General features: G+C 71.0%; 34 protein-coding genes and 2 tRNA genes (1 of these 36 only partly in view). 27 read left to right on the top strand and 9 right to left on the bottom strand.

The window, feature by feature from the left end; translation table 11 throughout:
• A protein-coding gene (locus ACZ3I3_RS10255) for an SCO2583 family membrane protein (RefSeq protein WP_467364061.1) crosses the window boundary here: on the top strand, nucleotides 1-689 show its 3' portion. Its footprint begins 382 nt before the window's first position; the window shows 689 of its 1,071 coding nt (coding positions 383-1,071); the start codon falls outside the window, past its left edge; the stop codon is at nucleotides 687-689.
• A gap of 80 nt (nucleotides 690-769) precedes the next feature.
• On the opposite strand, the gene ACZ3I3_RS10260 is transcribed toward ACZ3I3_RS10255, so the two are convergent.
• A complete protein-coding gene (locus ACZ3I3_RS10260) occupies nucleotides 770-1,909 on the bottom strand; it encodes a M48 family metallopeptidase (RefSeq protein ID WP_467364062.1) in 1,140 nt (379 codons plus the stop codon).
• 125 nt (nucleotides 1,910-2,034) lie between these two features.
• Between ACZ3I3_RS10260 and ACZ3I3_RS10265 the strand changes: the two genes are divergently transcribed.
• From ACZ3I3_RS10265 to ACZ3I3_RS10310, 10 genes are all read left to right on the top strand, one after another.
• Nucleotides 2,035-2,196 carry a hypothetical protein gene (locus ACZ3I3_RS10265; protein WP_356924107.1) on the top strand — a complete coding sequence of 54 codons (162 nt, stop codon included), beginning with the start codon at nucleotides 2,035-2,037 and terminating at the stop codon, nucleotides 2,194-2,196.
• A gap of 162 nt (nucleotides 2,197-2,358) precedes the next feature.
• The gene (locus ACZ3I3_RS10270) at nucleotides 2,359-2,523 is read left to right on the top strand and encodes a hypothetical protein (protein ID WP_010041970.1); all 165 of its coding nucleotides are present in this window, start codon (nucleotides 2,359-2,361) and stop codon (nucleotides 2,521-2,523) included.
• A gap of 136 nt (nucleotides 2,524-2,659) precedes the next feature.
• On the top strand, nucleotides 2,660-3,403 hold the full coding sequence (gene nadD, locus ACZ3I3_RS10275) for a nicotinate-nucleotide adenylyltransferase (RefSeq protein ID WP_467364064.1): 744 nt from the start codon (nucleotides 2,660-2,662) through the stop codon (nucleotides 3,401-3,403).
• Nucleotides 3,404-3,419: 16 nt separating this feature from the next.
• Entirely contained in the window at nucleotides 3,420-5,102 is a 1,683-nt protein-coding gene (locus tag ACZ3I3_RS10280) for an LCP family protein (protein ID WP_467364065.1), read from the top strand.
• Between the two features lie 113 nt (nucleotides 5,103-5,215).
• Nucleotides 5,216-5,662 carry a ribosome silencing factor gene (gene rsfS / locus ACZ3I3_RS10285; RefSeq protein WP_059416956.1) on the top strand — a complete coding sequence of 149 codons (447 nt, stop codon included), beginning with the start codon at nucleotides 5,216-5,218 and terminating at the stop codon, nucleotides 5,660-5,662.
• Nucleotides 5,653-6,327 carry a histidine phosphatase family protein gene (locus ACZ3I3_RS10290; RefSeq protein ID WP_467364281.1) on the top strand — a complete coding sequence of 225 codons (675 nt, stop codon included), beginning with the start codon at nucleotides 5,653-5,655 and terminating at the stop codon, nucleotides 6,325-6,327. The genes rsfS and ACZ3I3_RS10290 overlap by 10 nt, the downstream gene beginning before the upstream one ends.
• 76 nt (nucleotides 6,328-6,403) lie before the next feature.
• Nucleotides 6,404-6,476: transfer RNA gene (locus ACZ3I3_RS10295), tRNA-Ala, on the top strand.
• Between the two features lie 203 nt (nucleotides 6,477-6,679).
• Complete coding sequence (locus tag ACZ3I3_RS10300; RefSeq protein ID WP_356924112.1) at nucleotides 6,680-6,853, top strand: hypothetical protein; 174 nt, start codon at nucleotides 6,680-6,682, stop codon at nucleotides 6,851-6,853.
• A 3-nt stretch (nucleotides 6,854-6,856) separates the two neighbouring features.
• On the top strand, nucleotides 6,857-7,090 hold the full coding sequence (locus ACZ3I3_RS10305) for a hypothetical protein (RefSeq protein ID WP_006136074.1): 234 nt from the start codon (nucleotides 6,857-6,859) through the stop codon (nucleotides 7,088-7,090).
• A 127-nt stretch (nucleotides 7,091-7,217) separates the two neighbouring features.
• A tRNA-Ala gene (locus tag ACZ3I3_RS10310) sits at nucleotides 7,218-7,290 on the top strand.
• Between the two features lie 125 nt (nucleotides 7,291-7,415).
• Here ACZ3I3_RS10310 and ACZ3I3_RS10315 read toward each other — a convergent pair.
• Both ACZ3I3_RS10315 and ACZ3I3_RS10320 read right to left on the bottom strand, forming a co-directional pair.
• Nucleotides 7,416-9,032 (bottom strand): NADH-quinone oxidoreductase subunit NuoF family protein, encoded by a 1,617-nt coding sequence (locus ACZ3I3_RS10315; RefSeq protein WP_167537343.1) that lies wholly within the window; start codon nucleotides 9,030-9,032, stop codon nucleotides 7,416-7,418.
• Nucleotides 9,029-10,294: a cytochrome b/b6 domain-containing protein gene (locus ACZ3I3_RS10320; RefSeq protein WP_467364066.1), complete on the bottom strand. Its 1,266-nt coding sequence runs from the start codon at nucleotides 10,292-10,294 to the stop codon at nucleotides 9,029-9,031. Before ACZ3I3_RS10320 ends, ACZ3I3_RS10315 begins: the two co-directional genes overlap by 4 nt.
• A gap of 467 nt (nucleotides 10,295-10,761) precedes the next feature.
• On the opposite strand from ACZ3I3_RS10320, the gene leuS reads away from it, so the two are divergent.
• The 9 genes from leuS to holA all read left to right on the top strand — a co-directional run bounded on the left by leuS (nucleotide 10,762) and on the right by holA (nucleotide 22,933).
• On the top strand, nucleotides 10,762-13,641 hold the full coding sequence (leuS, locus tag ACZ3I3_RS10325; protein WP_467364067.1) for a leucine--tRNA ligase: 2,880 nt from the start codon (nucleotides 10,762-10,764) through the stop codon (nucleotides 13,639-13,641).
• Between the two features lie 136 nt (nucleotides 13,642-13,777).
• Complete coding sequence (locus ACZ3I3_RS10330; RefSeq protein WP_467364068.1) at nucleotides 13,778-14,569, top strand: hypothetical protein; 792 nt, start codon at nucleotides 13,778-13,780, stop codon at nucleotides 14,567-14,569.
• A gap of 72 nt (nucleotides 14,570-14,641) precedes the next feature.
• A complete protein-coding gene (locus ACZ3I3_RS10335) occupies nucleotides 14,642-15,487 on the top strand; it encodes a DegV family protein (RefSeq protein WP_467364069.1) in 846 nt (281 codons plus the stop codon).
• 129 nt (nucleotides 15,488-15,616) lie between these two features.
• Nucleotides 15,617-16,849, top strand: a complete 1,233-nt coding sequence (locus ACZ3I3_RS10340) for a ComEA family DNA-binding protein (RefSeq protein ID WP_467364070.1) — start codon at nucleotides 15,617-15,619, stop codon at nucleotides 16,847-16,849.
• Nucleotides 16,850-16,956: 107 nt separating this feature from the next.
• Nucleotides 16,957-19,620 (top strand): ComEC/Rec2 family competence protein, encoded by a 2,664-nt coding sequence (locus tag ACZ3I3_RS10345; protein ID WP_467364071.1) that lies wholly within the window; start codon nucleotides 16,957-16,959, stop codon nucleotides 19,618-19,620.
• Nucleotides 19,621-19,624: 4 nt separating this feature from the next.
• Entirely contained in the window at nucleotides 19,625-20,464 is an 840-nt protein-coding gene (locus ACZ3I3_RS10350) for an arylamine N-acetyltransferase family protein (RefSeq protein ID WP_467364072.1), read from the top strand.
• Between the two features lie 220 nt (nucleotides 20,465-20,684).
• Nucleotides 20,685-21,566 (top strand): YceI family protein, encoded by an 882-nt coding sequence (locus ACZ3I3_RS10355; RefSeq protein WP_467364073.1) that lies wholly within the window; start codon nucleotides 20,685-20,687, stop codon nucleotides 21,564-21,566.
• Between the two features lie 38 nt (nucleotides 21,567-21,604).
• Entirely contained in the window at nucleotides 21,605-21,850 is a 246-nt protein-coding gene (locus ACZ3I3_RS10360; RefSeq protein WP_086561908.1) for a hypothetical protein, read from the top strand.
• Nucleotides 21,851-21,943: 93 nt separating this feature from the next.
• Entirely contained in the window at nucleotides 21,944-22,933 is a 990-nt protein-coding gene (gene holA / locus ACZ3I3_RS10365) for a DNA polymerase III subunit delta (RefSeq protein ID WP_467364074.1), read from the top strand.
• 11 nt (nucleotides 22,934-22,944) lie between these two features.
• Here holA and ACZ3I3_RS10370 read toward each other — a convergent pair whose 3' ends face one another.
• Nucleotides 22,945-23,382, bottom strand: coding sequence for a VOC family protein (locus tag ACZ3I3_RS10370; protein WP_467364075.1), 438 nt, complete (start codon nucleotides 23,380-23,382; stop codon nucleotides 22,945-22,947).
• 85 nt (nucleotides 23,383-23,467) lie between these two features.
• Between ACZ3I3_RS10370 and ACZ3I3_RS10375 the strand changes: the two genes are divergently transcribed.
• The gene (locus tag ACZ3I3_RS10375) at nucleotides 23,468-23,863 is read left to right on the top strand and encodes a nuclear transport factor 2 family protein (RefSeq protein WP_467364076.1); all 396 of its coding nucleotides are present in this window, start codon (nucleotides 23,468-23,470) and stop codon (nucleotides 23,861-23,863) included.
• Nucleotides 23,864-24,038: 175 nt separating this feature from the next.
• Here the strand turns inward: ACZ3I3_RS10375 and rpsT are convergent, their stop codons facing one another.
• Nucleotides 24,039-24,305, bottom strand: a complete 267-nt coding sequence (gene rpsT, locus ACZ3I3_RS10380) for a 30S ribosomal protein S20 (protein WP_086849999.1) — start codon at nucleotides 24,303-24,305, stop codon at nucleotides 24,039-24,041.
• Between the two features lie 244 nt (nucleotides 24,306-24,549).
• Between rpsT and lepA the strand changes: the two genes are divergently transcribed.
• Entirely contained in the window at nucleotides 24,550-26,418 is a 1,869-nt protein-coding gene (gene lepA / locus ACZ3I3_RS10385) for a translation elongation factor 4 (protein WP_467364077.1), read from the top strand.
• Between the two features lie 264 nt (nucleotides 26,419-26,682).
• Nucleotides 26,683-28,557 (top strand): AMP-dependent synthetase/ligase, encoded by a 1,875-nt coding sequence (locus tag ACZ3I3_RS10390; protein WP_467364078.1) that lies wholly within the window; start codon nucleotides 26,683-26,685, stop codon nucleotides 28,555-28,557.
• Nucleotides 28,558-28,647: 90 nt separating this feature from the next.
• Here the strand turns inward: ACZ3I3_RS10390 and ACZ3I3_RS10395 are convergent, their stop codons facing one another.
• Together ACZ3I3_RS10395 and ACZ3I3_RS10400 are read right to left on the bottom strand one after the other, a co-directional pair.
• Nucleotides 28,648-29,103, bottom strand: coding sequence for a response regulator (locus tag ACZ3I3_RS10395; protein WP_467364079.1), 456 nt, complete (start codon nucleotides 29,101-29,103; stop codon nucleotides 28,648-28,650).
• Nucleotides 29,100-33,242: a HAMP domain-containing protein gene (locus tag ACZ3I3_RS10400; RefSeq protein ID WP_467364080.1), complete on the bottom strand. Its 4,143-nt coding sequence runs from the start codon at nucleotides 33,240-33,242 to the stop codon at nucleotides 29,100-29,102. The genes ACZ3I3_RS10395 and ACZ3I3_RS10400 overlap by 4 nt, the downstream gene beginning before the upstream one ends.
• Before the next feature lie 102 nt (nucleotides 33,243-33,344).
• On the opposite strand from ACZ3I3_RS10400, the gene ACZ3I3_RS10405 reads away from it, so the two are divergent.
• Together ACZ3I3_RS10405 and hemW are read left to right on the top strand one after the other, a co-directional pair.
• The gene (locus tag ACZ3I3_RS10405) at nucleotides 33,345-35,591 is read left to right on the top strand and encodes a SpoIIE family protein phosphatase (RefSeq protein ID WP_467364081.1); all 2,247 of its coding nucleotides are present in this window, start codon (nucleotides 33,345-33,347) and stop codon (nucleotides 35,589-35,591) included.
• A gap of 27 nt (nucleotides 35,592-35,618) precedes the next feature.
• Nucleotides 35,619-36,851, top strand: coding sequence for a radical SAM family heme chaperone HemW (gene hemW / locus ACZ3I3_RS10410; RefSeq protein ID WP_467364082.1), 1,233 nt, complete (start codon nucleotides 35,619-35,621; stop codon nucleotides 36,849-36,851).
• 103 nt (nucleotides 36,852-36,954) lie between these two features.
• Here the strand turns inward: hemW and ACZ3I3_RS10415 are convergent, their stop codons facing one another.
• Nucleotides 36,955-37,758, bottom strand: a complete 804-nt coding sequence (locus ACZ3I3_RS10415; protein ID WP_467364083.1) for a DUF3097 domain-containing protein — start codon at nucleotides 37,756-37,758, stop codon at nucleotides 36,955-36,957.
• 31 nt (nucleotides 37,759-37,789) lie between these two features.
• The gene (locus tag ACZ3I3_RS10420) at nucleotides 37,790-38,521 is read right to left on the bottom strand and encodes an MBL fold metallo-hydrolase (protein ID WP_467364084.1); all 732 of its coding nucleotides are present in this window, start codon (nucleotides 38,519-38,521) and stop codon (nucleotides 37,790-37,792) included.
• 170 nt (nucleotides 38,522-38,691) lie between these two features.
• Between ACZ3I3_RS10420 and hrcA the strand changes: the two genes are divergently transcribed.
• Together hrcA and dnaJ are read left to right on the top strand one after the other, a co-directional pair.
• Nucleotides 38,692-39,708, top strand: coding sequence for a heat-inducible transcriptional repressor HrcA (gene hrcA, locus ACZ3I3_RS10425; RefSeq protein WP_086563135.1), 1,017 nt, complete (start codon nucleotides 38,692-38,694; stop codon nucleotides 39,706-39,708).
• A partial coding sequence (dnaJ, locus tag ACZ3I3_RS10430; protein WP_467364085.1) for a molecular chaperone DnaJ occupies nucleotides 39,708-40,820 on the top strand: 1,113 nt, incomplete at its 3' end. The genes hrcA and dnaJ, both read left to right, overlap by 1 nt.

The raw sequence follows: 40,820 nt of genomic DNA on the forward strand, positions 1-40,820 counted from the left end.
GCAGCCCCGCCGCACAGTTCAAGAGCGGCGCGGAGGGCGTGCCGCTGCCCGCCTCGCGGCGCACCGCGCACTTCTCGGACAGCCAGGTCGTCAGCGCCCTGACCACCGCCAAGGACTACGTCGTCCGCTCCTCCCTCGACCCGGACGTGCTCATGGGCGGAGAGGTCCGCGCCGTCCGCGTCCTGCTGGACTCCGACCAGCTGGACCAGTTCGACCAGAGCTTCGCCCGCCCCACCGCCGACGGACGCCACGCGCCCACCGGCTGGCTCGTCCGCTTCGACCCCTCCCGCGCCGAGCTGGCCGACCGCAAGGTGCGGGTCCAGGGCACGCTCCAGGCCGCCGAGGTCAACTCCTCCACGCTGGAGGTCACCGCCGACCACACGCTCGTGTACGCGCTGCGGCCGGCCGGGGCCGGAGGCAAGGCCGAGGTCTCCCTGTTCACCGTCCGGCGCGAGCTGCACTTCCGCTTCGACCGCGACGACCTGCGCCTGCACCAGGGCCAGCTGGTCGTCTCCTACGTCCAGGCCGGCCCGCTCTCCTGCGCCGAGGACTCCACGAACCACCTGCGCCCCCTCCTGGCCGGCCAGACGGCCAAGGAAGGCGGCCCCGCGGGCACGGACCCCTACGCCACGGGCAGCGCCACGGCCCTGTGCGGCACCCTGGCGACGAGCGCGCAGCCGAGGGTGTGAGGCGGCTTCCGGAGCGTGCTTCCAGGGCTTGCTTTCAGGGCGTGCCTTCAGGGCGTACTTCCAAGGCGTGTGCGGACGCCTCAGCTGCCGTCGCGCGGCGGTCGGCCGTCCTCAGGGGAGTCGTCCGAGGGGCTGTCCGACGGGTCCGGCGTCTCGGGCCCCCGGGGCGGCTTCTGAGCTGGGTTCGCGAAGCCGCCGAAGCCCCGGCGGACACGGTCGCCCAGGTCGCCGGCGCCGCCGGCGAGGTCCGTGACCAGCTTCATCAGCGGGTCCTTGGAGTTCTTCACATGGGTCGTGTAGTGGTTCGCCGAGTCCCGCCAGGAGTCCCGCACCGAGGTGTCCTTGTCCTCGTCGCGCCGCGGGTAGTGGCCGTCCATGATCCGCTGGTAGTCCCGCGACTCCGCCCACTTCTTCAGCTCGGCGGCCCGCACGGTGGTGAAGGGGTGGGAGCGCGGCAGCACGTTCAGGATCTTCAGCACCGAGTCGCGCAGGTCGCCCCCGGCCTCGTACTCATCGGCCTGGGCGAGGAACGCGTCCACGTTCATCTCGTGCAGGTGGTTGCCGCCCGCGATCTTCATCAGGCCCCGCATGGACGCCTGGAGATCCTGCCCGACCAGCAGCCCCGCCCGGTCCGCGGACAGCTCCGACTTGCGGAACCACTCGCGCAGCCCGGTCACGATCGCCATGATCGCGAGATTGCCCAGCGGGATCCAGGCGACCCGGACGGCGAGGCTGGTCAGGAACAGCAGGATGGTCCGGTAGACCGAGTGCCCGGACAGCGCGTGCCCCACCTCGTGCCCGACGACCGCCCGCATCTCCTCCTCGTCGAGCAGCTCGACGAGCCCCGTCGTGACCACGATGATCGGCTCGTCCAGGCCGATGCACATCGCGTTCGGCTGCGGGTCCTGGTTCACGTACATCGGCGGGACCTTCTCCAGGTCCAGGATGTAGCAGGCGTCCCTCAGCATCACGTTCAGATGCGAGAACTGCTGGTCCGAGACCCGCACCGAGTCGGACAGGAACAGCAGCCTCAGACTGCGCTCGGGCAGCAGGCCGCTGAGCGCCTTGAACACCGTGTCGAAACCGCTCAGCTTGCGCAGGGCCACCAGGGCGGAGCGGTCGGCCGGGTGCTCGTACGTACGCGAGGAGATTCCGGGGAAGCGCCTGCGCTGCCTGCTCGGCACGTGCTCGTGCCCGTTGTGCTCGTGGCCGTCGGACATGTCTTCCCCCATGTGCGTCTGTATGACCTTTGCGGCCCCTTGTGCGGCCTTTTGCTTCCCCGAGGCAGAGCCCAGCCTAGGCGGAGTTACGGTGGTCGGGCAGTACAGCGAAGGAGACCACCGTCATGGAGCACCACCCCGCAGCCGCCTGGCTCGCCGAGGCCGCGACCGCCGCCGAGCGGCAAGGGGGGCCGGGGATGCTGCGGTACGTCCTGCTCGTGATGATCGTGGGCTGTGTGCTGACCGCGTGGTTCCTGCTGCGTGGCTACAGACGGAAGGACGACTGAGGCACCGGGAAGGTTCCCCGCCGGGCCCCGGGACCGGGCCGGGCGGGACCGCGCACCGGCTCCGTGTCACAACAGGCGGAGTCGGGGTGATCGCGGTCGGGGCGCCCGCTTACGATGAGCCGACGTCTTTAACCCGCCCACACGCGATAGGTCCTGCCGAAGATGAGCTTCCACAGCACCGCTGCCCAGTTGGTCACCCTCGCCGCCGAGGGCGAGGAGCACGGCGGTAACCACGAAAGCCTCAGCCCCTACCTCACCGGTGGCGGCGCCCTCTTCGCCCTGCTGCTCCTGCTGTGGATCACCACCCGCTTCAACCGCGACCGCTGAGCCCGGCCGGGCGCCCCGCGCGGGGCGCCCCAGGGACCACAGGGGCGGCCGGACCCTCAGGGGTCCTTGCACTGTGCCCGCCCGGGGCGGGCACGGTGCAAGGACCCCTCAGGCAGGGCCGGTAGGGTCTGCACGCATGGGAGAGCAGGACATGCCTACCGGTCCGGCGAACGAGACGCCGTGCGACCCGGCACAGGACACGGCGAGCGGCACCGAGCGACACTCGGGGCCCCGGCGTGCCGCCACGGAGCACCGCCAGATCGACGGTCCCGGAAACGGTCGGCCCCAGCCGGGCAAGCGCCGCCTCGGCGTCATGGGCGGTACCTTCGACCCGATCCACCACGGGCACCTGGTCGCGGCCAGCGAGGTCGCCGCGGCGTTCCACCTCGACGAGGTGGTCTTCGTCCCGACCGGCCAGCCCTGGCAGAAGAGCCACCGCAAGGTCTCCCCGGCCGAGGACCGCTACCTGATGACGGTCATCGCGACCGCGGAGAACCCCCAGTTCTCCGTGAGCCGCATCGACATCGACCGCGGCGGCCCCACCTACACCGTGGACACGCTGCGCGACCTGCGCGCGCTCAACCCCGACACGGACCTGTTCTTCATCACCGGCGCCGACGCGCTCTCCCAGATCCTCACCTGGCGGGACAGCGAGGAACTGATCTCCCTCGCGCACTTCATCGGGGTCACCCGGCCGGGGCACCACCTGAACGACCCAGGACTCCCGGAGGGCGGTGTCTCGCTCGTCGAGGTGCCCGCCCTCGCCATCTCCTCCACGGACTGCCGTGCGAGAGTCGCCAAGGGCGACCCCATCTGGTACCTGGTGCCGGACGGAGTCGTGCGCTATATCGACAAGCGCGAGCTGTACCGCGGCGAGTGAGCCGAGAGGGGCACCGGTGAACGACCGATACGACCCGGGGTACGGGGGCGACCAGTACGAACTCGTCGGCTACGACGAGTACGGCCAGCCTGTCTACCGGCAGGTCCAGGCCCAGCAGACCCAGCAGCAGACGTACGACCCGTACGCCCAGCAGCAACAGCAGGGCTACGGCTACGACCCGTACGCCCAGGGCGGGCAGCAGCCCCCGCCCGCGTACGACTACGGCACGAGCGGGCAGCAGCCCGGCTACGGCTCGTACGACCCCTACGCCTCCGGGCAGCAGGGCGGCACCGCCGCTCACGACCCCTATGGCCAGGCCGCGGCCGGCGCCGGTACGGCCCAGCAGCCCCGCGTCGCCGAACAGACCGCCCACATCCCGCAGCAGGCGGGCCCGGCCGACGACGAGGACCTCCGGGGCGGCCCCCAGCGGGACTACCACACCGAGCAGTTCGCCTTCGTCGAGGAGCCCGACGACAACTCCGAAGACGTCATCGACTGGCTGAAGTTCACCGAGAACCGCACCGAGCGCCGTGAGGAGGCCCGGCGCCGCGCCCGCAGCCGGATCGTCGCCTTGGTCGTCGTCCTCGCGCTCGCCGCGGTCGGCGGCGTCGGTTACCTCTGGTACGCGGGGAAGCTGCCCGGCCTGTCCTCCGGCGACCCCGCGACGGGCACGGCGACGGCCGCGGGCGCCCAGAAGCGCGACGTGATCGTCGTCCACCTGCACGAGGTCAAGGGCGGCGGCACCGCCACGGCCCTCCTCGTCGACAACACCACCACCAAGCGCGGCACGACTGTCCTGCTGCCCAACTCCCTTGCCCTGACCAGCGACGACGGCACCACGACGACGCTCGCCAAGTCGGTCGAGGACGACGGCTCCGACGGCACCCGCGACGCGCTCGACACGGTCCTCGGCACCGACATCCAGGGCACCTGGCGCCTGGACACCCCCTACCTGCAGAACCTCGTCGACATCGTCGGCAACATCGACGTCGACACCGACACGGCCGTCCCCGACCCCGCCGCCAAGAAGAAGGGCGAGGCCCCCCTGGTCAACAAGGGCAAGGCCCAGACCCTCAGCGGCAAGATGGCCGTCGCCTACGCCACCTACCGCGCCCCCGGCGAGGCGCAGAACGCCCAGCTGGAGCGCTTCGGGCAGGTCCTGCAGGGCGTCCTGCGCAAGCTGTCCTCCGACCCGCAGGCCGCGACGACCACGATCCAGACGCTTCAGCAGATCCTCGACCCGTCCCTGACCGACAAGGACCTCGGCACCTTCCTCGCCGGGCTCTCCGACCTCGCCAAGGGCGGTGACTACCGGACCGACCTGCTGCCCGTCCAGGGCGACGGCACGCTCAGCGCCCAGGCCAGTGCGGGTGTGGTCAAGAACGTCCTCGGCGGCACCGCCAAGAGCCCCGACAAGGGCGCCGCCGTCAGCGTCGCCGTCCAGAACGCCACCGGTGTGAAGGACAACACGGAGAAGGCCCGCGTCGTGCTCCTCAACGGCGGCTTCACCTTCCTGGAGGGCGGCACGCCCGGCTCCGCCCAGGCCACGTCCAAGGTCACCTACGCCGACGCCGCCGACAAGGCCGACGCGGCCGAGGTCGCCAAGACCCTGGGTCTGCCCCCGGGCTCCGTCACCAAGGGCAAGATCTCCGCGAGCGCCGACGTCGCCGTCGTCCTCGGGCAGGACTACAAGCCGTAGTCCGACCAGTCGGCAGGAGTGCGCTCCCCACGTGGTCCACGCAATCGCGTGGGGGGCGCACGGCGGTCCGTGAGACCCTTGGGGGCAAGTGACCGCCGACGGAAAGCCTTGTAGTGACCGTGACCGACCGCTCTCACGAGCTGATCAACACCGCCGCCCAGGCGGCCGCCGACAAGCTGGCACACGACATCGTCGCCTACGACGTCAGTGACGTGCTGTCCATCACGGACGCCTTCCTGCTGGCCTCCGCGCCCAACGACCGCCAGGTCAAGTCGATCGTCGACGAGATCGAGGAGCGCCTCAACAAGGAGCTCGGCGCCAAGCCGGTGCGCCGCGAGGGCGACCGCGAGGCCCGCTGGGTGCTGCTCGACTACGTCGACATCGTCGTCCACGTCCAGCACAGCGAGGAGCGCGTCTTCTACGCCCTGGAGCGGCTGTGGAAGGACTGCCCCGAGCTGGAGTTGCCCGAGGACGCCAAGGCCACCCGCGGCAAGGCCGAGGAGCACGCCAAGCTGCGAGCGGCCGAGGAGGCGGCGGAGCTGGACGGTGACTGGCGGTGACCTCCTTCGCTGAGGCGTCCGCCGGCACGGGCCGGGGCCGCCGCATCATCCTCTGGCGGCACGGCCAGACCGCGTGGAACGTGGAGCGCCGCTTCCAGGGCACCACGGACGTCGAGCTCACCGAGACCGGCGTCGCCCAGGCCCGGCGCGCGGCCCGGCTGCTGGTCGCCCTGAAGCCGGACGCGATCGTCGCCTCCGACCTGAAGCGGGCCGCGAACACGGCCGCCGAACTCGCCGCGCTCACGGACCTCGACGTGACCCACGACGAGGCGCTGCGCGAGACGTACGCGGGCGCCTGGCAGGGCCTGACGCACGAGGAGATCATCGCCCGGTACGGCGACGAGTACACCGCGTGGAAGCGCGGCGAGCCGGTGCGCCGCGGCGGTGGCGAGCTGGAGACCGAGGTCGCGGACCGTGCCGCCCCCGTGGTGCTGCGGCACGCCGAGAAGCTCCCCCAGGACGGCACGCTCGTCGTGGTCAGCCACGGCGGCACCATCCGCACCACCATCGGCCGTCTCCTCGCCCTGGACTCCCACAACTGGGAGAGCCTCGGCGGCCTCTCCAACTGCTGCTGGTCCGTCCTCGGTGAAGGCGCCCGCGGCTGGCGCCTGCTGGAGCACAACGCCGGCACCCTGCCGGAACCGGTGCTCGGCGACGACGACTGACCCCCGGATTTCACTTTCCGGCAGGTCGCAGGCTAAAGTTCTTCTTGTTCGCCCGGCCCGCCGGGAAGGAACACGAGGGGCTATAGCTCAGTTGGTAGAGCGCCTGCATGGCATGCAGGAGGTCAGGAGTTCAATTCTCCTTAGCTCCACGCTTCAAGATCCCGTTCCCGTCAGGGGACGGGATTTTTCATGCTCCCTCTTGAGTCATCGGGGCACTCTGAGGCGTATACCTCTACGGCCCCGCCGGGTTGCCGTGTCCGGACTGGTACTGAGGCGTCGCTGACCGTATTGGTCCGGTCGTGGCAGAATCAAACGGCCGGAAGGGGGCGCGGCCCGACGGGAGGGAGTAGCGATGCCTGCGAGCATCCTCGAGGAGGTCGACCACCTCCTCGGAGCAGCGTTGACATGGGAGATGTCCACCCGCCTCAGCTGCCCTTCCTGCGGATCCGCGCACGTGGCCCAGATGCTCGGCGACAACGGCGGGATCTCCTACGTGTGCACGGCCTGCGGCCACAGCTGGAGCTGATCGATGGGTGCACACAGGCGGAAATGCGACTGGTGTGGCAGCGGGACTCCGATCGTCCGCGACATGGAGCCGATCAATCCCGACTACCAGTACTGGTGCGAGGAGTGCGCGCGGGCGCTGATCATAAAGGGCGACCCGATCGAGACGTACCGCGAACTGGAGGGCGAGCCGATCTACGGCCGGCTTCTGGAGGAGCACTGCACGCTCAAGCGGTTCTATTCGTTCGTCACGGCTTAGCTCCGCACAGTCGGTGTAAATCCGGCATAACGGGCATCTCCGTGCGAGGGGAAATCGATTTGGTGTTGGGCCCGGAGGACCAGTAATGTTGGCGTCGCCGCCGGGGAAACCCGGAGGGGCGCAGCAAGGGGCTATAGCTCAGTTGGTAGAGCGCCTGCATGGCATGCAGGAGGTCAGGAGTTCAATTCTCCTTAGCTCCACAGCAGATGAGAAGGCGGGCCATCCGATCGGATGGCCCGCCTTCTTCGTGTGCGGCTTCCGGGTGCGGTAGCACTGGTACGCCTACGGCGGGCTCCCCTGGGGAAGCCCGCCGTACGACGTCTGATCAGCGGCCGAGAGCGCGGCGGCCGCGGCCCTGGGACAGGACGGGGAGGTTGCGGGACGGCGCGCCGCCCTGAGCGCGCGTGTCCTCCTCGATGCGCAGGGCCAGCGCCGGGCAGCGGCGCACCGCGCGTAGAGCCTTGTCCTCGGCGTACCGCGGCACCTTCGCCTGCGCCACGGTCGGGAAGCCGTCGGCGCCGAGCTGGAACACCTCGGGGAGGATGTCCGCGCACAGGCCGTGGCCCCGGCACAGCGTCCAGTCGACGAAGATCTTCTGGCGGCTGGGGCCGTTCTCCTCGGACTCGCCGCCGCCCGGGATGCCCGTAGGGGCCCTGCCGCCCTCGAAGAGCGGCAGAACGCCCTCCACGGGCCGTCCGCAGCCGTTCCCGAGGACATGGGCGGCCAGGTCGTCCGTGAACGCCTTGATGGTCGACTCGATGAACATCGCGGAGCCGTCGGGATGCGAGCACGCGCCGCGTCGCTTCACGTTCTTGGCGACCTGCTTGAGGGCTTCCAGGGCGGCCGGTCCGCCGCCGTTGAGGATGTCCTCCAGGCCACGCGCGGCGGCCGGCAGGCCGAGGTAGCAGGGGCCGCACTGGCCCGCGCTCTCCTCCGCCAGCCATTGGGCGACACGCAGTGACTCGCCCAGGGGGCAGGTCTCCTGAGTGATCGGCAGGATCGCGCCGGCGCCGAGCGCGCCGCCCACCGCGTCCAGGGAGTTGCGGGAGACGATCGCCTCGTTGACCGTCGCCGCGTCGATCCACTTGCCGTGGTAGCCGCCGGTGAGCACGCCCTGGGGCACCGGCGGGGCGCCGGCGAGCTGGAGGACGTACCGCAGCGGCACGCCCGTCGGGACCTCGATCACCATGGGGCGGGCGACCGCACCGGAGACCGTGAGCATGACCGTGCCCGGCTCGTCGTACAGGCCGGTGTTGCCGTAGCGCTCCGGGCCGATGCGGGCCGCGATGGCCAGTTGGGCGAACGTCTCGGCGTTGGACAGCAGCGTGGGCGCGCCGCCGACGCCGTTCTGCGAGGCGCTGACCTTGCGGCCCGGCGGGATCGCCGGTCCGCCGTCGATGGAGCGGATCAGCGACGCGGCGGCGCCGGTGACCATACGGACCGGGTTGCGCTGCACACGCGCGCGCAGAGCCGATCTGCGGCCGTTGCTGAGCCCGCGTTCGGCGAGCGCGGCCTCCATGGAGCGCTGTGTGGACTCACGGGTGACCCCCACCACGAGCGTGCGGGCACCCAGTGCTTCGGCGCACAGCAGCGCGCCGTCCAGGATCAGGTGCGGGGCACGGTTGATGAGCACCGTGTCCTTGCGGCAGGCCGGTTCGTCCTCGCTGCCGTTCACGACGACGACCGGCCGGACGCCGCGTTTGATCGCCGCCTCGGCGACCGAGCGCAGCTTCTTGTGGAAGGGGAAGCCCGCGCCGCCGCGGCCCTTGAGGTTGATGCGTTCGGCGAGTTGCGCGAGCTGCTCGCCGCCCATCGGCTCGAGTGGCCCGTGCACCTTCAGGTGCATGGGCAGATCGAGCCGATCGACAAGGTCGAAGCCAGACGTGAGCTGGGGAAGGCCGACCACGCGGACTTCGGGTACGTCAGGCAAAGCCTCGTTCACTTAAAGCCTCCGGAAGGCGTGTTCCAAGGTTCGCCCGAGCCCGGAGCGTCGAAGTCGTAGGACGCACCGGGCAGTGTTTCAGTGGCGGGACCGCTGTTGTACGTGTCGTTCGGGTAGTACGTGTCGTAGACGGCGTTCGTCTCACCCGTGTCGTACACGTCACTCGATCCGTAGCCGGCGGCGCCTGGATTGCCATAGGCCGGGATGCTTTGTCCGGTGTCCTGCAGGGGGTCGTAGGGCGGGATGTTGAAGCCCGTGTCCTGGAGCGGGTCGTAGGCCGACGGCGGAGCCTCGCCGACCGGCGGCGGGGACGGGATCGGCCAGTTGCCCGAGGTGCTGGAGGGGCCGTCCACGGTCGGGATGGTCTGGGTGGGCTGCATGTCCAGCGGCAGTTCCGCGCGGTCGGTCGGCCCCGGTGCGAACGCCTGCTGGCCCAGGGGCGGGCTCGAGACGGCCCGGTAGGCCGCGGCGAAGCCGTTCGTGGACTCCTGCGGCGCGGCGCGCTCCGCCTTCTCGTACAGCGGGCCCGACGGGGAGGCCATGGCCCCCACGGGCTTGTCCCGGCTCCCGTAGCCGGGCAGCGCGGAGCCCGTGCCCGCCCGGGCCCGGCTCTCCTCCAGGTCCCTGCGCCCCTGGCTCTCCCCCGGGCCGATGAACTGGGCGAACTTGTCGGCGACCTTGCGCTTGACCGGGCGCGGAGCGGCGCGCAGGGCGAGGGCTCCGGCCACACCGGCCAGGGACAGGCAGTACAGGATGACGAAGATCGGCTTGGCCTGGCGGCCCGCGTAGAGGCCGTGGACCAGGGCGGCGCACCAGGCCGGGTAGGCCAGCATGTGCATGGCCCGCCAGCGGGCCGCGACGGGCGCCGGGGACGCGAAACGGTTGCGCAGCGCGCCCGTGACGCCCACGAAGATCATGAGCATGCTGGCCAGGGTGCCGAGGCCGACGAGGAACGACCGGCCCATGATCTCGTCGTTGTCGCTGGCGATGAGCCCGAAGGGGATGAACACCGCGACCCACGTGGTGTGGGCGAGAGCCAGCTTGACTCCGATGTGCACCAGGAGGAAGACGATCGAGGCGACCGCGGTGGTCCGGTGCACGGCCTGCGCCAGGATGCGCCTGCGCGTGTCCAGCAGGACCCGGTCCTGGGCGACGAGGCCCCAGATCACCGAGCAGGAGAGGAACACGAGGGACAGCACGCCGGCGCCGAAGTCGAGGAACTCGGCGAACGTGTCGTCGACCGTGGAGTCGTAGTTCGTCACGGCCGGCCTCCCCACATCCCGGTGACCGGGCGTAGCGAGCTGTTACTGCGATGAGCGTTCATGGGGGCAACTCCGAGCGGTTCGGGAAAGCGGTCCCGCTGCTGCACTCTAAGCGGCGCCATACCGATGGGTACGAGGTTTGAGTTATTGCGTTGTTATCAAAGGACAATGTGGCTGTTGTGATGTCCCATAGCGGCTGTTACGCGAAGTAACTTTTGACCCATGTTCAGCTTTTTGGGTGCCGAGACAGCCCCTCGGAAGCGCGTCGCGGTGCGAAGGGGGGCTGCGGTACCCTAACGCCATGCGTGCCGTACGCCTTCTGCTTAGCGGGCCGCGCTGATCAGTCCCGGCCACCGGACGAGTCGAGTGGCCGGAATCGGCGCGGCGTCCCCTCCTGTGTGAGGGGATTTTTCGTTTCTCGAACGACACAGCCGCAGGCAGAGACGATCGATGGAGCTTTGAGGATCATGAGCGAGACGAACCCCGCTGCCGCCTCCGAGGTGGCAGCGCCGCACCGCTACACGGCCGCGACGGCTGCCGAGATCGAAGCACGCTGGCAGGACTTCTGGGACGCCGACGGCACCTACGGCGCGCCCAACCCGAAGGGTGACCTGGCGGGCGACCAGGGGACCGTCGCCAGGCCCAAGAAGTTCATCATGGACATGTTTCCGTACCCCTCGGGTGCGGGTCTGCACGTCGGCCACCCGCTGGGCTACATCGCCACGGACGTCTACGCCCGCTTCCAGCGCATGACCGGCCACAACGTTCTGCACACCCTGGGCTTCGACGCCTTCGGCCTGCCCGCCGAGCAGTACGCGGTGCAGACCGGCACGCACCCGCGCGCGTCCACCGAAGCCAACATGGAGAACATGAAGTCCCAGCTGCGCCGGCTGGGCCTGGGCCACGACAACCGCCGGTCGTTCGCCACGATCGACCCGGAGTACTACAAGTGGACCCAGTGGATCTTCCTGCAGATCTTCAACTCCTGGTACGACCACGAGGCCGGGAAGGCCCGCCCGATCTCCGAACTGATCGACCGGTTCGAGTCGGGTGAGCGGCCCGTACCGGGCCACACGCGCGCGTGGAGCGAGCTGAGCGCCGCCGAGCAGGCCGACGTCCTGGGCGAGTTCCGGCTGGCCTACGCCTCCGACGCGCCGGTCAACTGGTGCCCCGGGCTGGGCACCGTGCTGGCCAACGAGGAGGTCACCGCCGACGGCCGCTCCGAGCGCGGCAACTTCCCGGTCTTCAAGGCCAAGCTGCGCCAGTGGAACATGCGCATCACGGCCTACGCCGACCGGCTGCTGGAGGACCTGGAGGAGCTGGACTGGCCCGAGGCCATCAAGCTGCAGCAGCGCAACTGGATCGGCCGCTCCGAGGGCGCCCGCGTCGACTTCCCCATCGACGGCGAGCGCATCACGGTCTTCACCACCCGCCCGGACACCCTGTTCGGCGCCACCTACATGGTGCTGGCGCCCGAGCACCCGCTGGTCGAGAAGTTCACCCCGGCCGCCTGGCCGGAGGGCACCCACGAGGCGTGGACCGGCGGCCACGCGACCCCCGGGGACGCCGTCGCCGCCTACCGCGCGCAGGCCGCGTCCAAGTCCGACGTGGAGCGGCAGGCCGAGGCCAAGGAGAAGACCGGCGTCTTCATCGGCGCCTACGCGACCAACCCGGTCAACGGCGAGCAGATCCCGGTCTTCATCGCCGACTACGTGCTGATGGGCTACGGCACCGGCGCGATCATGGCGGTCCCGGCACACGACACGCGTGACTTCGAGTTCGCGCGCGCCTTCGAGCTGCCGATCACCTGCGTCGTCGAGCCGACCGACGGCCGCGGCACCGACACCTCGACGTGGGACGCCGCCTTCGTGTCGTACGACGCGAAGATCGTCAACTCCACGGGCGAGGGTGTCTCCCTGGACGGCCTGGGGGTCGTCGACGCCAAGGCGCGCATCACCGAGTGGCTGGAGCGGTCCGGCATCGGCGAGGGCACCGTCAACTTCCGGCTGCGCGACTGGCTGTTCAGCCGTCAGCGCTACTGGGGCGAGCCCTTCCCGATCGTCTACGACGAGGACGGCATCGCCCACGCGCTGCCCGAGTCGATGCTGCCGCTGGAGCTGCCCGAGGTCGAGGACTACTCGCCGCGCACCTTCGACCCGGACGACGCCGACACCCAGCCCGAGACGCCGCTGTCGCGCAACGAGGACTGGGTCAACGTCACGCTGGACCTGGGCGATGGCCGTGGTCCGCGCACGTTCCGCCGCGAGACCAACACCATGCCCAACTGGGCCGGTTCCTGCTGGTACGAGCTGCGCTACCTGGACCCGCACAACAGCGAGCAGCTGGTCGACCCGGAGATCGAGCGGTACTGGATGGGCCCGCGCGAGGGGCAGCCGCACGGCGGTGTCGACCTGTACGTCGGCGGCGCCGAGCACGCCGTGCTGCACCTGCTGTACGCGCGCTTCTGGTCCAAGGTGCTGTACGACCTGGGGCACATCTCCTCGGCCGAGCCGTTCCACAAGCTGTTCAACCAGGGCATGATCCAGGCCTACGTCTACCGCGACAGCCGTGGCATCGCGGTGCCGGCCGCCGAGGTGGAGGAGCGCGACGGCGCCTACTACTACCAGGGCGAGAAGGTCTCCCGGCTGCTGGGCAAGATGGGCAAGTCCCTGAAGAACGCGGTCACTCCGGACGAGATCTGCGAGGAGTACGGCGCCGACACACTGCGGCTGTACGAGATGGCCATGGGCCCGCTGGACGTGTCCCGGCCCTGGGACACGCGCGCGGTCGTGGGCCAGTTCCGGCTGCTGCAGCGGCTGTGGCGCAACATCGTCGACGAGGCGACCGGCGAGGTCACCGTCGTCGACGCCGAGCCTGACGAGGAGACGGTGCGCGCCCTGCACAAGGCGATCGACGGCGTGCGCGGAGACCTGGAGGGCATGCGGTTCAACACCGCCATCGCCAAGGTCACCGAGCTGAACAACCACCTGACCAAGGCGGGCGGGCCGGTGTCGCGGTCCGTGGCCGAGCCGCTGGTGCTGATGGTCGCGCCGCTGGCCCCGCACATCGCCGAGGAGCTGTGGCGCAAGCTGGGACACGAGGACTCGGTGGTCCACCAGGACTTCCCGGTGGCCGACCCGGCGTACGTGGTCGACGAGACCGTGACCTGCGTCGTCCAGATCAAGGGCAAGGTCAAGGCGCGGCTGGAGGTCTCGCCGTCGATCGCCGAGGACGAGCTGGAGAAGGTCGCCCTGGCCGACGAGAAGGTCGTCGCCGCGCTGGGCGGGGCCGGGATCCGGAAGGTGATCGTGCGGGCGCCGAAGCTGGTGAACATCGTTCCGGCGTAGCCGCCAGGCACCGCGGACCGCTCTCGGGGTGGTCCCCTACGGGCAGGTTCGGGGTTTTTCTGGAACTCCGGGCCTGCCTGTTGCGTTTACCGTTGAAGAGCGGCGCGGATGTGCCGAGACGCCTGAGGAGGAGTCGGTGGAAGCAGTGATCGCAGTGTTCGCCCTGCTCTTCGTGCTCTTTCTCGGACTGGGTGCGTACGCCACGGTGAAGGTGGTCGGCGCCGCCAAGCGCGGCGTGGACCGCGGCATCACGCAGGCCCGCCGCACGGTCGAGGACCACACCCTGCGGGCGAAGTCCTTCGCCCAGCCGGGCGCCGCGGGCGAACTCGCCCAACTCCGGCTGAAACTGCGCACCTCCATGCGTGCCACCCAGGACGCGCTGCACGCGGCCGTCGCCGAGGACGAGTCCCTGAAGGAGTCCCTCGGCCTCTTCGAACGCCTCAGTGCGCACGGGCACGAGCTGGACGACGAGCTGAAGCGCCTGGAGTCCGAGCCCGACCGCGGCGCGCTCGGCGAGCGGCTGCCCGAGCTGCGCGAGCGCACCGAACGCATCACACAGTCGGCGGACGCCCTGCGCTGGGCGGCCCGCGACCGCGCCCACCGCTTCGCGGGGGACGACCTGGACACGCTCAGCGCCCAGATCGAGATGGAGGCCGGGGCACTGCGGCACTGGACGTCGGGGCCGGAGTCCCGGCCCGCCGCCTCGCCGAAGCAGAAGCCGGAGACGCAGTCGGAGCCGCAGCCGGAGCCGGCCGCGAGGCCGTGGCCCGAGGCGCCCGCCGCCGATGCCGCCACGGCCGGGCAGACCTGGCCGGAGACCCCGCAGCCGAACCCGGCGCAGGAGCCGGCGCGGCCCGCCATCAGCGCGCCGGGACCGCGCCCGACCTACCCCTGGCAGAAGAAGCCCCGCCCCGAGAGCACCACTTGATCCGGCCACTCGCGTCACAGGGCGCGGGGGCCGGGCTGCCGTATGGGCACTACGGCAGGTAACCTCCAGCTCATGTCCCGCCATGTCGCGATCGTCACCGATTCAACGGCCTACCTGCCGGCCCGGACGATGGAGCGCCATGGCATCACAGCGGTACCTCTGACCGTCGTCCTCGGCGACCGGGCACTGGAGGAGGGCACGGAGATCTCTACCCGCGCCCTCGCGCAGGCTTTGCAGAAGCGGCGCCCCGTGACGACCTCGCGGCCCAGCCCCGCCCTCTTCGAGGAGACATACCGCAAGGTCGCCGAGTCCGGCGCCACCGGCATCGTCTCCCTCCATCTCTCCGCGGAGCTCTCCGGTACGTACGACGCGGCCGTCGTCGCCGCGCGGCAGGCGCCGGTGCCGGTGCGGGTGGTGGACACCGGCATGATCGCGATGGCGCTCGGCTTCTGCGCGCTCGCCGCGGCGGAGACGGCGGAGTCGGGCGGCACCATGGACGAGGCTGTGACGGCCGCGGAGAAGCGGGCCGCGGGTACGTCCGCCTACTTCTACGTCGACACCCTCGACTATCTGCGCCGCGGCGGCCGTATCGGTGCCGCGCAGGCCCTGCTGGGCTCGGCGCTCGCGGTGAAGCCGCTGCTGCAACTGGCCGACGGCCGTATCGAACCGCTGGAGAAGGTGCGGACCGCGTCGAAGGCGATCGCCCGCCTTGAGGAGATCGCGGCCGAGCGTGCGGGCAGCGCCCGGGTCGACGTCGCCGTCCACCATCTCGCCGCCCCGGACCGGGCGTCGGCCCTCGCCGACCGGCTGCGGGCACGGGTGCCCGGGCTCGCCGATCTGCATGTCAGCGAGGTCGGGGCGGTGATCGGGGCGCACACGGGGCCCGGGTTGCTGGGGGTCGTGGTTTCGCCGCAGTGAACGGTCACGGCGGGGCGCGGCGGCCTCTGATCACCCGTGTGGGTGGCCGCGATTTCCACAAGCCGTCCGTTGTCCCCGGGAATTGACCAAGATCATCGCGAGTGTGCCGGGGTGGCCGATCCTCGTCGCATGGCACTTCGATCACGTTCACGCACAGCGACTGCGACCAGCGGGCCGGGCCGTGGACCGGCGTCCGACGGCCGCGTCCGCCACCGCCGCCACCGGCCTGTCGCACGCGGCCGGGCACGGCATCGTCAGGCCTCGGCGGAGGAACTCCGCCGACGCGCGGAGGTGCTCTTCGGCGAGCATGCCGAACGGGCCGGGGGACGGCGGGAGTCGGGGCACGGTCCGCCCGAGGAGACGGTTGCCGTAGGACGTGCTGGGCGCGGGCTGGATCGGCCGGGGGCGGGGGCCATCGCGGAAGCCGGTGTGGAATCTGATGCGGAGTCTGTCCGTGTCCCCGCCGGTGCCGGTGCCGGTGCCGGTCTCGGTGTCGGCCACGGCATCGGCGTCCGTTTCGGTGCCGGTGTCGACGGTGGGGCGGGCGCCGGGACAGTCGGAGGGGACGGCCGGCTTGGGGAAGGGACCTGGCGGGAGCGGGTCGGGCTCGCGGTGCGGGAGCGGATGCCCGTGTGGTTGCAGGCGAGGTGTGGCCTGGAGCCGCGGAGCGTGCTGGCGTTGACAGTGGTGCTCGTCGTCGCCGCGGCGTTCGCGGTGCAGCACTTCTGGGCGGGCCGGACCCAGTCCGTGCGGCCGCCCGAGGTGGTGCGCGCGGCGGCACCCTACGAGCAGCAGGGGCAGCAGGGACAGGGCGGACAGGCCGAGGCGGAACGAGGAGGGGGTGGGCCCGCGGGGGCGGTGAAGGCGACAGGCGGGGCGGGTGCGGCAGGGGCGGCCGAGATCGTCGTGGACGTCGGCGGCAAGGTCCGTGAACCCGGGATCCACCGGCTGCCGGCCGGCTCACGTGTGGCGGACGCACTGCGCGCGGCGGGCGGGGTGAAGCCCGGCGCGAAGACCGACGGCCTCAACCGCGCCCGGTTCCTCGTGGACGGGGAGCAGGTGATCGTCGGAGCACCGGTTCCCGCTGCGGGGACTGGGGCGGGGACCGGGGCGGCCGGTACTGCTGCCGGGGGCACGGGCGGTGCGGCGGCGGGCGGTGTGATGCCGGGGGCTCCCGTCTCGCTCAACACGGCCACCGCCGACCAGCTCGACACCTTGCCGGGGGTCGGCCCGGTGCTGGCGCAGCACATCATCGACTACCGCACGCAGCACGGCGGCTTCCGGTCGGTGGACGAGCTGCGCGAGGTGAACGGCATCGGCGACCGGCGCTTCGCCGATTTGCGGAACCTCGTACGGCCATGAGGAGGGCCCATGAGCCGTCGGCGCGGCAGGACGGGGCGGCGCCTGAGACGTTCACCGCCGGATCGGTCCTTCCCACCACCGGGGCTGCCTCTCCCGCCCGTTCGTCCGTGCACGCCGCTTCCGGCAAGCGGCTGGGCAGCTCCCGTCCGCGGCAGGAAGGACCCACGGACCTGCGGCTCGTCCCACCGGCCCTGGCGGCCTGGGGCACGGCGGCACTGGTGCTGGACGCGCCGCCGGGGTGGGTCCTCGCCGTCGTGACCGGCTGTCTGGCCGCCGTCGGCCTGCTGCCACTCGCCCGGCGGGCGGGGTGGGCCTCCTGGCCGCGAGCGTCGGCCGCAGCCGTGCTGCTGTGCGTGGCCGCGGCTGCCGCCTCGGCCGGGCTGCACGGGGCCGATCTGCGCCGGGGACCTGTGCCCGGCCTGGCGCGGGAGTACGCGACGGCGACCGCCGAGGTGGAGCTGACCTCCGATCCCCGGCTCACCCGGCCGAAGGTCCGGGGCGATCACGTCACTCCGACGGCCGTGCTGATCGAGGCCGAGGTGCGGCGCGTGCGGCAGGCCGGCGGCGCGACCGTGGGGACGCGGACGCCGGTGCTGATGATCGTCGACCCGGGGCCGGCCGGACGGACGGCCGAGGAGGGGCGGTCGGCCCCCGCGGGTGAGGCGACGGGGGGCGTGGGGGACGGGCGGTCGGCCTCCGCGACCGGGGCCGTCGAAGGCGGGCGGCCTGCCGCGGGTGGGCCGGTGCGGTCACCGTGGATGGGGCTGCTGCCGTCGACGCGCCTGCGGGTCAGCGGGCGGCTGGCTCCCGCGATGACGGGCGGTGACCGGGTCGCGGCGGTGCTGCGGGTCCGGGGCCGGGCGGAACCGCACGTGGTCGGGGAACCGTCGGCCGCTCAGCGGCTCGCCGGGCGGTTGCGGGCCGGGTTGCGGGAGGCGACCGACGGACTGCCGGCGGATGCCCGGGCGCTGTTGCCGGGGCTGGTCGTGGGGGACACCTCGCGGATCACCCCGGAGCTGGTGGAGGCCTTCAAGGAGACCGACCTCACGCACACCTTGGCTGTATCGGGGGCAAATTTCACGATTCTGCTCGCCCTGCTGCTCGGCCCGCCGGGCCTGGCGCAGCACGCCGAGCGGCGGGGGCTCGCGCCTCGCCTCGGTGTCTCTCTGCGGGCGACCGCCGTGCTCGGGGGCGTGCTCTCCCTCGGGTTCGTCGTCGTGTGCAGGCCGGATCCGAGCGTGCTGCGGGCCGCCGCCTGCGGAGCCGTCGCGCTGCTCGCCCTCGCGACCGGCCGTCGCAGGTCACTCATCCCGGCGCTGGCGACGGCGGTCCTGCTGCTGGTGCTGTACGACCCGTGGCTGGCGCGGAGTTACGGGTTCCTGCTCTCCGTCGCGGCCACCGGCGCCCTGCTCACGCTCGCGCCGCGCTGGAGCGCCGGGCTGCGGCGGCGCGGGGTGCCGCCGCGGCTCGCCGAGGCGCTGGCCGCCGCTGCCGCCGCGCAGGCCCTGTGCGCGCCCGTCGTCGCCGTGCTGTCGGCGCGGGTGAGCCTGGTGGCGGTGCCGTGCAACCTGATCGCGGAGTTCGCGATCGCTCCGGCCACGGTGCTGGGCTTCGCCGCGCTGGCCACGGCACCGATGGCGATGCCCGTGGCCAAGGCCCTGGCGTGGTGCGCGCAGTGGCCCGCCGAGTGGATCGCGGAGGTCGCCCGTACGGGGGCCGCGCTGCCGGGAGCGGGCGTGGACTGGCCGGGCAGTTGGGCGGGTGCGGCGCTGCTCGCGGCCGTGACGCTGGTCGTGCTGCTCGTGGGGCGGCGGCTGCTCGGGCATCCCTGGTGGTGCGGTGTCTGCGGCCTGGTGCTGGTGCTCGTGTTGGTACAGCCCCCACCGGTGACCCGGGTGATCACGGGCTGGCCGCCGCCCGGTTGGCGGCTGGTGATGTGCGACGTGGGGCAGGGTGACGCCATGGTGCTCGCGGCGGGCGGTGGCGCCGGTGTGGTGGTGGACGCGGGACCCGATCCGCAGCTCGTCGACCACTGCCTGCGCTCACTCGGCATCACGAGGATTCCGCTGGTCGTGCTCACCCACTTCCACGCCGATCACGTGGCGGGCCTGCCCGGTGTGCTGCGCGGGAGGGCGGTGGCCGCGATCGAGACCACCGGCTTCGAAGAGCCCGCGGACCAGGCCGCGTTCGTACGCAGACACGCGGCGGCCCGGCGGGTTCCCGTGACGCGGGCCGCCGCCGGGGAACAGCGCCGCGCGGGGGAGTTGTCCTGGCAGGTGGTGTGGCCGCCCCCGAGCCCTCCACCGGGCCGGCTCCCGGACCTTCCACCGGGCCGGCTCCCGGCCCCTCCACCGGGCCCCCATCCGCAGGTGCTCCCCGCCCACCCGGCCCACCCGGTTCCAGAGGGGCCGAACGACGCCAGTGTCGCCATGCTGGTCCGGTCGGCCGGACTGCGCCTGCTGCTCCTCGGGGATCTCGAACCCCCGGCCCAGCGGGCGCTGGCGAGATCACCGGCGGCCGAGGCCCTGGAGAGGGTGGATGTGCTGAAGGTCGCCCATCACGGATCGGCGTATCAGGACCCGGGCCTGATGGGCCGGGCGGCCCCGCGGCTGGCTCTGATCAGTTGCGGTGCCGGCAACAGCTACGGCCATCCGGCGCCCGGCACGGTCGCGGCGTTGCGCGCCGGGGGTGCGGTGGTGCTGCGGACGGACCGGGACGGCGCACTGGCGGTCGTAGGAGAGGGCGGGAGGCTGAGGGTGGCGCGAGACTGAGGGCATGAACTCAGCACAGATTGACGCCTATCTCCGCCGTCTGGGAGCCGAGCACCCGGCGTGGCCCACCGTCGACGTGCTCCGCGAACTGCATCTGCGCCATCTGAAGGCCGTGCCGTTCGAGAACCTGTCGATCCATCTGGGCGAGGAGATCGTGCTGGAGGAGAAGCGGCTGCTGGACAAGGTGGTGGGCGCCCGGCGGGGCGGGTTCTGCTACGAACTCAACGGCGCCTTCGGGGCGTTGCTCGCCGCGCTGGGATACGACGTGGCGCTGCTCGCGGGGCGGGTGTACGGGGACGGGGAGCGGCTCGGGATCCCGTACGACCATCTCGCGCTGCGGGTGCGGACGGTGGACGGGGGCGACTGGCTGGCCGACGTCGGGTTCGGGGCGCACAGCCACCTGCCGCTGGCGTTCGGGGAGAGGGGAGAGCAGGAAGACCCCGGGGGCACGTTCCGGATCGTCGAGGCGCAGCCGGACGCGGCCGGGGTGCGCGGTGGGCACGACTCGGTGGAGGCGGCGGACCTGGACGTGATCCGCGACGGCAGACCGCAGTACCGCCTGGAGGTACGGCCACGGGTGCTCGGGGACTTCGTGGCCGGGGCGTGGTGGCACAGCACGTCGCCGGTGTCGCACTTCACGCGGTCGCTGGTCTGCTCACGGGTCACGGAGGACGGAGGCAGGATCACGCTCAGCGGCCGCAGGTTCACGGTGACCGGAGCCGACGGCCGCCGGGAGGAGCGGGAGCTGGGGACGGACGAGGAGGTGCTCGGGGTGTACCGGGAGCGGTTCGGGATCGAGCTCGGCTCGGTGCCGACGGTCCGGGGCACCGGCCAGGACGGCTGATCCGGGCCGCAGGGGCGGGCCGGAGCGGCGGGATCAGAAGGGGCAGAGGGGCCAGACACCGCACTTGGCCCACATGGGTGCTACTCGTGCGTAGTCCCAGCACAAGTGCTGGATTCCCGTGATGTGGTCCCGTGTTGCCTCGAAAGCCTCATCGGTGGTCGAATGCCTCTTCGGTGAACAGTGATCAAACCGCTGACTTCGAGTCGGACGAGGTGTCCAGATGATCGGCCGCTGGCTGGGAAACAGAACCAACCGGGTGCAACGGACGGGCCCCCTGGCGGCGGTGCTGACGCCGCCCAGCGCCGGCGTGCTGGCCTGCCGGGTGCTCGACCCGGTCAACGAGCCGGTGAGGCATGCCGAGTTCACGGTCACCGACACCATGGGGCGTCCGGTGGTCAGTGGGGGAGCGGACCCCTTCGGGTCGTTCATGACGACGGTGCCCGCCGGGGAGTACCGGCTCGCGGTGTCGGCGGAGGGGTACACGCCGTACCGGGCGACCACGCAGGTCGCCGAGAACTCGCTCGCCTCGCTCGGTGACGTGACGCTCCAGGTGGCCCGGCCGCCGGAGCTGCCCGAGCCCGGTGATTGGGAGGTCGAGTCGGCGCACTCCTCGATCGGGTTCACCGCGCGGCACATCGGCATGGCCCGCATCCACGGACAGTTCAAGTCCTTCGCGGGCGTCATACGGCTCGGCGAGCCGCTGGAGCGGTCGGCGATGCACGTGGTGATCGACGCGGCGTCCATCGACACCAACATGAGGATGCGCGACGACCATCTGCGGTCGGCGGACTTCCTGGACGTCGCGAAGTTCCCGACCCTGGAGTTCTACAGCGAACGGTTCGTGCACAAGGGCGGGAACCGGTGGGCGGTGACGGGGGCGCTGTCGCTGCACGGCGTGACGCGCACGGTCACGCTGGACACGGAGTACCTGGGGCTGGGCAACGGCATGGAGGGCGAGGTGCGGGCGGCCTGCCGGGCCACGACCGAACTGCACCGCGACGACTTCACGGTGAGCTGGCAGACGATGCTGGCCCGCGGCATCGCGGTGGTGGGGCCGAGCATCAAGGTCGACCTGGACGTGCAGGTCGTCCGCAAGGGCTGAGCGGCCGGTCCGCGAGCCGGTGTCGGACAATGGCCGGCGTGAGTGATGTGCGACATGTGCTGGTGCTGCCCGACAGGGACGCGGCGGAAGAAGTGGTGCAGGCGCTTGCCGAGCGTTTCGGCGTCGTCGAGGAGCCGCAGCTGGTGCGGGACGCGCTGGCCGGTGAGGACGACGCCGAGGACGCGCAGTGGCTGGTCGTCCTGAGGGACGAGGAAGAGCGGCTGGATCCCGGCGAGCTGGACCGGTTCGCCGGTGAGTGGGAGGGCTGGCGGGAGGAACCGTAGGCCCGGCCGAGAGCCCTAGGCCCGGCCGAGAACCGCAGGCCTGGTCGAGAACCGCAGGCCTGGTTGTCAGTGCCGCGTGGGATGCTTGTCGCGATGGCCAGGAAGACTGCGAATGACGACCCTCTCGCCCCCGTGACGCTCGCCGTGGGCCAGGAGGAGCTGCTGCTCGACCGTGCCGTGCAGGAGGTGGTGGCCGCCGCGAAGGCCTCCGACGCCGACACGGACGTACGGGACCTGACCTCGGACCAGTTGCAGCCGGGCACGCTCGCCGAGCTGACGAGCCCGTCGTTGTTCGCGGAGCGCAAGGTCGTCGTCGTACGCAATGCGCAGGATCTGTCGGCCGACACGATCAAGGACGTGAAGGCCTATCTCGGGGCGCCCGCCGAGGAGATCACGCTGGTGCTGCTGCACGCCGGCGGGGCGAAGGGCAAGGGACTGCTCGACGCGGCCCGCAAGGCGGGGGCACGTGAGGTGGCCTGCCCGAAGATGACCAAGCCGGCGGACCGGCTGGCGTTCGTGCGGCAGGAGTTCCGGGCGGTGGGCAGGTCCGCCACGCCGGAGGCGTGCCAGGCCCTCGTCGACGCGATCGGGAGTGATCTGCGGGAGCTGGCGTCGGCGGTCTCGCAGCTGGTCGCGGACGTCGAGGGGACGATCGACGAGGCGATCGTCGGGCGGTACTACACGGGCCGGGCCGAGGCGTCGAGCTTCACGGTCGCCGACCGGGCGGTCGAGGGGCGTGCGGCGGAGGCGCTGGAGGCGTTGCGCTGGTCGCTGTCGACCGGGGTGGCGCCGGTGCTGATCACGAGTGCGCTGGCGCAGGGCGTCCGGGCGATCGGCAAGCTGTCTTCGGCGCGTGGCGGACGTCCGGCCGATCTCGCGCGCGAGCTGGGCATGCCGCCGTGGAAGATCGACCGGGTGCGGCAGCAGATGCGGGGCTGGACCCCGGACGGGGTGGCGGTGGCGCTGCGGGCTGTGGCCGAGGCGGACGCGGGCGTGAAGGGCGGCGGCGACGATCCCGAGTACGCCCTGGAGAAGGCGGTGGTCACGATCGCGCGGGCGGCCCGCTCCCGGGGCCGGGGCTGAGGCCGCGGGACTCAGTACAGGGGCTGACCGATCCCCAGCAGGTTCCCCTCGCTGTCGTGGAACCAGCCGCCGCGTTCACCCCGTGCGCCCTTGCTCGGGTAGTGCCCCTCGACCTCGGCGATTCCGTCCTGCGTGCGGAGGCCGGGCACGTCGACCTCCTCGAAGACCACGCCGCGCCGCTTCAGCTCCGCCACGGCGGCCTCGATGTCGTCGACCTCCAGCGCCATCTGGGTGAACGTGCCGGGCGAGGCGCCCGTCGACCGGAACAGCACGAACTCCGCGCCGCCGCAGCGGTACAGCAGCCCACCGGGCCGTTCGTCGACCGGCTCCAGACCGAGCTTCTCCGCGTAGAAGCGCCGCGCCCGGTCCAGGTCCTGAGCGGGAAGCCTGGTCGCCACCCGGGCCCCGGCCAGCACGTTCCTGTCGTCTGCGTCATCGCCTGCGTCCATGTCTCCACTGTGCCGCCAAAGCCGTCCGGAGGGAGAATCGGGAGTGCAGCCGTACTCGCCAAGCGACGGAGAGGTGGCGGAGGACATGGCTGAACACCCGCACGCAGCGCTGGTCCGCAAGGGATTCGAGGCCTTCTCGCGCGGTGACATGGACACCCTGCGCGGGCTGATCGCCGGGGACGCCACACACCACGTGCCCGGAGATCACCCGTTGTCGGGCGACTTCAAAGGCGTGGACTCGATCATCGAGATGTACGAGCGGCTCGGCACGGAGACCAACGGGACGGCGCGTGCCGAACTGATCGGCATCTGTGTCGACGGCCGCGGTCACGCGGTCGGCATGACCCGCTTCACGGCCGAGCGCAACGGCAAGCACCTGGACGACACCGGATGCATCATCTTCCGGATCGTCGGGGACAAGGTCACCGACCTCGATGAATGTGTCGAGGACATCGACAAGAACAACGAGTTCTGGTCCTGAACAGGCCGAAGGCCGGGTGCCCTCCCATGGGGAACAGGAGGACACCCGGCCTTCGCTTCAAGCTGTTGGATCCGCGCCCGCGTGGCGAACGCAGGCCGCGCGCGGACCCGAGGGGTGCCGGACGGGAGCGGATGAGAGAGGGCCCGCTCGATTCCCTCCGGCGTCACATCAGACGTCAGCCCTTGAGCGCGGCGACCTTCTGAGCCAGCGCCGACTTCTTGTTGGCAGCCTGGTTCTTGTGGATGACGCCCTTCGAGACGGCCTTGTCGAGCTGACGCGCGGCAGCGCGCTGGTACTCGGTGGCCTTCTCGGCGTCACCCGCGGCAGCAGCCTCACGGGCCTTGCGGATCGCGGTCTTGAGGGAGGACTTGACGGCCTTGTTGCGCAGCCGCGCCTTCTCGTTGGTCTTGATCCGCTTGATCTGGGACTTGATGTTCGCCACGAATGAGCCTTCTCAGGTTCTGGCACGGGGCCGCACGAGTGCCGCGCGGTCCTGCACCGGGTGATTTCTTGAGGAGTGCCTCCTGCGAGAGGGCATGAGGCACAGCCCCCCACGGTACCAGCGGGCTCGTTCACGGCCCAAACCCGTCCATGGTCCCCACCCGTGGGACCATGGAGGCTACGTATCGATCCGATCCGACCCGAGACCGCAGACACTGCGGACGCCTCAAGAATCAGGACCCTGCGTGCCCGCGATCCCCAGCCACGTGCCCGAGCCGAGCCGTACCGACCCGGCTCTGATCCGCAACTTCTGCATCATCGCGCACATCGACCACGGCAAGTCCACGCTCGCCGACCGGATGCTCCAGCTGACCGGAGTGGTCGAGCAGCGGCAGATGCGTGCTCAGTACCTCGACCGCATGGACATCGAGCGTGAGCGCGGTATCACGATCAAGTCCCAGGCGGTGCGGCTCCCGTGGGCCCCCACCCACGACAAGAGCAAGACGCACATCCTGAACATGATCGACACCCCGGGGCACGTCGACTTCACCTACGAGGTCTCGCGATCACTCGCCGCCTGTGAGGGCACCATCCTCCTGGTCGACGCCGCCCAGGGCATCGAGGCGCAGACCCTCGCCAACCTCTACCTGGCGATGGAGAACGAGCTCACGATCATCCCCGTGCTGAACAAGATCGACCTGCCGGCCGCGCAGCCCGAGAAGTTCGCCGAGGAGCTCGCCCACCTCATCGGGTGCGAGCCCGACGACGTGCTCAAGGTCTCCGCCAAGACCGGGCTCGGTGTCGAGGCGCTGCTGGACAAGGTCGTCGAACAGGTCCCGGCCCCGGTCGGCGTGAAGGACGCCCCCGCGCGCGCCATGATCTTCGACTCCGTCTACGACTCCTACCGGGGCGTGGTGACGTACGTCCGTGTCATCGACGGGCAGCTCAACAAGCGTGAGCGCATCAAGATGATGTCCACCGGCGCCACGCACGAGCTGCTGGAGATCGGCACCAACTCGCCGGAGATGCTGGCGTCCGACGGCCTCGGCGTCGGCGAGGTGGGCTACCTCATCACCGGCGTGAAGGACGTCCGCCAGTCCAAGGTCGGTGACACCGTCACCAGCCAGCACAAGGGGGCCCAGGAAGCCCTCGGCGGGTACAAGGACCCCAAGCCCATGGTCTTCTCGGGCCTCTATCCCCTGGACGGCTCGGACTACCCGGAGCTGCGCGAGGCCCTCGACAAGCTCCAGCTCAACGACGCCGCACTGGTCTACGAGCCGGAGACCTCCGCCGCCCTCGGCTTCGGCTTCCGCGTCGGTTTCCTCGGCCTGCTGCACCTGGACGTGATCCGCGAGCGGCTGGAGCGCGAGTTCGGGCTCGACCTGATCGCGACCGCCCCGAACGTGGTCTACCGCGTGGTCATGGAGGACGGCACCGAGCACACGGTCACCAACCCGAGCGAGTTCCCCGAGGGCAAGATCTCGGAGGTCTACGAGCCGGTCGTGCGGGCCACCATCCTGGCGCCCAGCGAGTTCATCGGCTCGATCATGGAGCTGTGCCAGACCCGGCGCGGAACCCTGCTCGGCATGGACTACCTCTCCGAGGAGCGGGTCGAGGTCCGCTACACCCTGCCCCTCGCCGAGATCGTCTTCGACTTCTTCGACCAGCTGAAGTCGAAGACGCGTGGTTACGCGTCCCTGGACTACGAGCCCACCGGCGAGCAGACGTCCAGCCTGGTCAAGGTCGACATCCTGCTGCACGGCGACAAGGTCGACGCGTTCTCGGCGATCACCCACAAGGACCAGGCGTACGCCTATGGCGTGCGGCTCGTCGCGAAGCTCAAGGAGCTCATCCCGCGGCAGGCCTTCGAGGTGCCGGTCCAGGCCGCCATCGGCTCCCGGGTCATCGCCCGCGAGACCATCCGCGCCATCCGCAAGGACGTCCTCGCCAAGTGCTACGGCGGTGACATCTCCCGTAAGCGGAAGCTGCTGGAGAAGCAGAAGGAGGGCAAGAAGCGGATGAAGATGGTGGGTTCCGTGGAAGTTCCGCAGGAGGCGTTCATCGCCGTCCTGTCGAGCGATGACAGCGCGGGGTCGGGCAAGGGCAAGAAGTAATCACGGATTACCGTGGGTTACACGGCAAACCGGGTAGAACAGGGGCCCGTCGTGCGAAAGTGCGGCGGGCCCTGTGCGTACGCGGGGTAGCTCTCTGTACGAAGTGACAGGCCGCGGACCCTTACGCAGGGGCCGGTCGGCCTTTACTCTGATCCCTGCTCGATAGTTACTCGTGAGTTAAACAATGGCTCGCGAACAGCAGCTCGTGAGTGAAAACCAGCCGCACCTGAGCCAGCCGCGCCGTCGCGGGCCCCGGAGGATGTCGTGAGCGACACACAGACACTGATCGAGAACCGTCCGCCGTCCGTGGCGGGACTCTTCCTGGACCGCGTGGCCGCCACGCCGGACGCCGAGGCCTACCGCTATCCGGTGCCCGCGTCCTCGGGGCAGGGGCCGGACGACTGGAAGTCGCTGAGCTGGGCGCAGGCCGCCGAGCGGGTCTACGCCATCGCGGCCGGGCTCATCGAGCTCGGCGTGCAGTCCGAGCAGCGCGTCGCCCTCGCGTCCAGTACCCGCATCGAGTGGATCCTCGCCGACCTCGGCATCATGTGCGCCGGCGCCGCCACGACCACGGTCTACCCGCAGACCAACGCCGAGGAGTCGGCGTACATCCTGTCGGACTCCGAGAGCCGGGTGCTGATCGCGGAGAACGTCGAGCAGCTGGCCAAGGCGCAGGAGAAGCGCGCCGAGCTGCCCGAACTCACGCACGTCGTGGTCATCGACCCGGCCGGGGTCGAGACCGCCGACTGGATCCTCACACTGGACGAGCTGGAGAAGCGCGGCGCGGCCCGGCTGGAGAAGGACCCCGACCTGATCAGGGAGCGGGTCGGCGCGATTTCCAAGGACCAGCTGGCCACCCTCATCTACACCTCCGGCACCACCGGCCGCCCCAAGGGCGTGCGCCTCCCGCACGACAACTGGTCGTACATGGCGAAGGCGATCGCCGCGACCGGGCTGATCAGCGGCGAGGACGTGCAGTACCTGTGGCTGCCCCTGGCGCACGTCTTCGGCAAGGTCCTCACCTCGGGCCAGATCGAGGTCGGCCACGTCACCGCCGTGGACGGCCGCGTCGACAAGATCATCGAGAATCTGCCGGTGGTGCAGCCGACGTACATGGCCGCCGTGCCGCGCATCTTCGAGAAGGTCTACAACGGTGTCGCCGCGAAGGCCCGGGCGGGCGGTGGCGCCAAGTACAAGATCTTCCAGTGGGCCGCCGAGGTCGCCCGCGAGTACGCCAAGGTCGCCCAGGACAACTTCCGGCGGACCGGGAGCGCGTCCGTGCCGTTCGGGCTGGGCGCCAAGCACAAGGTCGCCGACGCGCTGGTGTACACCAAGATCCGGGAGGCCTTCGGCGGGAACCTGCGGGCCTGCGTCTCGGGGTCGGCGGCGCTGGCACCCGAGATCGGCTACTTCTTCTCCGGCGCCGGCATCCACATCCTGGAGGGCTACGGCCTGACCGAGTCCTCGGCGGCGTCGTTCGTGAACCCGGGCGAGGCCTACCGCACCGGCACGGTCGGCAAGCCGCTGCCCGGCACGGAGGTGCGGATCGCCGACGACGGGGAGATCCTGCTGCGCGGCCCGGGCATCATGGAGGGCTACCACAAGCTGCCCGAGAAGACCGCCGAGGTGCTGGAGGCGGACGGCTGGTTCCACACCGGGGACATCGGGGAGCTGTCGCCCGACGGGTATCTGCGGATCACCGACCGCAAGAAGGACCTCATCAAGACGTCGGGCGGCAAGTACATCGCGCCGGCCGAGGTCGAGGGGCAGTTCAAGGCGGTGTGCCCGTACGTGTCCAACATCCTCGTGCACGGGGCCGACCGGAACTTCTGCACGGCGCTGATCGCGCTCGACGAGGTCGCGATCACGGAGTGGGCGAAGGAGAACGGGCTGGCCGGGAAGTCGTACGAGGAGATCGTTTCCTCGCCGGTCACGGTGGAGATGGTCGACGGGTATGTGAAGCAGCTCAACGAGGGGCTTCAGCGGTGGCAGACGATCAAGAAGTTCCGGTTGCTGCCGCGGGATCTCGATGTCGAGCACGGTGAGATCACGCCGAGTCTGAAGCTGAAGCGGCCGGTGGTGGAGCGGGAGTACAAGCATCTGATCGAGGAGATGTACGAGGGGTCGCGCGAGGCGTAGGGGGTGGTGGCGCTGTGTGAGCGGCTGCGGGTTCGTTGTGGTTGTTCGCGCCCACGCGGCGGAGCCGCAAATCGACACAGCCCCGCGCCCCTAGGGTTCCTGTTCCACTCGGCGTTTCAAGTCCTGGATCTCTGCGCGCAGGCGTTCCACCTCTCTTCCTTTGCGGTAGAGGTCCAGGAAGACGCCGACCTTTGCTCTGAGGACCCACGGGTCGAAGGGCTTGGTCACGTAGTCGGCGGCGCCCGTCGCGTAGCCGCGGAAGGCGTAGCCCGAGTCGTCGTCCGCGCCCGTCAGGAAGATGATCGGGACGTCGCGGGTCTGGTCCAGGCGTTTGATGTGGGCGGCCGTCTCGAAGCCGTCCATGCCGGGCATGCGGATGTCGAGCAGGACGAGGGCGATGGGCTGCCGCAGTACGGCCTTCATCGCCTCCTCGCCCGAACGGGCGCGTATCAGAGGCTCGTTGAGAGAGGCCAGGACGGCCTCAAGGGCGGTCAGGTTGTCCTCCATGTCGTCGACCAGGAGGATTCCGGCGCGTTCGGTGCTCATGACGGTCGGGCCTCCTCCGCGCCCTCCGGTTCCGGTGTGTCATCCGGGTCCAGCAGTTCGCACACGACCGTCAGCAGCCGCTCGATGTCCACCGGCTTGGGCACGTAGTCGTTGGCGCCGCGGGCGATGGACTTCTCCCGGTCGCCGGGCATCGCCTTCGCGGTCAGGGCCACGATGGGCAGGTCCGCCCAGCGCGGCGTGCGGCGGATGGCGGAGATGGTCTCGTAGCCGTCCATCTCCGGCATCATGATGTCCATCAGGACCAGTTCGACGCCCTCGCTGCGCTCCAGCATCTCGATGCCCTCACGGCCGTTCTCCGCGTACAGCACGGTCATGCCGACGCGGCCCAGGACATGGGTGAGGGCGAAGACGTTGCGGATGTCGTCGTCGACGATCAGCACCCGCCGCCCGGCCAGGATCCGGCCCGGCCTGCCGGACGTCCACGTCTCCAGCCTGGCCGGCGAGGGCCAGGCGTCGTCCGTGTCGTACGCGGCCGGGAAGGGGCCGGCGGTGGCGGGCTCGAGGGTCGGGGGCGGTCCGGGGGCATCTTCGGGGGCCGGTGCGGGCGCCGTGTGACCGGGGCTCACGACCGGCACGTACAGGGTGAACGTGGAGCCCTTGCCGGGTTCGCTCTCGGCGACGATCCGACCGCCGAGCAGGCCCGCGATCTCCCGGCTGATGGACAGGCCGAGGCCGGTGCCGCCGTACTTGCGGTTGGTGGTGCCGTCGGCCTGCTGGAACGCCTCGAAGATGACCGGGAGTTTCTCCGGCGCGATGCCGATGCCCGTGTCGGAGACGGTGAAGGCGATGACGTCCTCGGTGTCCCGCACTCCCCCACTCTCGGCTTCGCTCGAGCGGGGGGACCCCCATCGATGTCCGGCGTCCTTCACCCGGTCGACCCGCAGCTCGACCTTGCCCGACGCGGTGAACTTGATCGCGTTGGAGAGGAGGTTGCGCAGGATCTGCTGGAGCCGCTGTTCGTCCGAGTACATCTCGCGCGGTACGTCCTCGCCGACCGCCAGTTCGAAGGCGAGCCCCCGGTCGATGGTCAGGGGGCGGAACGTGGCGTGGACGTAGTCAAGCAGCTTGATCAGGGGGAGCCGCTTGGGGCGTACGTCCATCCGGCCGGCCTCGATCTTCGACAGGTCCAGGATGTCGTTGATCAGCTGGAGCAGGTCCGAGCCCGAGCGGTGGATCGTCGTCGCGAACTGCACCTCCTGGTCGGAGAGATGACCGTCCGGGTTGTCGGAGAGCAGCCGGGCCAGGATCAGCAGGGAGTTGAGCGGCGTGCGCAGCTCGTGGGACATGTTCGCCAGGAACTCCGACTTGTACTGCGAGGACGTGGCCAGCAGGGCGGCCTTCTCCTCCAGTTCGGCGTTGGAGCGCTGGAGTTCGCCCTGTTGCTTCTGGAGTTCGTCCGAGCGTTCCTGGAGTTGCATGGCCAGGCGCTGGGACTCGCCGAGCAGGGACTCCGTGCGGGAGTTGGCGATGATCGTGTTGATGGCGACGCCGATGGTGTTGACGAACTGGTCGAAGAAGGCCAGGTGCACGTCGGAGAAGCGGGAGAAGGAGGCGAGCTCGATGACGCCGAGGAGCTTGGCCTCGAAGAGGATCGGGATGATGACGATCGTCGTGGGAGCCGCCTCGCCGAGGCCACTGTTGATTTTGATGTAGTCGGTCGGGGCGCCCTCGACCAGGATCCGCTTCTTCTCCCGGGCCGCCTGCGCGACCAGGCCGTGCACCGGGAGGGCGCCGGTCTCGACGGTCGCGTCCTGGGCGGCGCCGTAGCCGGCGATGAAGGCGAGCCCCTTGGTGGGAACCGTCGCTCCGTCCTGCTCCGGATCGGCCAGGTAGAACGCGCCGTACTGGGCGTTCACCAGCGGCGTCAGCTCGCGGAGTATCAGGTCGGCGACCTCCATCAGGTCGCGGTGCCCCTGCATCAGGGCGGCCAGGCGCGCCAGGTTGGACTCCAGCCAGTCCTTCGCGCGGGTCGTCTCGCGCAGGTTGGCCACCATCAGGTTGATGTTGTCCTTGAGCTCGGTGACCTCGCCGCGGGTCTCGACCGTGATCGAGCGGGACATGTCGCCCTGGGCCACGGCGGAGGCGACCTCGGCGATCGCGCGGACCTGGGTGGTGAGGTTCGACGCCAGCTCGTTGACGTTCGTCGTCAGGCGTTTCCAGGTGCCGTAGACGCCCTCGACCCGGGCCTGGCCGCCGAGCTGTCCCTCGGAGCCGACCTCGCGGGCCACGCGTGTGACCTCCGAGGCGAAGGAGGACAGCGTGTCGACCATCGTGTTGATCGTGGTCTTCAGCTCCAGGATCTCGCCGCGCGCGTCCACGTCGATCTTCCGGGACAGGTCGCCCTGTGCCACGGCCGTCGCGACCTGGGCGATGTTGCGCACCTGGGAGGTGAGGTTGTCGGCCATGGAGTTGACGTTGTCCGTCAGGTCCCGCCAGACGCCGGAGACGCCCAGCACCTGGGCCCGGCCGCCGAGCCGGCCGTCGGTGCCGACCTCGCGGGCGACGCGCGTGACCTCGTCGGCGAAGGCGCGCAGCTGCTCCACCATCGTGTTGACGGTGTCCTTCAGCTCGAGGATCTCACCGCGGGCGTCGACCGTGATCTTCTTCGACAGGTCGCCGTTGGCCACGGCCGTGGTGACCTGGGCGATGTTGCGGACCTGCGAGGTCAGGTTCAGCGCCATGAAGTTGACGTTGTCGGTGAGGTCCTTCCAGACGCCGGAGACGCCCCGGACCTGGGCCTGACCGCCGAGGTTGCCTTCGGTGCCGACCTCGCGGGCGACCCGGGTCACTTCGTCGGCGAAGGCGGAGAGCTGGTCGACCATCGTGTTGATCGTGGACTTGAGCTCCAGGATCTCGCCCTTGGCCTCCACCGTGATCTTCTTGCCGAGGTCGCCCTGGGCGACGGCCGTGGACACGAGCGCGATGTTCCGCACCTGGGAGGTGAGGTTGTCGGCCATGAAGTTGACGTTGTCGGTGAGGTCCTTCCAGACGCCGGAGACGCCCCGGACCTGCGCCCGGCCGCCGAGGTTGCCTTCGGTGCCGACCTCGCGGGCGACCCGCGTGACCTCGTCGGCGAAGGCGGAGAGCTGGTCGACCATCGTGTTGATGGTCGACTTGAGCTCCAGGATCTCGCCCTGCGCGTCCACCGTGATCTTCTGGGACAGGTCGCCGTTGGCCACGGCCGTCGTCACCTGGGCGATGTTGCGGACCTGCGAGGTCAGGTTCGACGCCATGAAGTTGACGTTGTCGGTGAGGTCCTTCCAGACCCCGGACACGCCCCGGACCTGCGCCCGGCCGCCCAACTGCCCCTCGGTGCCGACCTCGCGGGCGACCCGCGTGACCTCGTCGGCGAAGGCGGAGAGCTGGTCGACCATCGTGTTGACGGTCAGCTTCAGCTCCAGCAGCTCGCCGGTCGCCTCCACCGTGACCGTGCGGGTCAGGTCGCCGCGTGCCACCGCCGTCGTGACCGCCGCGATGTCCCGCACCTGGGCCGTCAGCCGGGACGCCATCGTGTTGACGGCCTCGGTCACGTCCCGCCAACTGCCCGACAGTCCCTGCACCTTGGCCCGGCCGCCGAGCCGGCCCTCGGTGCCGACCTCGCGCGCGACCCGCGTCACCTCGCCGGTGAACAGGGAGAGCTGGTCCACCATCTTGTTCACGGCCCGGCCCAGGCGTCGCAGGTCGCCGCGTAACTCCCGTGTCCCGTCGTGCAGATCGACCCGCTGGGTCAGATCGCCGCCGGCCACCGCGTCCAGTACGCGCGTGGCGTTCGCCGCCGGGGCGACGAGGGCGTCGAGCAGCTGGTTCACGTCGTTGACGCGGGACGTCCACAGGCCCTGACCCGGACTGGCCGAGAGCCGCTCGTCGAGCCGGCCGTGCCGCACCAGTTCCCGTCTGACCCGCTGCACCTCGGTGGTGAAGTGGATGTCGCGGTCCACGATCTGGTTGAAGACCGCGGTGAGTTCGGCCACCATCCCGTGGCCGGTTTCCGGCACCTTGGTGAAGTCGCCGTCGCGTGCGGCTGTCATGGCTGCGAGCAGGGGACGCAGATCGGATGCACGAATCTGACCGTCTTCGTACCGGTCTTCGACCACAGGAGTAGCACTGTTCTCACTCATGACGGCCCACTTCGGTAACTCGGCGCTTATGGGCGTGGCCAGTCTGTCACCCTGTCGGCATCGACTGTGGCGTATTCGTACGAACTGCCCGGGGAGCTGTCCATGGGGGCCATTCCGACGCAACGGGAGACCGCTTCCCGTGCCTCAGAGGCGCCTGCGCACGCTTCGGAGGTGCCTGGGCCCCCGCACGAGGGGGCCGTCTCCGAGGGGTGTGCGCTGCCTTCCGAGGCTCCCGCGCTCGGGGCGGAGACGTCGGCGCTCGGCGTGGAGACGTCGGCGCTCGGGGTGGAGGCGCCCGTGCTCGCATCCGAGAGGGGCGGGGTCGCTTCCGAGACGCCCGTCGTGGTTTCCGAGGCGCCCGCCAAGGAGCGTGCGCGGGCGTACGCGACCCTGTCCGGCAGCTCTCTCGCGCCGGGCTCCGCTCGCGCTCTGCTGCGCGCGGCGATCGCCGAGTGGACCGGACTCGGCCTGCCCGGCGCCGAGCATCTCACCGACCGTCTCGCCGACGACGCCCTGCTCGTCGTCAGCGAACTCGTCACCAACGCCGTCGTGCACGCCGGCACCGACGTCCAGCTGGAATGCCGGCTGGAAGGCGACGACAAGGACACGGCCGCGCTCCTCGTGGAGGTCTCCGACCACCACCCCTCACGCGCCCCGCGCGGCGGCGAGCCGGAAACGCCGCACGACATCCCGGAGTACGGGCGTGGCCTGCGGCTCGTCGGCGCGCTCTCCGAGGCCTGGGGCATCACGTACCGCACGGGCCGGAAGACCGTGTGGGCGCGGCTGCCCGCCGGGGGATGTGAGGCCGGCGACCAGATCGAGGCGTACGCCGGGGAGCACGCGCTGGCGCGCGGGCTGCGCGTGGCGGAGATCCTGGCGCCGGAGCCGCCCCCCGGGCAGGAGGCCAGGGAGCGGGGACCAAGGGACGCACGGGGCCCGCGTGACCCTGGCGGCGGCTCGGGCGACCTGCGCGACTGGCAGGACCTGCGGGACTGGCGGGAGCGGTACGAGGACTGCGACGGCCGTGACGGACGCGACGGCTCCTGGCTGGGCCGCGGGGCCCTGTCCTTCCTCGCCGAGGCGTCCGACCTCCTCGCCGGACAGCTCGACGAGGACCTGGTCGCCGCCCTCGCCGGGCAGTTGATCGTGCCCCGGCTGGCCGACTGGTGCGCGGTGTGGCTGGAGGACGAGGCCACCGGCGGCGGCTGGGGCGGGGCCGGAGCGGGCGGGCCCCGGCTGGCCCGGGTCTGGCACGGCAGTGAGAACCGCATCGAGGAACTGCGCCGGGCCCTGGAGAAGGACGCGCCGCACCCGTCCGACCCGTTGGGCTCCGGGCCGGTCGACTACCCCTGGCCCGGCGAGGCGCTCGGTGACGAGCCCGGCGGACCGGGCTCGGCCCTCGCGTACCGGCTCGTCGCCGGCGGACGCCCGCTGGGCACCCTCGTCATCGGACGGTCCGGTGCCGCCGGTTTCCCCGACGAGATCACCGGCCTCGCCGAGGACCTCAGCCGCCGGGTGGCGCTCGCCATCGGCGCCGCCCGCCAGTACGCCCGCCAGGCCACCATCAGCGCCGTACTCCAGCGCGGACTGCTGCCCGGCGCCGTGGCCGAGATCCCCGGGGTGCGCAGCGCCCTCGTCTACGAGCCGTGCGACAAGGGCGGGCCCAGCGGCGACTTCTACGACCTGTTCCCGGCCGGCGACGGCCGCTGGTGCTTCGCCGTCGGCGACGTCCAGGGCAAGGGCCCCGAGGCCGCCGTCGTGATCGGCCTGGCCCGGCCCTGGCTGCGGCTGCTGGCCCGCGAGGGCTACCGGGTCGCCGACGTCCTCGACCGCCTCAACCAGCTCCTGCTCGACGACGCCACGGAGGCCGCGGACGCGGCGGCCCGGGCGCTGGTGGCCGCGGGCGCCCGCCCGACCCCGCCCGGCGACGGCCCCCAGACGCGCTTCCTGTCCCTGCTCTACGGCGAGCTGGTCCCCTTCGACGGCGGCGTCCGCTGCACCGTCGCCTCCGCCGGGCATCCGCTGCCCCTGCTGCTCGGGACGGGCGGCGAGGTCCACACGGCCGCGCAGCCCCAGACGCTCCTGGGCGTCGTCGAGGACGCCACGTACACCAGCGAGACCTTCGAGCTGCGGTCCGGCGACACGCTGCTGTGCGTCACCGACGGCGTCACCGAGCGCCGCTCCGGCTCGCGCCAGTTCGACGACGGGGACGGGCTGGCGACGGCGCTGGCCGGGTGCGCGGGGCTGGACGCGGAGCTGATAGCCGAAAGGATCAAGCGGCTGGTGCACGAGTTCGGGGCGCGGCCCCCGGCGGACGATCTGGCGCTGCTGGTGCTCCAGGCCGAGTGACCGCCCGGGTGCTGGACAATGGAGGACATGCCTTCCGCACTCCCCGACGGCGAGCCCGTCCCCGACGACGGCGCGCTGCCCGCGTCCGCCCTCGCCGGGGCCGCCGACCGCCCGCTCGGGTTCTACCTGCACGTTCCGTACTGCGCGACCCGCTGCGGCTACTGCGACTTCAACACCTACACGGCGACCGAGCTGCGCGGCACCGGTGGCGTGCTGGCCTCGCGCGACAACTACGCCGAGACGCTGGCCGACGAGGTCCGGCTGGCGCGGAAGGTGCTGGGTGACGACCCGCGGCCCGTTCGTACGGTGTTCGTGGGCGGGGGGACGCCCACCCTGCTGGACGCCGGTGACCTGGTGCGGATGCTCGCGGCCGTCCGTGACGAGTTCGGGCTCGCGGAGGACGCCGAGGTCACGACCGAGGCGAATCCGGAGTCGGTGGATCCGGCGTATCTGGAGGCCCTGCGCGAGGGGGGCTTCAACCGGATCTCCTTCGGGATGCAGAGTGCGCGGCAGCATGTGCTGAAGGTGCTGGACCGGACGCATACGCCGGGGCGGCCGGAGGCGTGTGTCGCGGAGGCCCGGGCGGCCGGGTTCGAGCATGTGAATCTCGACCTGATCTACGGCACGCCGGGGGAGTCCGACGACGACTGGCGGGCGTCGCTGGACGCGGTGCTGGGGGCCGGGCCGGACCATGTCAGCGCGTACGCCCTGATCGTCGAGGAGGGGACGCAGCTGGCTCGGCGGATCCGCCGGGGCGAGGTGCCGATGACCGACGACGATGTGCATGCCGACCGGTACCTGATCGCGGACGAGGTTCTCTCGGGCGCGGGTTTCGAGTGGTACGAGGTGTCGAACTGGGCGACCTCGGAGGCGGGGCGGTGCCTGCACAACGAGCTGTACTGGCGGGGAGCCGACTGGTGGGGGGCCGGGCCGGGCGCGCACAGTCATGTGGGCGGGGTGCGGTGGTGGAACGTGAAGCATCCCGGGGCGTACGCGGGGGCGCTGGCGGCGGGGCGGTCGCCCGGGGCCGGGCGTGAGGTGCTGTCGGGGGAGGACCGGCGGGTCGAGCGGATTCTGCTGGAGTTGCGGCTGCGGGACGGTGTGCCGCTGTCGTTGCTGCGGGAGGAGGGGCTTGCGGCGGCGGGGCGGGCGTTGTCGGACGGGCTTCTGGAGGAGGGGCCGTACGAGTCAGGGCGGGCTGTGCTGACTCTGCGGGGGCGGTTGCTGGCGGACGGCGTGGTGCGCGACCTGGTGGACTGAGGTGCTGCCGCGTTGGGGCTGGGGCCGGGTGGGTCCGCAGCCCGGCGGAGCGGGGTGCCGCTGCGCCCACCCGTGCCGCCCATAGCGGCACGACTGCCCGCAGCTAAGCGGTTACGAAGTCGATCAGTTCCTCCACCCGGCCCAGCAGTTCCGGTTCCAGGTCCTTGTACGACCGGACCCCCGACAGGATCCGCTGCCAGGCCGCTCCCGTGTTGTCCGGCCAGCCCAGTGCCCTGCACACGCCCGTCTTCCAGTCCTGGCCGCGCGGGACCCGGGGCCAGGCCTCGATGCCCAGGGACGACGGTTTCACCGCCTCCCAGATGTCGATGTAGGGGTGGCCGACGACCAGGGCGTGGTCGCTCGTCACCGACTGCGCGATGCGCCACTCCTTCGAGCCCGGCACCAGGTGGTCCACCAGGACGCCGAGGCGGGCGTCGGGGCCGGGGGCGAAGGAGTCGACGATGGACGGCAGGTCGTCGACGCCCTCCAGGTACTCCACGACCACGCCCTCGATGCGCAGGTCGTCGCCCCAGACCCGCTCGACCAGCTCGGCGTCGTGCCGGCCCTCGACGTAGATGCGCCCGGCGCGGGCCACGCGGGCGCGGGCGCCGGGGACGGCCACCGAACCGGACGCCGTACGGGTCGGACGGGCGGGGCCGGCGGGAGAGGGGCGGACCAGGGTCACGGCCCTGCCCTCCAGGAGGAACCCGCGCGGCTCCATGGGGAACACCCGGTGCTTGCCGAAGCGGTCCTCCAGGGTCACCGTGCCCGCCTCGCAGCGGATCACCGCACCGCAGAAGCCGGTCCCGGCCTCCTCGACGACCAGACCCGGCTCCGCCGGAACCTCGGGCACCGGCTGCTGCGGCTTCTTCCACGGCGGGGTCAGATCGGGCGAGTACTGGCGCATTCGAATGACGATAGGAGAAGCCGGCGGGTGGTCACGGAGACACGCCGAAACGCGCGGCCAGCGCGTCACGCTGGGCGCGGACGAACGCCGCGTCCACCACCGCTCCGTGACCGGGTACGTACAGCGCGTCCTCGCCGCCCAGGTCGAGCAGCCGGTCCAGGGCGGCCGGCCAGTGCGACGGCACGGCGTCGGGGCCCGCCTGCGGCTCGCCGGACTCCTCGACCAGGTCGCCGCAGAACACCACCTCCGGATCGCCCGGCACCAGCACCGCCAGGTCGTGCGCGGTGTGCCCGGGGCCCACGTTCGCCAGCAGCACCTGGCGCCCGCCGCCCAGGTCGAGGGTCCACTCGCCGGAGACCAGGTGGCGGGGCGCGACCAGCCGGTCCGCCGCCTCCCGCGCGGTGGTCTCCGCCAGGCCGCCACGCACCGCGTCCACGCGCAGCTCCTCGCGGTCCCGTACACGCGTCAGCAGCGCCTCCACGCCCACCGCGCCGAACACCTCCGTGTCCGTGAACTCCGCCACCCCGAAGACGTGGTCGAAGTGGGGATGGGTCAGCGCGAGATGCGTCACACGGTGACCGGTGAGCGACCGCGCCTGCTCGCGCAACCGCGCGCCCTCGGCGGGGCTCGACCCCGCGTCGATCATGAGGACCGCGCCCTCACCGGCGACCAGCCCCACCGTGCAGTCCCACACCGGGAGCCGGCACCGCCCCACCCCCGCGGCCACGCGTTCCCATCCGAGCTCTTCCCAAGTCACCGTCATACAGCGACGCTAGCGGTGACCGCCGCCCCGGGCGCGACAGCAAGCGACCAGCCTTGCCGGGGGTGTACCCCACAGCCGTACACTGGGCGGGGAATGCTGGCACTCGCACGCGCAGAGTGCCAGGCCCACAGGCAGGACACCAGGCGGACGACTTCTGGAGGTGCGCGCGAATGCTCAGTGAACGCAGGCTTCAGGTGCTGCGCGCCATCGTCCAGGACTACGTCGGCACCGAGGAGCCGGTCGGCTCCAAGGCCCTCACCGAGCGGCACAACCTCGGCGTCTCGCCGGCCACGGTCCGCAACGACATGGCGGCCCTGGAGGACGAGGGGTACATCGCCCAGCCGCACACCAGCGCCGGGCGCATCCCCACCGACAAGGGCTACCGGCTGTTCGTGGACAAGCTGGCCGGCGTCAAGCCGATGACCGCGCCCGAGCGGCGCGCGATCCAGAACTTCCTCGAGGGCGCCGTCGACCTCGACGACGTCGTGGCGCGGACGGTACGGCTGCTGGCCCAGCTCACACGCCAGGTCGCCGTCGTGCAGTACCCGTCGCTGACCCGCTCGACCGTGCGGCACGTGGAGCTGCTCGCTCTCGCGCCCGCGCGGCTGATGCTCGTACTGATCACGGACACCGGGCGGGTCGAGCAGCGCGTGGTCGACTGCCCGGCGCCCTTCGGCGAGGCCTCGCTCGCGGATCTGCGCGCGCGGCTCAACAGCCGGGTGGCGAACCGCCGTTTCACGGATGTGCCGAGTCTGGTGGAGGATCTGCCGGAGGCGTTCGAGCACGAGGACCGGGGTACGGTCTCCACGGTGCTCTCCACACTTCTGGAGACGCTCGTCGAGGAGAACGAGGAGCGGCTGATGATCGGCGGCACCGCCAACCTGACCCGCTTCGGGCATGACTTTCCCCTCACGATCCGGCCGGTGCTGGAGGCGCTGGAGGAGCAGGTGGTGCTCCTCAAGCTGCTCGGCGAGGCGCAGGATCCGGGCGTGACCGTACGGATCGGTCATGAGAACGCCCACGAAGGACTCAACTCCACGTCCGTCGTGTCGGTCGGCTACGGTTCGGGCGGCGAGGCTGTCGCCAAGCTCGGCGTGGTCGGACCGACCCGCATGGACTACCCGGGAACGATGGGAGCGGTACGCGCAGTGGCACGGTACGTCGGACAGATCCTGGCGGAGTCGTAGTGGCCACGGACTACTACGCCGTACTCGGCGTGCGCCGCGACGCGTCGCAGGAAGAGATCAAGAAGGCCTTCCGGCGGCTCGCACGCGAGCTGCATCCGGACGTCAACCCCGATCCGAAGACCCAGGAGCGGTTCAAGGAGATCAACGCCGCTTACGAGGTGCTGTCGGACCCGCAGAAGAAGCAGGTCTACGACCTCGGCGGCGACCCGCTCTCGCAGGCCGGAGGCGGCGGCGCGGGCGGCTTCGGGGCCGGCGGCTTCGGGAACTTCTCCGACATCATGGACGCGTTCTTCGGCACGGCGTCGCAGCGCGGACCGCGCTCGCGCACGCGCCGCGGCCAGGACGCCATGATCCGCATCGAGATCGAGCTCGACGAGGCGGCCTTCGGCACGACGAAGGACATCCAGGTCGACACGGCGGTCGTCTGCAACACCTGTAACGGTGAGGGCGCGGCGCCGGGCACCTCCGCCCAGACGTGTGACATGTGCCGCGGTCGCGGCGAGGTGTCCCAGGTCACGCGGTCCTTCCTCGGCCAGGTCATGACCTCGCGGCCCTGCCCGCAGTGCCAGGGCTTCGGCACGGTCGTGCCGACCCCCTGCCCGGAGTGCGCCGGCGACGGCCGCGTCCGCTCCCGTCGCACGCTGACGGTGAAGATCCCGGCCGGTGTCGACAACGGCACGCGGATCCAGCTCGCCGGTGAGGGCGAGGTCGGGCCCGGCGGCGGTCCGGCGGGCGACCTGTACGTCGAGATCCACGAACTGCCGCACTCGCAGTTCCAGCGGCGCGGCGACGACCTGCACTGCACGGTCACGCTCCCGATGACGGCGGCCGCCCTCGGCACGAAGGTGCCGCTGGAGACGCTGGACGGCCTGGAGGAGGTCGACATCCGCCCGGGCACCCAGTCCGGCCAGTCGATCCCGCTGCACGGCCGTGGTGTCACACACCTGCGCGGCGGCGGACGCGGCGACCTCATCGTCCACGTCGAGGTCCAGACCCCGAGCAAGCTGGACGTCGAGCAGGAGCGCCTGCTCCGCGAGCTGGCCAAGCTGCGCGGCGAGGAACGGCCGACGGGTCAGTTCCAGCCTGGGCAGCAGGGGCTGTTCTCTCGGCTG

This window comes from Streptomyces sp. NPDC016851, from assembly GCF_055562795.1.

What these genes read in the sequence shown, in the direction of transcription:
- ACZ3I3_RS10375 (WP_467364076.1), top strand. Translation starts at nt 23,468, where the DNA reads ATGGCTGAACACCCGCACGCAGCGCTGGTCCGCAAGGGATTCGAGGCC.
- hrcA (WP_086563135.1), top strand. Translation starts at nt 38,692, where the DNA reads ATGCTCAGTGAACGCAGGCTTCAGGTGCTGCGCGCCATCGTCCAGGAC.
- ACZ3I3_RS10270 (WP_010041970.1), top strand. Translation starts at nt 2,359, where the DNA reads ATGAGCTTCCACAGCACCGCTGCCCAGTTGGTCACCCTCGCCGCCGAG.
- nadD (WP_467364064.1), top strand. Translation starts at nt 2,660, where the DNA reads ATGGGAGAGCAGGACATGCCTACCGGTCCGGCGAACGAGACGCCGTGC.
- ACZ3I3_RS10265 (WP_356924107.1), top strand. Translation starts at nt 2,035, where the DNA reads ATGGAGCACCACCCCGCAGCCGCCTGGCTCGCCGAGGCCGCGACCGCC.
- ACZ3I3_RS10340 (WP_467364070.1), top strand. Translation starts at nt 15,617, where the DNA reads ATGGCACTTCGATCACGTTCACGCACAGCGACTGCGACCAGCGGGCCG.
- ACZ3I3_RS10335 (WP_467364069.1), top strand. Translation starts at nt 14,642, where the DNA reads ATGTCCCGCCATGTCGCGATCGTCACCGATTCAACGGCCTACCTGCCG.
- ACZ3I3_RS10355 (WP_467364073.1), top strand. Translation starts at nt 20,685, where the DNA reads ATGATCGGCCGCTGGCTGGGAAACAGAACCAACCGGGTGCAACGGACG.
- hemW (WP_467364082.1), top strand. Translation starts at nt 35,619, where the DNA reads ATGCCTTCCGCACTCCCCGACGGCGAGCCCGTCCCCGACGACGGCGCG.
- ACZ3I3_RS10395 (WP_467364079.1), bottom strand. Translation starts at nt 29,103, where the DNA reads ATGAGCACCGAACGCGCCGGAATCCTCCTGGTCGACGACATGGAGGAC.
- ACZ3I3_RS10415 (WP_467364083.1), bottom strand. Translation starts at nt 37,758, where the DNA reads ATGCGCCAGTACTCGCCCGATCTGACCCCGCCGTGGAAGAAGCCGCAG.
- leuS (WP_467364067.1), top strand. Translation starts at nt 10,762, where the DNA reads ATGAGCGAGACGAACCCCGCTGCCGCCTCCGAGGTGGCAGCGCCGCAC.
- ACZ3I3_RS10370 (WP_467364075.1), bottom strand. Translation starts at nt 23,382, where the DNA reads ATGGACGCAGGCGATGACGCAGACGACAGGAACGTGCTGGCCGGGGCC.
- ACZ3I3_RS10300 (WP_356924112.1), top strand. Translation starts at nt 6,680, where the DNA reads ATGCCTGCGAGCATCCTCGAGGAGGTCGACCACCTCCTCGGAGCAGCG.
- ACZ3I3_RS10400 (WP_467364080.1), bottom strand. Translation starts at nt 33,242, where the DNA reads ATGAGTGAGAACAGTGCTACTCCTGTGGTCGAAGACCGGTACGAAGAC.
- ACZ3I3_RS10420 (WP_467364084.1), bottom strand. Translation starts at nt 38,521, where the DNA reads ATGACGGTGACTTGGGAAGAGCTCGGATGGGAACGCGTGGCCGCGGGG.
- ACZ3I3_RS10305 (WP_006136074.1), top strand. Translation starts at nt 6,857, where the DNA reads ATGGGTGCACACAGGCGGAAATGCGACTGGTGTGGCAGCGGGACTCCG.
- ACZ3I3_RS10260 (WP_467364062.1), bottom strand. Translation starts at nt 1,909, where the DNA reads ATGTCCGACGGCCACGAGCACAACGGGCACGAGCACGTGCCGAGCAGG.
- ACZ3I3_RS10350 (WP_467364072.1), top strand. Translation starts at nt 19,625, where the DNA reads ATGAACTCAGCACAGATTGACGCCTATCTCCGCCGTCTGGGAGCCGAG.
- ACZ3I3_RS10405 (WP_467364081.1), top strand. Translation starts at nt 33,345, where the DNA reads ATGGGGGCCATTCCGACGCAACGGGAGACCGCTTCCCGTGCCTCAGAG.
- holA (WP_467364074.1), top strand. Translation starts at nt 21,944, where the DNA reads ATGGCCAGGAAGACTGCGAATGACGACCCTCTCGCCCCCGTGACGCTC.